Raw genomic sequence first — 51,959 nt, 5'->3', positions numbered from 1 at the left:
CGTCGTTCGCTGCAGCCAGCGCAGCGTCGACGTCGTCTTCGGTGCCGCGCTGGAACGTCGCGAGTTGGTCACCAGTTGCCGGGTTTTCACTCGCAAACGTCTCCGTTCCATCGCCGTCGATCCATTCGCCGTCGATATAGTGCTGGTACGACTCCGTCTCGGTTTCCAGAGACATGGGTAGTACTTCGTGTTCATCCCTATGTAACCCTGACCGATCATGGTCGATAGTCGCCTTTCTTCCCACCTAGTATGCCCGTATAAATTGGTCGGGTACTATATTATAACGCTTGGATCACACCACTATCGATAAATGATTCCCCCTGTCGCCAACAGGTTCGTTGCGGGTGAAACGCCGTCTGAAGCACTCAGTCACGTCCAGACGCTCAACAATCGGGATGTGAGTGCGATCCTCAATCTCCTCGGAGAGCACTACCACGATCCAAAGCCCGCCGCTGAGGATACCGACACGTATCTCGAGCTTGTCGACGACATTGCAGCGTCGGGAGCTGCGGCCTGCATTTCGGTCAAACCCTCACAGATCGGTCTCGATGTCGGTGAGACCGTCTTCGAGAACAACCTCGCCGAAATCGCCGACCGCGGCGATGAGAAAGGCGTCTTCGTCTGGGTCGATATGGAAGATCACACGACGACGGACGCGACGCTCGACGCGTACGAATCGCTCGTTCGCGACCACGGCGGTGGAATGGGCCTCTGTCTCCAGGCAAATCTCAGACGCACGCGAGAAGACCTCGAGCGGCTTGCCGATGCGCCGGGGAAGGTTCGGATCGTGAAGGGCGCATATGACGAACCCAGCGATGTCGCCTACACGAGCAAAGAGAAAGTCGACGAAGTGTACCTCGAGCTTATCGAATACATGTTCGAGGCGTTCGACGATGGCGTCGCGATCGGGAGCCACGACCCGATGGTTATCGACGCCGCCAGAGAATACCACCGGGAGTACGGAACGCCGTACGAAATTCAAATGCTGATGGGCGTCAGAACCGATCGGCAGTACGAACTGGCGTCGGACGATATCGAGGTCTACCAGTACGTTCCGTACGGTTCGAAGTGGCTGTCGTACTTTTACCGACGAGTTCGAGAGCGAAAGGAGAATCTCCTCTTTGCGGCTCGAGCGGTTATCGGGCGGTAGTGGGGGTAGTGGGGGTCGGGTCGTACGACGGTCGCCGTCTACGGAGAACTGCTGCAGTCGCTAGAACTGCTGTCAGTCAGCGGGACTGCTATCAGTCACGAGAACTGCTATCGGTTGCTGCAACCGCAGCCACGGACAGATAACGGTATCGTCGGGAACGGCACAGCAATTCCGTACGAATCCTCGAATCCCGGGAGCAATCGATTCAAGGATCGAGAAGCTTGGATTCGGCGACTCGAAGGTGTTCGAGGAGCGTCGATTTGGCAATATCGAGACCGTCGGCCAACTCTCGCGTCGTCGTCTTTCGCGGCCACTCGTAGTAGCCGGCGTTGCGAGCGTGTTCGAACACCTTCCGCTGGGCCGGCGTGAGCGTGTCGAGTCGCTGGCTTCGCGACGTATGATCGGACGCCTCAGCCGTCGTGATAGACGTGACGGTCACCTCCGCATCGGCCTGCTTACGAACATCGTCGAGCGCGTCTGTAACCATCGACCGATCCCCGAGAAAGCAGAGGTTCCATTCTTCGCTCCCATCTTGAATTCTGATAGGGGTGCGGTGGACGAACCCGTTTTCGAGCAAGACCGGACAGACCATCTCGCCGGGATCGTACTCGAGAAAGAACTCCCGCGAGACGGTTCCCGGTACGTCTCGTTCGTGCCCAAATTGCTCTTGGAGTTCGTGGACCTGCACCGTCTGGCTCGAGTCTCGAACCGCATCGAGGACGTCCGCTACCTGTTGTGATGTGTCGCCGAACGCGGTGAAAAGCCCGTTAGCCGCACTCGAGTGAGTCCCGCGTCCGTCAGGTGATGTGTACACCGTATGAGCGAGGATACCGCCGTCAGCGCGTCTGGTTGCATCGATCGCCCAACAGCCGGGATGCCAGAGGTCGAGAGTCAGCCGTAGACACGAGACTGGCTGCTGCATGCTCATACCCGCCTTTGTCGTGGGGGAGTGTTTTATGTTATGGTGTCACAGCCATCCATTCATCGACGGTCCATCGATCAGTCCTCGGCTAGCGGGGTGTGGCATGGCACACCGGAACATTCTTGGAGTGAACTGCGACAGTGACTCTATGGGTGACTATCCACGTCGTATCTCGACCGAGTACGAGCGAATCGACCCGCTTCTGGAGCACCACGATGCCGATGCCTACGTCCATATCGGGGATTGCTTCGACGAAGTGCTCTCGTATCTGACGCGGTTCAACGGGCCGGATCGAGACTACGCGTTCGTCTACGCGAACGGGACGGCGACGCTGTGTCCCCCCGACCGATTCGGTCAACAGGCCGAGCGGGAGTTTCCGGGAGACGAAGTGGATATGACACGTGCAAGCGAGCGGCCGCCGGCGACGGAGCGCGCCCGAACGGTCCTCAAGCGAGCGGAGGTGGGAGACACACTCGTGCTTCCAGCGACGGCGACGCATCGAACGGTCCGGTCGTTTCGCGAGGATGGGTACGATGTCGTCCTGACCGACTCGATCGGCGGCATTCGTCGCGTCAAAACGACCGAAGAACGGGAGTTGTTGAAAGCAGTCGAACTCGCCACGCAGAGGGGGATGGCCAGGGCAGAAACCGTCCTCGCCTCCGCAACCGTCAACGGCAGCGAGTTACACTGGCACGGGGAGCCGTTGACCACGGAGATTCTCCGACGGGAAGTGAACGCGACCCTCGCACGAAACGGACTCGACGGAGCAGGAAACACCGTTATCGGGGCCGGGGAGTCGTGCGCTGACCTCCACTACAACGGCATCGATCGCATCGAACCCGGCGAAACCGTCCTGCTCGACCTCGGCCCTGAAGGCCCGCACGGCTATTACGGCGACCTGAGTCGGACGTTCGTCGTCGGCGAGGTCGGCGAGTGGGAACGAACGGCCTACGATGCAGTTTCCGACGCGCTCGCTGGCGCGTTCGACGTCTTCGAGGACGGTGCCGGCCAGCCTGCCAGCAACGTTCAGGATCGGGTCGCCGAGGAACTCGCTGCGTACGGCTTCGAAACCGGCGACGTTGACGTTGGAATGTACCACGGTGCCGGACACGGCGTCGGATCGAGTCTCCACGAGCGACCGTTCCTCTCGGCGGACGAGCAACTCGAGGCCGGACACGTCGTCACGATCGAGCCGGGCGTGTACGATCCCGCACGCGGCGGCGTCAGACTCGAGGACATCGTCGAGATCACCGAAGACGGGTACGAGAACTACGTGCAGTATCCGAAAGAGATCGTTCCGGAGGAACGGACGATAGAGGAGACGGATGCGATCGGTTGCTGAACCGATTACCAGGTGATGATGTTGCTTTCCAGATCTCGCGGATAGTACGTGACCATCTCGATCCCGTCCTCGGTAATGACGATGGTATCCGAGTGACGGTAGCCGGCGTCGTCCGGGATATAGATTCCCGGCTCGATACTGTAGATGTGACCGGGCTCCATGATCTCCTCGCTGCCACGGTCGATGAACTCCCGTTCGTGACCCTCCATTCCGATGTTGTGTCCGGTGTGGTGTTGCGTGTACTCGAGAACACCCTGTTCGTCGAAGTAGTCGTGAACGGCCTGGTCGACATCGGCGCACGGAACGCCGGGTCCGCTCTCGTCGATCGCGATGGTCTGTGCTTCGAGCATCAACTCGAAGTAGTGTTCCTGCTCGTCGGTCGGTTCGCCCACGAACATCGTCCGCTCGAGTTCGCTTTTGTATCCGCCCACGTTCGAAGACGCGCCGGTCACGAGCACGTCGCCCTCCTCGAGGCGGCGGTTTTCGGTGAGGCCGTGTGGAAGCGCAGTGTTTGGTCCGGAGAGGAAGCCACACGACGCCGGAAATCCGCCCCGGAGGTGGGACTGGTATTCGTCGCCGAGCGTATCGAGCATCGCCATGGACGCATCGAGACTAGCCTGTTTGGCGACCCAGAGCTCGTGTTTGCCCGGTTCGGCGTACTCGGCCAGATATCGGTGGGCGAGGTTCCCCCACTTGCCCGATTCCATGACGAGGTCGATTTCGGCGTCGGATTTGGTTTTCCGCCATTCGGTAATCCACTCGACGGTTTCGACATCGATCCCGGCGAGCTCCGATAGCGAGGGGCCGGAATAGCCCCAGAACCCTGGCGCGCCGTCCATATCTGCACAGGCCGACTCGACACCGAGATCGTCGAGCATGTCGCTGATAGTGGCTTCCGGCGTCTGGGAACTGTGCACCGGATACTCACCGCTTCCGCCGGGATAATCGTAGTAGTTGTACACCTCGTCGACGTGGTCGACGACCTCCGCTCGCTCGAGTTCGAGTCGTGGGACCGTGACTGCGACCGTCTCGTCGGTCACTGTGAGACAGACCGGCCGCTCGGTCTGGAGGTGCCAGAATCCGGTGAGCCACTCGATGCTGGTCGCGGAAAACAGACACAGAGCATCGACGTCGGTTTCGGCGATTGCGGTACGGGCCCGTGCGAGACGGGTTTCATATTCGTCTACTGGAAGGTACGGCTGTGCCATACGGTACCATCAACTGATCAGATATCACTTGACTGTTTGGGTAGGGTACAAAGACGTGTTGTTCTCAGCGAACAAGCAATCAACGCGGGACAGCCATCGAAATATTTATATAATAGAGCAAGACATACGCTACCATGGAACCCGATGACAATATGCAATTTAACCGGAGAGAGCTGATTAGCGCGCTCAGTGCAGGGGGAGTGCTTGCGCTCGCAGGCTGTGCGGGGCAGTCCGGTGGCGAAGGAAACGACGAAATCTTCGTCGACGCACTCGATTCCGATCCGGGAACGCTCGACCTACACGAAACGAACCGCGTGCCGGAGAGTATGTGTCTGACGCCGGTCCACGAGCGATTGTTTACGATCGATCCGGATCTCGAACCACAGCCGTGGCTGGCAACGGAGTACGAAACGAACGAGGACGAGACCGAATACGTGATCCAACTCGAGGAAGGCGTCGAGTTTCACGACGGGACTGAGTTCAATGCAGACGTCGCTAAGTGGAACCTCGAGCGGGCCGAGGAGAACTCGCCGGACGCCTGGCAGTTCGGGACGCTCGAAGAGATCGATGCGACCGGAGACTACGAGTTGACGTTCCAGTTCGAGGAGCCACATCCGCTGTTCCCACAATACCTGGCAAACGTCCAGATGGGATTCGCCTCACGGGAGGCAGTTGAAGCAGCAGGAGACGACTACGGACAGGAAGAAGTTGTCGGGACAGGACCGCTCGTGTTCGAAGAGTGGGTGCGTGACGACGAAATCGTCTATTCACGCAACGAAGACTACGACCGAGGGCCGGATTTCCTCAGCAACGATGGCCCGATCAACTTCGAGGAGTACCACGTCAGAATCGTCCCGGAACCGACGACGCTGCTCAACGAAGTTACTGTCGGCAACGTCGACGGAAGCATGATGATCGCAGCGAGCGATGCCGAAGATGTAGACGCGCACGATAACACGCAACTCGAGCGTGTCGACGACGCCCACCCGACCTTCCTGGCGATCAACGTCGAATCGGAACCAACCGACGAGGTCGAGGTGAGACAGGCGATGGCATACGCCGTCGATCAAGAGGCAGTAGTCAACGCTGCGTTCCACGGCGAAGGCTATCCAATCTACAGTCTGTGTCCCCCAATGGCTGTCGGTGGACTGGACGAAGCAGCCGCACGAGAGGCAGGGTACGAGCAAGACCTCGACGCTGCCCGCGAACTTCTCGACGACGCAGGGTGGGAAAACGACGACGAAGGAGAGGTCCGGACGAGAAACGGTGACGAGCTCTCGGTTTCGTTCTTCGCCTTCGAGATGGAGCCCTACTCGAGTATCGGAGAAGTCATACAGGATATGCTCAGTCAGGTCGGCTTCGAAGCCAACCTGGAGATCCTCGAGTCGGGGACACTGTACGACAGATTGGAGGGCGGCGAGCACAATCTGGTGACGATGGCACTGAGTGGTGGCTACATCGCCAACAACACGCTTGCATCGACGCTTCACAGCCAAAACTATGCGCCCGACGGCGGGAGCAATTACTCGCTGTACCAGAGCGACGAGTACGACGAGATTATCGACCAGGCGGAGGTTGAACCCGACGACGCCGAGCGAGAGGCGTTACTTCACGAGGCACAGGAGCACGTCCTCGAGGAGGTCCCCGTCGTGCCACTTGTAGGCTTCGTCAAGTTCTACGCGGCCAAAAACGAAATCAACGCGGATGCCTGGACCGATCATCCATGGTGGCCGTCTCCTGACCACTACAACCTCCATGCGGTGGATGTCGATCGGAGCTAACAATGCTAGCTTACACTGTTCGACGAGCACTGCAAATGATCCCCGTGATGCTGGGGGTCACCGTCGTAATTTCATCGATCGTCTACGCCGCGCCGGGTAATCCCGCTCGGCTTGCACTGGGCGACGGTGCCAGTCCGGAAGCAGTTGCGCAACTCGAGCAAGAGATGGGCCTGAATCAGCCGGCACACATCAGATACTTCGACTGGATGGCTGGCGTACTGCAGGGAGATCTGGGGACATCGATTCAGTCCGGACGAGCAGTGTCGACGCTGATCATCGAGCGATTAGGACCGACGCTGGAGCTCGCACTCGTTGCGATGGCACTCACGATAATCATCGCCATTCCGCTCGGCGTGATCAGTGCCGTTCGCCAGTACTCGTGGGTCGACAATACGTCGATGTTCTTCGCGATTTTCTGGCTCTCGATGCCGTCGTTCTGGCTCGGATTGATCCTGATCTACCTGTTCGCAGTGCGTTGGCAGTTCTTCCCAGTGTCCGGGCGCGAAGGGCTGATATTCACCTTTACGTGGTGGTCGTTCATCCTCTTGCCAGCGATTGCAACGGGGACGCGGAGAGCGGGCCTTCTGACGAGGCTGATGCGCTCGTCGATGCTCGAAATCCTGAACGAGGACTACATCCGCACGGCTCGCGGAAAGGGAATTGGCTCGAAAGCGGTCATCTACACGCACGGGATGAAAAACGCCCTCATTCCGGTTGTGACACTCATCGGTCTCCAGGTGCCGCTGATCTTCTCGGGAACCGTCATTATCGAGGTCGTGTTCTCGTGGCCGGGGATGGGCCGATTACTGGTGGATGCAGTCCTCCAGCGCGACTATCCGGTCGTTCAGGGAACGATCCTGGTCTACTCGGTCATCGTGATGGTGGCTAACTTCGGCGTCGACATCGCCTACACGTATCTCGATCCGCGGATCGACTACAGCTAATCCGCGTCTCTTTCGGTGGTTTCGACTCGTTTTCCGTCCCGCGAACAACTAAGTGGACGTGTATCTAGCTCCCCGTATGACGTTTTCAATCGTCGGACGCGATCCGGACAGTCAGACGATCGGTGTCGCAATCGCCTCAGTGTTCCCAGCAGTCGGTGCCGTTTGCCCATACGTCGGTGACGGGGTTGCGTTTTCGTCGCAGTCGTGGGACTCCGGCTACTCCTACGGCGGCCCGATCACGAACATGGTCGAAAACGATATTTCGCTCCCTACTGCCTGCGAGACAGTCCTGTCCGAACGCGACGGTGCAGCTGGGACGCAACTCCACGGAATAGACATGGACGGAAACTCGTTCGTATACACAGGTGAAAAGTCGAAGGAGTGGGCGGGTCACGCGACCGGACCGAACCATACCGCTGCCGGGAATCTGCTCATCGGTGACGCCGTTATCGAGGCGATGGGACGGACGTTCGAACGAACCGACGGCCGTCTCGAGGAACGACTACTGGCCGCCCTCGAAGCCGGTGAGGACGAAGGGGGTGATAAGCGAGGAAACAATCTGAGTGCAGCACTGCTTACCCACGGCCCTGAACCAAAGTTGTCTCGCAACCTCCGTGTAGACGATCCCGGGAATCCAATTGACGGTCTTCGTCGTGCGTACGAAGTTGCACTCGAAACGGATCGTGCTAACGAGGACTCCGATAACGAGGCCTGGGGAGAGAACCCACCAGCGTCGTTGGACACCTACGAGATCAAGTACTAGATATCTTCACTCGTTCAGTGCTCGGACCCAACGACGAGACCGGAGTGGTTCAACCGATAGTCGGACCGGTTTGCGAAAATTATATATAGAGTTGGAATGAGGGATGATACACGATGGCACATTCGGGAGACGTAGATACTTCGATTACTTCCAGTGACTCCGCTGGGTCGGGTCGGTGGGACGATCAGTACATTATATTACGCCGACTCGCTCAGAGCAAGCTCGCGCTGGGAGGGACGATCTACGTCGCACTATTCGTTATCATCGGCATTATCGCACCGCTGATCACACCGCACGATCCGATGGCGCAAAATTACGACGCGCTCAATCAGGCACCATCGCTCGCCCATCCGTTCGGGACCGACAACTATGGCCGGGACGTCTTCTCGAGAGTACTTTACGGAACGCGGTATGCCCTCCTGCTGGGAATCGTCATTATCGGCATCCAGATGATCGTTGGCGTCGGACTCGGCCTCATTGCTGGCTACTACGAGGGGTACGTCGAGACTGTCATCATGCGGATCGTCGACATCAGCCTCTCCATCCCGGGAATCGTTCTCGCACTCGCGATCGCCGGCATGCTCGGTGGTGGACTGCTGCCGCTCATCGTGGCGATCAGTCTCGTCGGCTGGCGCGGCTTCACGCGAATCGTCCGCGGTGACGTCAAGAGCGTCATCGAAGAGGATTACATCGAAGCCGCCCGGTCGTCTGGGGTCCCCGACCGCTGGATCATCCTCAAACACATCCTTCCGAACGTCTCCTCGAGTATTATCGTCTACGCGACGCTGACGATGCCGACGGTCATCCTGTGGTCTGCAGCGCTCTCGTTCCTTGGCATGGGCGTCCACCCACCGACGCCCGAGTGGGGGGCGCTGATCGCAGATGGTCGCGGTGACCTCCAAAGCGCATGGTGGATTTCAACCTTCCCCGGCTTTGCGATCATGGCGACGATCATCGCGTTCAACGCGATCGGTGACGGTCTTCGAGACGCACTCGATCCAAAACAGGCACGATAACAACACTAACAAGAAGACTACCGACAACTATGGCACTACTAGAAATCGACGATCTACACGTCAGATTCGACACCGAACAGGGTATGGTCCACGCGTTAAACGGCGTTTCGTTCAGCGTCGAGCGCGACGAAGTACTCGGTGTGATTGGCGAGTCGGGCTGTGGGAAAAGCGTCACGATGATGTCTGTGATGGGACTACTCCAGTCTCCCCCAGCAGAAATCGTCTCCGGTGAAATCCGCTTCGATGGGACGGATCTCCTCTCGCTTTCCGAATCCGAACTCAACGAGATTCGTGGGAATCGGATCAGCATGATCTATCAGGATCCGATGACGTCGCTCAACCCCGCACTCACTATCGGCAAGCAGGTTATGGAGCCGCTGTTGACCCACACCGACTGTTCGAAAGCCGAGGCTCGAGAGCGTGCCCGAGAGACGCTCGAAGACTGTGGACTGCCGGACGCAGAACGGTTGCTGGACGAGTATCCACACGAGCTTTCGGGTGGTATGCGCCAGCGCGTGATGATTGCGATGGCACTCATCACCGAGCCGGAGTTGTTGATCGCAGACGAGCCGACGACCGCACTTGACGTGACGATTCAGGCGCAGATCCTCCAGTTGTTTAGGGACCTCCGAACGGAGTTCGATACCAGTATCATCTTCATCACGCACGATCTGCCAGTCGTGAGCGAACTGGCCGACCGACTCGCGGTCATGTACGCCGGAACCGTCGCCGAAACCTGTGACATCGACGAGTTCTTCGATAATCCACTTCACCCCTACACACGTCAGCTCTGGGAGAGCGTTCCGAAGATGGACGCCGAAAAGGAACGCCTCGCCGTCATCGAGGGAACGGTCCCCAGTTTCCACGAGCCGCTTTCGGGGTGTCCGTTCGCATCACGATGTGAGCAACATCACGGCGAGCCTTGCGAACAGATCGTCCCGGAGCCACGCGGAGTTACGGACGAAGCCAGTCACAAGGTCAGCTGCCATCTCTACACAGAGCGGAGTGATACAACCCCGCCGTGGGAGACCGACAGCGAAAACTTCCAACAGAAACTCGAGAGCCAACCCACAAACGACGTTGAGCTATAACCATGTCTAATGCACAAAACCTTCAGGAACCCAAATCGGATCGCAGCAATGCACTCGTTGAGATTCAAGCGCTAAAAAAGTACTACCCCGTAACCGGAGGGGTACTCAATCGACGCGTCGGTGATGTCAAAGCGGTCGACGGTGCCAGTCTCGAAATCAAGGAAGGTGAAACGCTGGGGCTCGTCGGCGAGTCCGGCTGCGGAAAATCCACGTTCGGTCGTTCGGTGCTGCGGTTGACCGAACCGACCGATGGCTCGGTCGTTTTCGACGGTGAAGACATTACGGAGGTATCGAAAGATCGTCTTCGTGAACTCCGCCAAGAGATGCAGATCGTCTTTCAGGATGCCGCGTCGAGTATCAATCCGCGCATGCGCGTTCACGAGGTTATCGAAGAGCCGATGAAGTGGCTGACCGACCTGTCGGAAGAAGAGCGCGAAGACAGGACACGGCAACTGATCGAAGACGTCGGTCTGTCCGTCGACCACCTCCAGCGAGCACCCCACGAGTTCAGCGGTGGACAACAACAGCGAGTTGCGATTGCTCGAGCGCTCAGCGTCAACCCTCGCTTCATCGTCTGTGACGAACCGACGAGTGCACTCGACGTCTCGGTCCAGGCGAAGATTCTCAATCTGCTCGACGACCTCCAGGACGAGTACAATCTGACGTATCTGGTGATCAACCACGACATGAGTGTCGTAAAGCACGTTTGCGATCGCGTTGCGGTCATGTATCTCGGGAAGATCGTCGAGGTCGCACCGACAGACGAACTATTCGACGACCCGAAACATCCGTACACACAGGCCTTGCTCTCATCGGTCCCACGCGCTTCGAAGGAGAAACTGGACGACCAGATCGTTCTGGAGGGGAATCCACCAAGTCCAGAGGATCCACCGACTGGCTGCCGGTTCTACCCGCGATGTCCGGAGTACATCGGCCCTGTCTGTGAAGAGGAAGAGCCCGAACTGCGTGAGCGAGAGGATGATCGGACCTGCGCCTGTCACCTCTATGAGTGACTACAAACTAGCCTCTCGTTTCAAGCAACATGGAATTCTGCAATCCGAGACAGACGAACAGGGATAGCGTGCGCAGCGTTCGTTACATCCGGGTAACGTGAGAGGGTGGTAAGAGCGGGATCGATCGCCATTGTCAGTCGTTACGTGACTCGAAAAACTGATCACTGAGAGTAATTCGTAACTGGCGCGAGCACTCGTTGGAAAGGACTCCACTTCGGCGAATACGACGGGAACGTAACGAGTCCTAGGTCAGCACGATCTATCGGACCTTGATAATGGAGACCAAAAGGTGCGATTCAGCATACTAATCAGTAAAATATTATTTTTCATCAGTATGCTACATACTGATGATGGTTCTGTCGAGTTTGTCGTAAACAGAAAGTCGAGTACCGATCTCGGTGGTCGCACATACGAAAAATCCGCCCAGTCGTGTTGACCGGACAGTTCGACGGACAACTAGAAGCTGCGGGAAGCATGCGGCATCTTGTTCAATTGGGACAGATACCGTGGACCGATCGATACAGGCTACTTTGGCAGCCATGTTCTTCCGTTTTGGTGAGGACGCTCAACGGCTCTCTACGCTAGCGTCAGATTCGGTGATTGCGCGTCGATTTCCTCGAAGAACTCGTGGATGAACACCAGCTCCACACCGACGTGTCAAGCCAACGTCTTCAGGTGATTCGTGAACAATACCTCAGGAGAGTAGTTACCATTCCTGAGATCTTCTAGAAATACCCAGTTGAATGATTATTAGCAACGACCTGTTTGAGCGACTCGTTCGTAAGTTGGCAATGAGCGCGTCTAGCCCCCAGAACTGTTTCTTTAACGTCCGTGAAATAGCTGCTCAAGATCAGTGAGATCGAACAGTGACCAGTTCCTGTCGAGTTCATCAGCAAGATCATCGACGAAGCCGCTTTTCGAGAAAAGAGCGAACTGTTCGGTCCGGTCGTCGGGCCCCCAGCGGACGCTTTCAGCCTTCGTACGAAGATCGTCGACAAGGCCGTGACCGACTGGATCGCTGGTCCATTTACACTCTGCGAGGAGAAGCCGGTCAGCTTCGGGTGCGAGCCCGACGATGTCGACCTCGTCTTCACCGTACCACCATCGGCCGACAGCCGAGTACGGATTGAACTCGCCGCGCCTGATCAGCTCCCAGACGGCCTCCGTACAGACGTCTTCGAACGTCGTTGCGACGTGGCTGGGCAGGTCAGGTTCGATCGTGCCATCGAACACGAGCGACGGTGCTTCCTCGATACTGGAGCGATTCGGTTCGACGAAACGGAACCAGAAGCGGAGAAACTCGCCCGCGACGCGATACCGGGATCGCTTGGATTTCTGTTTCGATGCCGTGACCGGAACCGTTCGCTCGAGGAGCCGGAGTTGCCGAAGCGTCTGGAGGTACTTCGAGAGCGGCCCCGAGTCGATGCCAGTGGCTCCCGAAATCTCGTTCGGGGTCGTGTGACCCAGTGCGACCGCCTCGAGGATGCTCAGGTACCGGGCAGGATTCCGCAGCTCGGTCCGGAGCAAGAACTCCGGTTCGTTGTACAGGACTGCGGTCGGAGAGAGAACGTGTGTTTGGATGTTTTCAGCTAGTGACTGCTCGTAGTCGAAGAGCGTGAGATACAGTGGTGTGCCACCAGTGACTGAATACGAACGAATTGCGTCTCCAATGTCGTACAAGATGACCTCGCGGGCCTGTTGGAAGGAAAACGGCTGGAGATCGATCTGGCCGGTTCGACGCCCGTACAGCGGACTCTCGTGTCCGAGCACCTCGGACTCCATCACACTCACACTCGAGCCGCACAACACGAGCATCGAGTCGGTGTGCTGGAGTTGCTCGTCGACGAACGCCTGGATGTAGGACGGAAGCGACCCGTTTTCCTCGATTAGATACGGGAACTCGTCGATAACGACGACTCTCTCTTCCGTTTTGAGTTTCTCACCGAGATACTCGAATGCGTCGTCCCACCCGTCGATTCGTGGTACACGTTCGTCAAATCCGTCGGCGATCTGCTCGACGAACTTCTCACGCTGGCGATCTTCGGCCTCCTGGGCGGCCAGATAGTAGAGATGCGGCCGGTCAGCACAGAACTCCTTGAGCAGCGCTGTCTTACCAACACGCCGGCGTCCGTACACGACGTAGAAGGCATGATCAGGCGATTTGTACGCCGTTTCCAGTGCAGTGAGTTCGTCCTCCCGGTCGTAGAAGGTCATACGCTGCCTAATGATTATCCCGATAATGACTTGGGAGTTTCGGTGCGATTGCTCACCCTACCACACCAGATTGTTAGACTACCTTCAGCGACACAGTATCTAGAGGGATGGAAAAGAGAGTAGGTGTCCAATGGACAAGTTGAATAATCGTGATGATCGTGATAACTGTTCTGTCCCATACTTGCAGTCAGTGTCCAGTGTCACGACAACCCGTAACTGGTTCGTGACCCACCTCAGATCAACCCCGAGGCACTCAGCCTGTGCCACCTATAGACCCCGGGAACGGCGCGGTATTGGATCCGTAGTTGGGGCAGAAGCACTACTAACAGTGCCCCCAAGCTTTTGAGCCACCTTCCAGAACTAGCCGGTATGACTGGTGGGCTCGAACCGACAGAGGAGTACGACGGATCGATTACGGTCCGGCTGCTGGACGATGCGGCAGGAACGAAAGAACACCGGTGTGGATCGTACGAGGACGCGATTACAGTCGTCAAAGCAAACCAGTACGACGTGACGGTTGCAAAGATCGAAGACCGAGACGGGAACATCGTCTTCACGTCCGCCGACATGGACATCGACGACTGGGAGAGCGTCTGGCGACAGGAAAAGCGAAGCCAGTCCGTCCACGTCGAGGCGTACGACTGCCCCTACGACAGCGTCTCCTGTTTTGCTGACGACCTGTGCGTGCAGTGCAAAATCGATAGGGTGCAAGACCAATACTGACGAGCGCTCTGTCGCGATACCCGCCCACTGCTGGACGTCAAAGAAACGACGACGCGCTCACCGAAGCGCGACTCCGGGGCGCGCATCCGTATGCTCGCCGTCCTGCACGACGAACTCACCGTTGACGAGCACGTGCGGAATCCCGTCCGGATAGACGGCTGGATCGACGAACGACCCACCCTGGGCAACCGTATCGGGGTCGAAAATCGCGATATCCGCCCACATGCCCTGTTTCAGAACACCGCGGTCCTCGAGTCCAAGTCTGGCTGCCGGCTGGCCGGTCATCTTGTAGACGGCCGTCTCGAGTGAGATGACTGACTCCTCGCGAACGTAGTGGCCGAGCACCCGCGGGAACGTGCCGTAACTTCGCGGGTGCGGAACGCCTTCGCCGAGCGGCCCCGCCGGGCGCAGCGAGTTGCCGTCGCTGCCGATCATCGTGAGCTCGTGGGCCATGACCTCCTCGACGTCCTGCTCGCTCATGCTGAAATGGATGTGGCGGGGCCGACAGCGGTCCTCGATCAGCAGGTCGACGACGAGCTGAGCCGGCGTCCGGGATTCGTCCGTCCGCTCGGCGAGTTCGCCGACGGTCTTCCCCTGAACGTGTTCGAGTTCGGCCGTCCGGACGTTCGTGATAAGAATATCGTCCCAGGAATCCGTGTTCGACTCGAGTGCCCGTCGAATCTCGGCCTGCGTCTCTGTGTCGGTCAACCGCTCGAGTGTCGCCTCGGTCCCGCCCTCGCGAGCCCAGGTCGGCAGTCGGGCGACCAGACTGGTCGAGGAGGCAGTGTAGGGGTACTGTTCGCACTGAATTTCGACGCCGTCCTCGCGGGCGCGTTCCATCCGACGGAGGGTGTAGCGAACCTTTCCCCAGTTGTCGCGGCCGACGGCCTTGTGGTGGGAGACCTGCACTGGGACGTCGGCACGGTCGCCGATCTCGATGGCTTCCTCGAGTGCTGCGAAAATATCGTCGCCCTCGCTTCGCATGTGGGTGGTGTACAGTTTGTCGTGCTCGGCGACAACGCCGGCCAGTTCGACGAGTTCCTCGGTGTCGGCGAACGCGCCGGGGGTGTAGATGAGGCCCGTCGAGAGGCCAACAGCGCCGTCCGAGAGCGCTTCGTCGAGGAGCGCCTTCATCTCCTCGAGTTCGTCGGCGGTCGGCTCGCGGTCCTCGTAGCCGAGCACGGGAATCCGGACGTTTTCGTGGCCGACCAGCGAGCCGACGTTGAGCGATACGCCGCCAGCTTCGGGGTCGTCGAGGTGGTCGAGGTATTCGCCCATCGTTTCCCACTGACTCGTGTCGACGACGTCGCCGACGCCGCGGTAGGCGAACCCTTCGTCGACATCCTCTGCCGCCAGTCCGTGTCGCGGCGCTGCGCTCGTCCCGCAGTTGCCGACGATTTCGAGGGTGACACCCTGACGGACCTTGCTGTGGGCCGCTCGGTTCGCGGGCAGCGTGTAGTCGGAGTGCGTGTGGATGTCGATGAAGCCCGGGGCGACGACGTGGCCCTCTGCGTCGAGTTCGGTTGCGCCGGTGCCAGAAACAGTGCCAATCGCAGCGATTCGGCCGTCCCGAACGGCAATATCGCCGTCGAACCACGGGGAGCCGGTACCGTCGATGAGTCGACCGTTCCGAATGATTGTGTCAAAATCTGCCATGGGCGACGGATTCCTGGCCAGGAGCTAAAACCCCTACCCTTGGTAGCTAGGCTGGGGCGCTCTACGCGGCAGCCACGACAACCAAACGGTTGGTTGCGATCCCGCTCACTGACATGACTTCGTCTCGGGCGGACTACCACGGGAGAGCGACGTGAATCGCCTCGAGGTCAAGTGGTTCGAGAATCGAAGATTCTCGTCATCACGAGAGAGCTTTGCTCTCTCGATCGACCCCGAGGCTTCCTGCTTCGATGACGTTGTCAGACTACGTCTGACAGCCTGTCGAGGTTCCCTCGACAAACGCGCTTTGCAGACACCTGAGTGGTGTCCGTAGGGAGCGCAGTCTCCACAGGCGTGTCTTCGGGCCATCCCAGCCCTAACTCAGAAAAGCCGCGTTGAAGGACGTTCATCGCCGTCGCAAAATCGCGTGCGATTTTGCTGCCCGTCAGACGTAGTCTGACGACCGCGTTCGCATCACGGTCACACTCAAACCCACACGACGGGCACGAGTGTTCCCTAACCCAGATGGGCTTCGCAGTTTCCACACCGCACGACGCGCATTCTTTCGTCGTCCCCGCCGCTTCGACCTGAACGACGTGCGTGCCGTACAACTCTGCCTTGTATTCGAGGAGGGTGATGAACTGTCGCCACGCCGCATCCTGCTTGTTGCGAGCGTTGTGCGACTGCTCCAGCATCCCCTTCACGTCAAGTCCTCGACAAACACCGCGTCGTACTCACGGACGAGCCACGTCGTAATCTTGTGCTGATAGTCCAGCACCTTCCGACGAATATGACGCTTGACCTTCGCTACTTCCCGACGCTGTTTCTCATAATTGTTCGACCCTTGCTCCTTGCGAGACAACTTGCGTTGCTCGCGTCGGAGCCGCTCGTACTCATCGTCGAGATCAAGCCAATCCACTGTCTTGCCGTCAGACGTATGGATGTAGTTCAGGATACCGAGGTCGATACCCACGCTGTTGCTTGAATCTAACTCGTCCAACGCGGGTTTCTCGGGCGAGTCAGCGTCGTCGGTTTCGAGGCCAAATGAGACGAACCAGTCACCGGTCGTCTCTTTCTTGACGGTGACTTCTTTGATGTCCGCTTCATCGGGGATTTCGCGGTGGTATCGGATTTTGATGGCTCCGATTTTGGAGAGCCAGAGTGTCGCGCGTCGGCCACTCGTGTTTTTGAGTTCGAAGCCGGACTGCGAGTACGTCATACTCTGGAACTCCCGTGGTGACTTCCACTTGAGTTTCCCGACCTTGTTCCCGTTTTGTTTCTGCTCGGAGAGGTTCGAGAGGTTGTCGTAGAACCGTGTGACAGTTCGTTGCAGAGCCTTTGAGTTGACGTCTGAGAAGATGGGGAACTCGTCTTTCCAGCCGGGAAGTCTGTAGTGGTGTTTGTACGCCGAACCGATGTCGTCGTCCACGTCTTCGTACTTGTACAGGGTGTAGTTGTACGCTTGGCGATGAATGTCGATGTGATGTTCCAGTTCAGCCGCTACCTGTTGTGTCGGGTAGGCGGGGTAGCGGTGACTGTACTCCATCGCTGTCTCTTGATTCAAGATATGTTAACTTAGTGGTTTGTATCCCTGCCTATCGGATTCAACCCCGGGGTCAAGCCCCGGGGCATTCTCCTATACCTCTTGTAAATCCGTAGACAGTCGTCAGGATTCGGCATGTCGATATGGATCGCAAAGAGAGACAACTCGTCGAATCGACGACAGAAACGATCGCTACCGAAGCTCAGGATGTCTCGGTGTCCGGTAAAAACGCTGTTTCCCTGGTTCGGTGCCCTTGCGAACGGTTGATCTCGATTCAGTAATCGGGGTCAACGGCTCTGTTGAAGCCCTCAGTAGGAAACCCGCCGACTCTGAGAACCGTGACGGATTTGCCCAAACTCTCGAAAGGTTTTGTTTCCCAAAATGACTTTTGATCCCAACTTGGAGTGGTGTGAATTTATGGTCACTTCTATCTTCGCTTGTACAAAGATAATGTGATTGTGATAGTGCAGTCTAGCACTCCTACAGAGTTTTCAATTTAACAGTATCACTCGAGTCAGTCGTTGTTCTCAGTCTCGGTATCGGTATCGGTGCTGGATTCTTCATCCAAGTAGACGGGATCCTCGTCAATTTCTGTGTCATCATCGAGACGATGGAGATACGCATCACCCATCGTGATAGGTGGCGCTTGTGTTTCGGCTGGTTCCTCAGCCTCATCCTCGTCAGTCTCGTCGTCCATCTCATCTTCTACATCATTGTTGTCATCCTCTACTTCAGCCTCGTTATCATCATCATCATCCGTCTCCTCTTCTTCCCCGACAACTGTAATTTCGCCGTTCATCGTCCCAGCGTGCGGCGTGCAGAGATATGTATCCATCTCCTCGCTGGCCTCAAATTCGAGCCACTGATCATCACCTGGGTCCGTCTCAACATCCGTTGCGAGATCGTCAACGGTCCCGCCATCTTCATCTTGAATGACGAGATTGTGGCCTTGTCCATCTCCAGTGGTCCATCCCATTTCGTAGCTTTCGCCCTCTGCAAGCGATATCTGTGGGTTTGTCTCACCTGCAATCTCGTCTGGTGAGATTCCGACCCAACCGCCAGTCTGGCCATCGAGTTCTATTGCCGTTCCCGGCTCGATTGTTTCAGTCTCGCCAGTCGCCTCATCTGCTTCACCCTCTCTTGTCGGATCATCGGCGTCTGGGTCAGGGCCGAACTCTGTTGGGTATGGACTATCTTCCGCTCCGACACTATCAACAAACGAAAACGTCTCGTCGCCGGTTGTGTCCTGATGAACCCACACCTGATAGAGTTTCTCTGCTTCGAGTGGCTCCTCTGGTTCGAGATGAATATCCTCATGTTCGCCCGCTTCGAGGTAGTCTGTTACTCCCCTGATCTGCGCCGCGATGAGTTCATCAAGTTCGGGCATCATCTCTCCTTCAATCGGCCATAATTCTTCGTGTGCAGCGACAGGGTCGACGATTGAGACGAACCCTCCCTCCGGAAGACGAACGACTTCGATGTTGATTGAAGACCCATCTGTTACTTGATTCGGGAAGATAACCATGGCATCATCCTCGTCCTCGTACTCCTCATCCTCCTCAGCATTACTGGCGTCCTCTTCGTCATCATTGTCCTCATCGTTTTCGTCACCGACTGCAACGTGCCCCGCGGCAGTAGCGAGTCCAGCACCGACAGCGGTCGTTTTGAGGACGGTTCGACGGAGGAGCTTTTGTTCGGATACCGATTCGTTCTCGTCTGGTGTCGATGATGTTGTCTCTTCCATGATTATTCCACCTCTACTGAATAGACGTTGACCTCGCCGGTCCCCTGGACGGAGACGAAGACATAGACCTTGTCTTCGGCGGGATCGTGCCACATAACGGGTGATCCATCGACCTCGCCATCGGTCTCATGGACCCAGAGTTGCTCCCCGGTCTCTGTTGCATAGGCAATGAACTCACCGCCACGAGTACCGGCGAACGAAACTCCGGACGCGGTCGTCAGTGTCCCGCCGCGGGCAGTCTCGTCTTTCCAGTCTTGCCATTTGACTTCGCCAGTGACAGGGTCAATGCCAGCAACAACGCCTCCATAGCCATTGTACGCCTCGAGATACTCGTCGGTTTCACGATCAACGTCTCCGACGAAGCGTGCGCCGGGTTCGTACCGGACATCTGCCCATGCCCAGCGCCAGGCAGTGTTCTCGCCGGTTGTGACTAGGGTTCGACTTTCTGGGTGGTACGATGAAGGCTGTGGATTTGTTCCGCCAACCCACGACGGCATCATGAACGGCATTTTCTCGACATCATCCTTGCCCGGCAGCGCCCACATGTTGTGGTGTTGGACGTACCCCTCACTGCGCTGAACGAGTTTGCCAGTCTCGGCGTTAACCGTAAATATCCATCCAGCTTTCGGTGCCCACGATGCAAGCCGGCATTCCTCTCCGTCGACTTCTGCCGTGTAGGTAATCGCGGGGCTAGGTGAATCATAATCCCAATAATCGTGTGGGGCATCTTGGTGATGCCAGCGATACTCACCAGTCTCCGTATCGACCGCGACTTTCCCAGCGGTATATGGATTCCAACCAGGACGAACAGTCCCATACCATGGCCCTGCATTCGCTGACGGAATGATCACTTGGTCGTTCTCGACGTCAACACAGCCCGAAGCCCACGCGGTTCCACCACCGTGCTTCCACGAGTCACCGACCCATTGGCTTTCAGGACACATATTGACGCGCCATTTCGGCTCGCCATCAAGTGTGATCCCATCGAAAAAGCCACTGACACCGTACTCACCACCGAAGCTTCCCTTCATGATCGTGCCGTCGTAGATCAGTGGTGGCCACGACGAGGTTGTTCCTCGTGAGCGTTCCCAGTCGATCTCCTCGTGGATCAGGTCATCGGCGAGGTCATCGCGGTACACACACGCACCATTGTAGTACCACTCTTCCTCGCCTGTATATCGATCAATGGCGATGACACCAAGATCGAGTGTACTCTTGATAACCAGATCCCCATGCAGCGCAGCCCCACGTTCAGCTGGTGCAGTCTCTTCATCAGCTCCGGATGCGGGTTCGTAGATATGTGACCAAAGAAACTCACCAGTCCTGGCGTTCAGCGCATGGAGTTCATCAGGCCCGAACGTGAGATACATGATCGGGGGATCTCCCTGTACGATTAGCGGTGAATTCTGGTAGGCAGTTTCCGGTGGATCACCATGCTCGAACTGATATTCAAGTTCGAGGTCGCCCACATTCTCGGGCGTGAGTTCGTCGCCTGGATACCGCCGTTGGCTGTCATAGGACCCGCCCATGATGAGCCAGTTGTCGGTCCGATCACCCGTTTCGAGCAGATCGTCGTCGGTAATCTCAACCTCTGGTATTTGATCGATGTCGTTCTGCGAGATATCTGACTCTCCTGGTTTTTCATCGTACGGTGCATCCCGTAGGAGGTCGATATCTTCTAAGTGACTCGTTGGGTCTTGTTGAAGTTGATTCATGAATTTCGATTGATGCCTTCGTAGGTGGCCGCACGTGGTTTGCGCATCTGATCATCGATCCACGCAATATCCTCGGCGAGATACTCTTGACCGATAATCATCATCGCTGTGCTCGCTGTCGTTACAGTTGCTACGTCTTCATCAGCGATTGTCCCCTTCGCGAGACCAAGCGTAGCCTTGCCAAGGAGATATATGCCTGCAAGCATCGACTTGATATCCCAGAGCGCATTGTCAATCATCTCGTCAGTAATCAACACTTCTTGCTGCCAGAGCCACCAATCGAGACCGTCGATCCAGAGTAAGGAACCTGCCATCGCTCGCTCGTGAAGCGGTGGAACAGTATCGTAGACAACTCCCTCTTCGTGTTCCTCTTGTGATTCGACAGGTGGATACTCAATCGTCCGTTCCCACCATGACAGTTGCTCCCGTGCAGTAATGATGTTCGTTATGAGTGCAACTTGTTCGTCATCGGTGAACCCGAGATCGGCGAGTGTCTCAGTTAGGTCATCCTGTGTAAGCAGTTGCCTCGTCGCCGTCGTAATATGTTCTGGCGTGAATGCCGGGAGTGTCTCTTCAGCACTCGCAAAGAAGCCAACCTCTTCGAGATGCTCTGTCAAACGCCACGCTGACGGCGTAAGTTCTTCGTACGGCGTTTCACCTCGCGCTGGGATACCGGATGTCCGTAAATCAGGGAGCCGATTGAAGGCAGCTGTTATCCCAGTGAGTTCAGTAGCAATCAGTTTCTCGTCAAGTGGTTCCGAGAGATTCTCTCTGATTGCCTGTCCCATCGTGGCAAACTGCTCTGTTGCTTTCGGTTGGGCACCGACATTATTCTCAGTCAGGGCCGGAAGTGATGGAGCATCGGTTGTTGGAAGTCCCAACGCTTCTTGGAAGCGTTGGCGGTTCATGTCAGTAACAACACGATAACTATATTTTTCCTGTGGATTGGTACCGTATGCCATTCACAAACACCAGATAGGAATCCCACAAGTGTCTCCTTATAGCTTTCAGTTACTCATATGAGTAATAATCTATCGTCAATTTCACAACTATTTAAGTGGATATAGGTCATCTGAACACAAAATCCAAAAATAAATCACATACAATCGGAAGCCGTGCCGTTGATCGGTCGTCTGATCCTGTGCAACTACTGCCTAATGTGATGACCGCTCAGCACACGTGTCCAGGATGGCATCTGATACATTCGCGCTCTGTATTCAGTAGTGGCTGGAATGTACCACTGATTGAGGGTTTCAACAAAGCCATGTCAACAAGTCTGGCCGTTACCGTCCAAACAGCGACGCAGCTACAATCGCGTGGTAACGCTGCCGGAACCGGTACAGTTGCACCTGCTCGTAGACGGCGTTCGTGAGGAGACAGGCGAACCGTTCTTGCTCGAGATCCAGCCACAGCGAGGTGCCCGTAAAGCCAGTGTGACCGATCGTTCGCTCGGACCACTGCGGTGCCGGAATGTGGTCCGTCCCGACGCGCCAGCCGTAGCCCTGCGATGCGGTCTCCGTTCCACTCCGCCGAACCGGGAGACAGTCGATGGTCGCAGGCGAGAGGAGCCGAGTCGGCGCTGCCGATGCCGAATCAGAATCTGAATCGCCAAGCAGCGTCCGCGCGAACTGCGCGACATCACGAGCGGTCGCAAACAGCCCGGCATTGCCGCTCTCGCCGCCCATCGCGTTCCCGATCGGGTCGTGGATCTCGTTGCGACACTCGCCGCGGCCGTACTCGTGGTCATACGTCGCGACGACGGTCGACTCGAGTTCGGACTCCGAATCGCCTGTCTCGTACGGTCCGAGAGACGAATCACGCATGCCGGCGGGGCCGAACACGTGCTCGTCGGCGAGCGTCGCGAGGTCGGTGCCAGTCACGTGCCGAAGGGCGGCCGCGAGGTAGACGTAGTTCAGACAGCTGTAGATGAAGCCGTCGCCGAGCCGACGGTCGAACAGCTGTCGGTCGGCGAGGCCCGCCAGCACGTCGTCAACGCTGTCCCACTCAGGCGAGAAGGCGTACGGCTGTAGGCCGGACGTGTGCGTCAGGAGCCGCCACAGCGGAATCTCGCCGCGCCGGTGGCGCTCGAGTGCGGGCAGGTGGTCGCCGAGCTCGTCCGTCAGCGTCACCTCCCCCCGTTCGAGGAGTCGAAAGAGGATCGTGGTAGTGACGATCGGCTTCGTGAGCGACGCACAGTCGAACGGCGTCTCGAGGCCAACTGCGCGCTCGTCGGACGGCGACGGCTGGCCGACGGCGACCGTGATCGGGAGTTCGTCGACCCCGCCAGCGACGGCAACTGCCGCCGTGTAGTACTCGCGCTCCAAGCCCTCCTCGAGTAGCGCCTGGACTCGCTCGGTGGCGATAGCGGTGGTGTCGGTGGTGTCGGTGGGCGTGGTCGAGTCGGTGGTGTCGGTGAGGGGAGCGGCGTCAGCAGCGTCACCGGAAGCAGCATCGCCGGAAGCAGCATCACCAGAGTCGGGCGTCATCGCTCGATGGGCGATTCGGGCACAGCATCCGGATCGGGAACTATTCCGTGGCCGGGTCCGGTGAGTTCGTGCGTCGGTCCGGATGGGAGCTCCGCGAGCCCGCGCTCGAACGAGTGGTTACCGTCGAGGTCGACGTACGAGAAGTCACCCAGTCCGGCGACCAGATGGGCGCTGGCGTGGAGGCCGAGCGCGCTCTCTAGCATACAGCCGACCATCACGTCGAGGTTGGCACCGCGTGCGATTTCGGCGATGGCAGCACTGTCGGTCAGCCCCGACTTGCCCGCCTTGATGTTGATCACGTCGGCGGCGCCCTCCGAAACGACCCGGTGTGCATCCGCGGGCGTGAAGACCGTCTCGTCGGCCGCGACCGGTGTACGAACGGCGTCGGTGACGCGCTTGAGCCCGGTGATGTCGTCCCGGTGGACTGGCTGTTCGAGCAGCCCGACATCGAGTCCGCGGTCGACAGCCCGGTCTGCGAACTGGATCGCTTCCTTCGGCGCCCAGCCCTGATTCGCGTCGACCTTGAGACCCGCATCAGGTGCCGCATTTCGGACGGCCGCAACGCGCTCCAGGTCAGACGCCACATCGCTCCCGACCTTGACTTTGAACTCGTCGAATCCCTGCTCTTTGGCCGCTTCAGTCTCTGCCGCCGCGGTTTCCGGATCGACGATCGCGACCGTGATATCGGTCCGCACCGGCTCCGGCTTCCCGCCGAAGCACTCCGCCAGCGCGATGCCCCGCTCGCGACAGTAGGCGTCGTACAGCGCCGTCTCGAGTGCAAAGCGCGAGGAGACCGCCCCGGGAAGCGCCGCGTCGAGTTCCAGTGCGAGTTCGCGCCGGTCGCGAAGATCTCGCCCCTCGAGTACCGCCGCGCCAGCGGTCGCCGAAGCGATGGCGCTGTCGATCGTCTCGCCCGTGATGGGCGCGAGCGGTGCGCCTTCGCCCCAACCGACGACGCCGGAGTCGGTCTCGAGTTCGACGAGCACGTTCGTCGCGCGGTGTTTCGTTCCGAGCGAGATTTCGAACGAGTCGGTCAGCGGAAACTCGACCCGGTAAACGTCGACGCGGTCGACGATCATCGGCTCCCCTCCGTCGAGTCAGCGTCGGCCGGCAGGAGCCGCTTCGTAGCCGTCATCGACTCGTCGAGCGATTCGACGTACTGCTCGTCGTCGGAGTCGAGGCTGTTGATCGTCACTGCGTCGGCGCTCCCGTAGGCGTGGATGTAGTCGTCGCCGCCGAGGCTGATCGCGACGTGGCCGGGGAAAAAGAGCAGATCCCCGGGTTCGAGTTCGTCGCGCTCGACGGCCGTCCCGAGCGTGGACTGCTGGTCTGCGTCGCGCGGAACGAGCACGCCAATGGCCGCGTAGGCGATGCGAACGAGCCCCGAGCAATCGATTCCCTCGCTAGTCATCCCGCCCCACTCGTAGGGCGTCTCGAGAAATTGGCTCGCGATGGAGACGACCTCGTCGCCGGTTCCGAGGCCGGTCGTCTCGCGGACGGCATCGGCAGGGAGCCGCGCTGTGGCACCGGTTCGGAAGGAAACAACGAGTTCGGCCTGAGTGGCCGTCTCGGAGCCGGTCACGCTGGACTCGGCGTCGGTTTCGCCCGATTCGATTCGGCACTCGACACCCGCGGGAACGGTGTCGAGATCGACGGTGCTGTCAGGATCACGACCCTCGTCCTCGAGCACGTTAGCCGGCGCAGTTGCGACGGCAGCAGCTGGTTCCCACTCGTCGGTGACGCCAGGTTCGCAGAGCGCCTCCTCGTCGACCCAGCCGAGGTAGCCGTCGGCGGTCCGAACGCGACGCCAGCCGTCACGGCCGTCGTAGCCCGTCAGGGCTTCCCCGTACAGTGCCTTCGTGACCTGCTCAGCGTCCTCCTCAGGCTCTCCTCTGACGGAGACCACACGGCGATGAGTGGTCCGTGGCACAGCCAGGGACTCGAGTACGGTCAGCTCGTCGCGAACTGTGGTGGCGTCTGTAGTGGCGTTGGCGTCTGCGTTGGCGTTAGCGGCGGCGTCCGAGCCATCGTCAGATTGCGCGGAAACGGCCTCCTGAACAGCATCGCGAACGCCGGTTCGAACGCGCTCGGTGCTTACCGTTCCCTCAAGGACAACCGCGTCACCGTCGACAGTGACATCGACAGCGACGACGGCAACTCGTTCGTCAGGAGCGTATCGCGTCGTCGCTTGCTGGACGGCGAGCGACGCGGCCGTCTCGAGTGCGGCGTCCGTGCTCATCAGTCAGCCTCCGTCGTTACGTCGTCGAGCGCCAGGTCCTCGGGCTGCTGTGCGTTGCCGATGATTTCCTCGACCGACTCCGGCTGACGAATCGTCTCGACATCGCCGTTCGACCGCAGGAGAACAATCGGTGGCTTCGGCTGGGCGTTCGTATGCGATGCACTGCCGAGCGAGTAGGCACCGATACGGTCGATCGCGATGGTATCGCCGCGCTCGAGTGGCGGCAACGAGACGCCCTCGGCGAGCACGTCACCCGAGTAGCAAAGTGGTCCGGCGAGATGATAGGATTCGGTTGGGTCGCCCTCCGAGAGCGCGTAGATCGGGTACGGCCAGTACGATGAGACGGTGTTCGTCCCGGCGTCGAGAACGGCGAACGTCGCGTACGGCGTCTCCTTGATGACGCCGACGCGGGCGAGCAACGTGCCGGCGTTGCCGACCAGTCGCCGGCCCGGTTCGAGAAAGAGCGTCGGCAGCGGAATGTCGGCCTCTGAAAGCGAGTCTTTGACGTTCGTCGCAATCGTCTCGATAATCGTCTCAGGGGCTGGCACGTCGTCATCGTACGGTACCGGGAGCCCGCCGCCGAGGTCGAGCACGTCGATCTCGACGCCGAGTTCGTCGCGAATATCGACGGCGAACGCACACATATCTCGCGCTGCGACGCCGTATGGCTCGGCACTCTGTATCTGGCTCCCGATGTGGAGTTGAATGCCCGCAACGTCGATCTCGTCGGCGTTCACCGCTTTTTCCGTGACGGCCATCGCGCGACCCGAATCGATGTCCAGCCCGAACTTCGTCTCGAGTGTCGCCGTCGCGACCTCGGGGTGGGTGGGGACCTCCATCGAGGGGTTACAGCGAATCAGTACACGCGGGCGAACGTCGGTTTTCCGCGCGGCTGCGACGAGTCGTTCGAGTTCGGTCGCGTTGTCGACGAGGAAGTGACCGACGCCGCGCTCCAGAGCGCGTTCGATATCTTCGGGGCGGCGGTTCATCCCGGTCAACAGGAGGTCATCAGCGTCGTAGCCAGCCGTCTGTGCCGCGGCGAGTTCGCCGCGGGCGTACACCTCGGCGTGGCAGCCCTCATCACGGAGAATCGAGAGGATCGCAGGGTTGTAGTTGGCCTTGACGGCAAAGTGGATGGTCGAGTCGGGGTAGTGCTCGTCGAGCGCGCTGCGAAGCGTTCGGTAGTTGTCCCGGATGTCGTCTTCGTAGAAGACGTAGACTGGACTGTCGTGTGGTGCAGACAGCGCTGCCTCGTGCTCGAGCAGGCGGTCTCGCCGGTGGGTGAGATCCATTGGTACCATATGGCGCACAGTCCCGTGAAAGCACCCTCCCTCGCATGCTAGGGATCCCGACTGGTCGGCGACGCCGATCGTCTGCCGAATGCACAGTTCTATATAGGATGAATGAGAATGCCAACCAATATCAGGATGCGAGAGTATCCGATCGTCCATGAAAAAGCGACTCGACCTCCAACTGTGGCACGAGGGGTGTTGGATGCTGGGGCTGACACGAACCCATCCAGACGCGACGCTCGTCGTTACCGACATCTGCTCGGACGGAACAGACATTCTGGCAACAGTCGTCGTTAGCGGCGACGACCTCGACCTCGGCGCAGTCGCGGATGACGCAGCAGCCGCCCCTGCAGTCCGCTCAACCGACCGCCTCGACGGCGGTCTCCAGTCGCTTCGGATCCACACCAGATACAAGATGGAGTCGTCCATCTACGACGCGATCATCAGCTCGTCGTTGACCCCGATCGGCGATATTCGTATCCAGGACAACGCAGAATACTGGACCCTGCTCGTCGACGGCGGTGCGATCAGTTCCGCAATTTCGACACTCGAGACGGACGCGGACGTCGACATCCTCCGCGTGACTGACTACGAACCGAACCCCTCGACTAACCACACTGTCATCGACGAGATCAGAGACGACCTCTCCGCCCGCCAGACGGAGTATCTGCTCTCGGCACTCGAGGAGGGCTACTACGGCTGGCCGCGAGACATTGCTGCGAAGGATCTCGCCGAAAAGCACGGTGTCTCCGGTCCCACAGCACTCGAGCACCTTCGCAAGGGCGAGTCCGTCGTTCTCAAACGTATTCTCGGCAAAATCGAGGAGCGTGAGCGGAGCGAGGCGGTACAAATGCAGTCGCCGTGAGGAGGGGACAGGGCCACCCGATGTGGAAGCGGAAATCCGGTTAGTACAGCCAACAGACGAGAGCGTCCGACTGTCGTGAGGGTATATAAAGAGTCTCGACAGTCACGCAGTTCGTTTATTCACGTAAGGAAGACAGTTCTGGTAGTGAGTGAAGAAGAGAAACTGATGGTTGTCTGTGTGTCGTGTGAGAGGTCGTATGCGGGAAAAACCACGACAGATAATCGTGTTCTCCCAATTGGTCGACCACAAGGATGTGAATGTGGCTCCAGCAACTTCGAGCCACTAGTATCCGCCGCAGAGGGAGGTGAGGAACCCCACGACTGAGCAGTGTAGGGTAAACACTTTTCACATCAGACCACTAACATTAGTGGCAACGATGGTCTCCAAGTATCAAGACCAGTCATCCGTGATCACCGCGTTCGGCATACTCATAGCCATCGTCGCTATTGTGGGAGCGCAGTTCTTCGGTTGGGAATGGGGAGATGGACAACTCGTTCCAACGCTCATCGGCGTCGTCGTTGCCGGAATTGCTATCGTCGTTCTTGCCAGAAAGGTAGTGGACTGAACACGAGTGATCCGCTCGACTCGTTACTGACACACTTCTAACAACTGTTCAGTTCGCAGTTCTACAGGCGGAGCAGGCCGAGGCGGTTCACAGACTGGTGGCTTCTCGAAGAACTGTGCAATCACACCGTCAGAAACGCTCGAGACAGCCGTGGAGCTACTCGAGTGCAGCCGTCTCGATAATGGATTCGACGAGGTCGTCGATCCGGTCCGTTGCAACCGCCTCGTGGTCACCCGTGAGATTCGAGAGGAGGCACGAGAAGACGATCGCGGGTTCGTTCTCTCGGTCTTCGACGTAGCCCGAGAGCGTTCGGACGCCCGTCAGCGTGCCGGTCTTCGCTCTGACCGGCAGCGGTGCATCCTCGAGTCGGTTGCTGACCGTCCCCTCGACGCCGGCCAGCGGCAGCGAACTACGGTAGCGATCGCCCCAGAGCTGGTCGAGGCTCCACTCGAGTACGGCGGCGATACTCGCGGCCGACAGGAGGTTGTACCGCGAGAGGCCGGAACCGTCGCGGAGCCGGACGGCGTCGGCACCGAGTGACTCCAGAATGAGGTGACGCGTGCTGGACGTGACCGAAATTTATAGTCGCGGGCATCAACGTGTGGAACAGCAGTGCGTCGAAACATCGCCCTCCCGATTTTGGCCGGCCTCCTTTCGATCGCGGCGCTCGGCACCGCAGCGGCCGTCCTTGACTCGACACCGGCAGTCTCCGCGTACGACCCCCCGACCGAGAGCACAGGTGACGCCGGGCTCACCCTGCTGGATGTCCTGCTCCTGCTCGTGGCGTCAGTCCTCGAACTGGTCGGTATCGAGATCGACCCCAGTGCGTTCTCAGCCGGCGGTGGACCCGGAATCGGCGTCCTCTTCGTCCTCGGTTCGGTGTTCCGCTCGCTCGCGCTCCCCCTGCTCGGCATCGCTATCGGAGGCACAGTTCTCCTCCTCGTTGGTCGTCGACTCCCGGCATCGACGCTCGATACCGTTTCGGCCGTCATCGCAAACTGGACGCGAACGACGGAGCGAACAGCACGGACGAACACGAACGCGAACGCAGCCGACAGCTGGCCGCCTGCCGAGCCGAAAACCGACGTGTCCGACGCGTGGGTAACGATGACCAGTAAGCTCGAAGCAGCGCGGCCACACGCCCGAACACCAACGGAGTGGGCCGAGGATGCGATCACGGCGGGGTACGATGCGGCCGCAGTGACTGCACTCACAGAACGGTTCAGTCGGACGAGATACGGCGGTGTCACCGAAACCGACGAGGACCGACGAGCGGCCAGGCGTGAACTCGATCGGATCGAGGAACGAGATTGCACCGAGGACCGCGGACAAGACGAGGCCGAAGCTGAATGACAGAGGGGAACTCGGATACGGACTCGTACTCGCACTCGAGCGGCCGATGGCTGCTAGTGACGGGCGGCGTCCTTTCGTTCTGTGCTGCGTTACTCGTCGTGGTCGCGCCGGGCGGGCGCGGACTGGACTGGCCCTGGCACGACGAGTTGGTACTCGTTTCGTCCTTCACGGTGATGTTCGTGCTCGCGTGTTTGCTCGTCCCGTTTATTCTGTTCGACGAGCCAGATCGGACGGGGCGGATGAAACAGCGGGGACGGATGAGCCGGACGGGACAGACGAAGGGCAGACCAGAATCCGTCCCGCCGACGCCGACACCAGGGCGCGATTTCGAGCGAGTTCTGGACCGGCGATGGCCGACGGTACTGCTGCCGGCACGGTCCGACCGAATGCGCGCACAGTTCCGACAGGCAGTGGTACGAACCCTCGTTCGAACGACGGGCTGCGCCGCGGAAGCCGCTCGCGGACAACTCGAGCGGGGGACGTGGACCGACGACCCGGTTGCCGCGGCGTTCGTGCGGCCGAAATCCGAGACGGCGTCCTCGCCGCTTCGATCGGTCGCGAGACGCGTCCGCTTTTCGCGAGACGCCCGGCGAACGGCGCAGGCGATTCGAGCGCTCGCCGCGGAGAGAGGCGAAGACCGAGCTGGGGGACGAAGCTGGAGTCGGGATCAGGTTCGGGGCCGGAGTCAAGTTCGAAGTCGAGACCGGAATCGGGGACGGGTCCAGAATCGAGACCGGAGCCGAGGGCAGGTTCGGGAGCAGGAGCGACGATGAACCCCAACGCGACGGGCCAGAAGACGAGAGGCCAAGACACGGTACATCAGGACACGACGGACCAAGACGCCGTAGACCAAGACGCCGTAGACCAAGACACGACAGACCAAGACACGACAGACCGGAACACCAACAGCATCCGACGGACGACGCGCTGGAACAGCGCGCTCGTCGCCGCGCTGCTCGCGAGCGGAACGGGTGTGTTGCTGGAGGAACCAATCCTCCTTCTCCTCTCGATCCCCGCCATCGTCTTCGCCGTCTACTCGCATGCGACCGCAGTTCCCATACCGACACTCGAGATCGAACGGACGATCAGCGCGGATTCCCCCTCGCACGGAGAGGCAGTCGAGGTCACGGTCACGCTCCGGAATACGGGGCGACAGACGCTCACCAACGTCAGTCTCGCCGACGGCGTCCCGCGACTGCTTGCAGTCCGCGGCGGCTCCGCTCGACACGCGACAGTACTCGAGCCGGGCGGCGAGACGACGATGTCCTACACGGTCGTTGCGAAGCACGGAATCCACCGATTCGAGCCGGCAGCCGTGGTTTGCAGGGACACGAGTGGGAGCACCGCGGTCGGGACAACCGTCGAGCCGGAGACGGAAACGGTACTCGCCTGTCGCTCGCCGATCCAGTCCGTTACCTTCGGTCGGCTCGTACACACCCGGCCGGGAACGACCGTCACAGCCGTCGACGGAAGCGGGACCGAATTCTCGAATGTCCGCGCGTACCGTCCCGGGGACCGACCGAGCAGAATCGACTGGAACCGCTACGCCCGTGAACGGGAGCTGACGACCGTTCGCTTTCGAGAGGAGCGAGCGCAGCCGACGGTGCTCTGTCTCGACGCCCGACAGTGCTGTTACCGGGCAGCCACGGACGGCGATCCGCACGCCGTCGCCTACGAGCGGTTCGCGGCGCGCGAACTGCTCGATGCGGCCGCCGACTCGAACGAGCCCGTCGGGCTCTCGGTCTTGGGCACGGGACAGCAGTGGATGGCGCCGAAGACCGGATCTCGCCACATTGCGACCGTGCGGCGGACGCTCGCGGACCCGGAAACGCTGCCGCTCGAACCGCCGACCGTGCACATTGGACGCACCGACCGCACAACCGGTGACGAACAGGGACGCGAGCTCCGAACGCGAATCGGCCGGCAAACCGGCGTGTTGCTTCTCTCCCCGCTCCTCGACGAGGTGCCCGTCGAACTGGCCCGAACGCTTCAGGCGGAGGGCAATCCGGTGACCGTGCTGTCGCCCGACGTGACGGCGGAACGGTCGCTCGGAACGGCGGTCGCGCGAGTTCGACGGCGCAATCGAATCGCAACCCTTCGGCGAGCTGCCGTGCCAGTCGTCGACTGGGACCCCGAAACTCCACTCGAGAGCGCGATGCGCGCGGGGGTGAACCGATGAGTGGTCTCCCTGGCGATCCGGAGGCTTCGTTCCCGACGACGGTGAGCGCGACCATCGCGCTCGCCGCACTGCTTGGTGCATGTTTCGTCGGCGCTGCGAGTCCGATACAGACCGCGCCGTTGCTCCTGACGGGGATCGGACTCGCGGCCTTCGTCGCCGGCGTGGTGCTCCGTCGACGACGCTTTCGGCTCGGCGGACGGCTACTTACCGGGTTGGGATTCCTCCTCGCCGTGACGGCACTGGTTGGGGCAATTGTGCTTTCGCCACCGATTGTGACACTGTTCGCACTCCTCTCGTGTGGGATCGGAGCGCTGGTGGCGACCCTCGGTCTGTTTCCCGTCTCCACCAGAATCGTCCGACCGCTCGTGCGTACCGGCAGCGTGCTCGTGTTCGTTGGCGTCGCAACGATCGCCGTCGTCGACGCACCGCCGGTCTGGCGGTCGGCGATGGCCGTTTCGCTAGTGTTCCTATCGTGGGACACCGCCGAGCGAGCGATCACGCTCGGCGAACAGGTCGGTGGAACCGCCGAAACCGTCTCCGTCGAACTCGTCGGGGCCGGCTCGGGGGTGGCCGTCGCGACCGTGGCAGTCGTGCTTACGGTTGCCGTTGCCCGGCTCCCGATACCGATACCGATACCAGTACCGACCACCGGCTCGCCACTCCTCGGACTGGCGCTCCTGCTGGTCGCGGTCGTGGCGTTCATCCTCGCGCTGACGCACACGCCGCAACGTCCCACATCTACGGAGAACGAGGGAAACCCGGAGTAGTATTGCAGTTCACGAGAGCGCGAACGAAACTCGCAGAGCTCGATCGACGGCCCGACCGGCTACTCGAGTGCAGCCGTCTCGATAATGGATTCGACGAGGTCGTCGATGCGGTCCGTCGCGCTGGCCTCCTGGTCGCCCGTGAGATTCGAGAGCAGACACGAGAAGACGATCGCGGGCTCGTTCTCGCGATCCTCGACGTAGCCCGAGAACGTGCGGACGCCGGTTAGCGTGCCGGTCTTCGCTCTCACCGGCAGCGGTGCAGCCTCGAGTCGGTTGCTGACCGTCCCCTCGACGCCGGCCAGCGGCAGCGAACTGCGGTAGCGGTCGCCCCAGGGCTGGTCGAGACTCCACTCGAGTACGGCGGCGATACTCGCAGCCGACAGCAGGTTGTACCGCGAGAGCCCGGAGCCGTCTCGGAGTCGGACGGCGTCGGCACCGCGGGCCTCCAGAAAGTCGGTGACGTGCGTTTCCCAGGCGTCCCAGGAGCCCTCACCCTCGAGTTCGAGCGCGACCGTTCGGGCGAGTTGCTCGGCGACGAAGTTGTCCGAGGTGACGAGCATCGTGCGGACCTGCGCCGAGAGCGGCGAGGATTCGACGACCGCACAGGGCGGGCCGTCAGTGTCGACGGGCTCGTGTTCGATCCGGGTCCAGCCGTCGATGGTGACGCCGGTGGACTCGAGTGCCTGCCGGAGGAGCGAGCCGGCGTGCATCATCGGGTCGTCGACGGGGCTCGCCTCGACGGTCGTCTCGCCGGGTGGGATCTGTCCCTCGACGCGGATGACCTCGGAGGCCCGTTTCTTGTACACCTCGAGCTCTTCGGTCGGCCCGGTCGTCACGTCCGATTCGATGCGGACGATTTCCGAGGTCGGCGAGGCGTCGACGGTGACCGAGCCGTTGCGGTGACTGACGGTGATGTCGACCGTGTTTCGCTCGAGTGCGAGCGGCGTGCTCTTGGCACCGTACTCGAACTGGCCGTCGTCCCACGTCCAGCCGGGACCGAGCGACTGGTGGTCGAACGCCGAGGCGTCGATGACGAGTTCGCCGGCGACGGTGTCGATGCCGGCCTCGGCGACGGCTTCGGCGAGCGCCAGCAGGTCGCCCTGTGAGAGGTCGGCCGCGCCGGATCCGGTGAGGACGAGGTCACCGAGGAGGTGGCCCTCCTGCACCGCGCCGTCGGCGTGAAGCGTCGTCTCGAACCGGTAGGACGGGCCAAGCTCATCGAACGCGCGTGCTGCCGTCACGAGTTTCGCGTTCGACGCCGGCAACAGTGGGACGTGCGGGTTCGCCGTGACGATCGGGTCACCCGTCCGCAAGTCGGCGGCGTAGACGCTCGCGCTCATCCGGTCGAGGTGTGGAAACGCCGACTCGACCAGCGACGCGGCCTGCGATTCGGACTGTGCCTGTTCGGTCGGTCGCTGTTCGTTACGGCTCACGGGTGCCTCCTTCGTCAGTTACTTCGAGATGACACGCCGTCAACCGTTCGGTTTTGCCAACAACGTCACTGGTAGTTCCGCCGGCAGGGTCGAGCGCCGGCGTCGCGGACTGACAGACCGATTCGTGCGTCTCGAGACGCTCTCTGGCAGCAGTCCAGTCACCCTCGAGTGCGCGTTCGACGGCCTGGCGCGCGTCCGACCTCGCGCCAGGTGGGATCGTACCGCCGTCGCCCGCGGCGTCGGTAGCGGTGTCGGCAGACGCACTCGCGTCGATATCCCCGAGGTAGGTCTCGACAACCGCGTCCAAATCGCTCCCCTCGAGTTCCTGCTCGCGGACAGCCCCGAGGAGTTCGTCGTACGCCTCGTACCCTGCGGCGCTGAAGCCGTCCGGCAGGATGAACGACGGACAGCGCGTGTGGAACCGACAGCCCCGCGGCGGATCGGAGGCGCTCGGCACGTTCCCCTGAATCACCGATTCGATCCCCGGCTGGTCGGGGTCGGGGTTCGGCACGGCGCTCAACAGCGCCCTGGCGTAGGGATGGTACTGCTCGGTGAACAGCTCCTCGGTCGGGGCCATTTCGACGAACTCTCCCAGGTACATCACGGCCACGCGGTCGGCAACGTACCGAACCACGCTCAGGTCGTGTGAAATCAGGAGATACGTCAGCCCGTACTCCTCCTGCAGGTCGTCCATCAGATTGAGAATCTGGGCCTGCACGCTCACGTCGAGTCCGCTAACCGGCTCGTCCGCCACGACGAGATCCGGATTGATCGACAGCGCCCGCGCGAGGTTGATCCGCTGGCGCTGTCCCCCAGAGAACTCGTGGGGATGGCGGTCGTAGTACTCGCGTTTGAGGCCGACCTGCTCGAGTAACTCGAGTGCGCGCTCGCGCCGAAGGTCGGCTTTGGAGGCGGAGACGGAGACGTCGATGTCAATCGTTCGCTCCGTTTCGTCGACGGTGACGGTGGCGTCGAATCCCCAAGGGAGGTCGACGGCGATGTCGTCGGCCGTTTCGACGCGTTTTTCGGTTGGGTCACCGACGGGGCGAACCGTCAGCAGGACCGTCGCGACGCCGTCGACCGGATCGACGACGAGGTCCGCGTTGTCGTCCACGGTGGCGTTGACTGCGTACTCGGAGAGGTCTTCGGTTCGTACTTCGGTATCCGCACCGACCGACGAATCGGATCGCGGCCAATCGGTTCCCTCGAGTGGGTCCTCGATAATGTGGCCGACCTTTCGGCGCGGGTTCAGGCTCGACTGGGGGTCCTGAAACACCATCTGCGTGCGCTTTCGGAACTCGCCTTCGGGGATTTCGTCCGTCGATCGGCCGTCGAAGGTGATGTCGCCGGCCGTCGGCTCTTCGAGGCCGAGGATGGTTCGTGCAAGCGTCGACTTTCCGCAACCGGACTCGCCGACGATGCCGAGCGTTTCACCGGGGCGTAGCTCGAAGTCGACGCCGTCGACGGCTTTCACGCTCGACTGGTCGTAGCGGAACGGGAACGGCCCCGACTCCGGATCGAAGCGGATCGACGAGAGCAGCCCCGAGTTCACCGGGAAGTGTTTCTGGAGCCCGGCGACCTCGAGTAGCGGCTCCCGATCGGAGCCACCGGTCCGGTCGTCAGTACGGTTCGTTCCACTGGGTCCCCCATCGTCGGTTCGATCGATCGTACTCATAGCGCACCTCGTTCGCGGTCAGTTCGTGGTTGCGTCTCGGTCGTAGCGTCAGCCTCGGTCGTAGCGCCAGCGTTAGTCTCAGTCCTAGTCTCGGTCTCGGTCTCAGTCATCTGTCTGTTCCTCCACGACGGCCGGCTCACTGGTCGTCGACTCGTGTAACGCCGGTTCTTCGCGTTCGACGCCGTCGTCGTAGCGCAGACAGGCGGTCGTATGCGTCTCCTCGTCGCCGACATCGTACAGCGGCGGCGTCAGCTGCGAGCACTCGCCGAATTCGACCGAACAACGGGTTCGGAACCGGCAGCCCGAGGGCGGCGAGACCGCACTCGGCATGGTCCCGCCAATCGGATCGAGTTCGTCGAGCGTCTCGTCCGGTGTGACAACCGAGTTGATGAGCGACTGCGTGTAGGGGTGTTTCGGGTTTCGGTACAGTTCTTCGTACGGTGCGGACTCGACTACCCTGCCGAGATACATGACTGCCACGCGGTCACAGACCTCTCTGACGACGCCGAGGTCGTGCGTGACGTACACCATACTCGTCTCGTATTTCTCCTGAATCTCGTCGAACAGTTCGAGAATGCCGGCCTGGATGGTCACGTCGAGCGCCGTCGTCGGCTCGTCGGCGATGATCAGTCGTGGATCACAGGCGAGCGCCATCGCGATCATCGCTCGCTGTTGCATGCCGCCGGAGTACTGGTGTGGATACTCGTCGATCCGTTGTGCCGGATCCGGAATGCCGACGTCGTCGAGGAGTTCGATCGCTCGCTCGCGTGCCTCAGTGGGCGAGCGGTCCGTGTTCTCGACGATAACTTCCTCGATCTGCTCGCCGACGGTGAAGACGGGGTTGAGCGCGGACATCGCGTCCTGGAAGATGATCGAGATTTCGTTACCGCGAATGTCTCGTCTGAGTTCCTGCTCGCTGAGATCAGTCAACTCCTGGCCGTCGTACTTGATGCTCCCGTTGACGATCCGGCCGGGTTCACGGATCAATCCCATGAGACTCTTGACGGCGACGCTCTTTCCAGCGCCACTCTCGCCGACGAGTCCCAGCGATTCACCGGTTTCGACCTCGAAGCTCACACCGTCGACCGCGCGCACGATGCCGTCGGACGTGAAGAAGTACGTCTGCAGGTCTTCGACCTCGAGAAGGCTCATCGACGATCACCTCGCGCCGTCGTCGACGAATCTGCGTCGTGTTGCTCGAGTCCACCGTCGGTTGCCGCCTGCTGGCGGTCGCCCTCGTCAGGCGAGCGCTCGCCGTGGCCGTCGTCTTCGAGGATTGCGTCCACGTCGAAATCATCGTAGCCGACGTCTTCGACGGTCGTTTTCGGGTCCATTACGTCTCGCAGTCCGTCGCCAAGCATGTTGAATCCCATAACTGTGAGGAAGATCATGATGCCGGGGAACAGCGCGACCCACCACGCGACGAGCAGCGCCGTCCGGCCGTCCGCGAGCATTCGGCCCCAGTCCGGCGTCGGCGGTTGGACACCGAAGCCGAGGAACGAGAGCGCCGCTGCGCCGATGATGACGGTCCCCATCGATAGGGTCGCCTGCACGACGACCGGCGCGAGCCCGTTGGGGACGATCTCGCGGAAGAGAATCGTTCGTCGGGGCAGCCCCGCGAGTTTCGCCGCCTCGACGTACTGGCGGTCTCGCAGGGAGAGCACTTCAGAGCGCATCACCCGGGCGTACGCCGGAATACCGACGATCCCGTAGGCGATGAAGAGGTTGTAGATACTCGGACCGAAGATCGCCATGAAGATCATCGCGAGGACGAGGCCCGGAATCGCGTACAGGACCTCGACGGTTCGCATGAGGCCGTCGTCGACGTAGCCGCCGAAGTACGCCGAGATCGCGCCGATGATGACACCGCCGACGAAGCTGATGCCGACCGCGAGGATGCCGATCGTTAGCGCCGTTCGGCTCCCGTAGATGATCCGCGCGAACACGTCACGGCCGTAGCGGTCGGTTCCGAACGGATGCGCTCGCGACGGTTCGGAGTAGCGCATACTCTGATCCATCGCGTGTGGATCGGCGTGGAGCCACGTGATGATCGCCCGGTTAAACAGGAAGCTATCGATCGCGCTGAAGATCGCCATCGCAACGAGGACGGCGACGATGAGGAGTCCAGCGACCGACGTTGGGCTGTGCCTGAGCTTCGCGAGCGTTCCAAGTACGCGGCCGTTGGTGGAGAGTTCTGCGTCGCCGACACGACTCTCTTCGCCGCTCATTGGTCATCCCTCCACGGTGTTAGTGTCGGTATCGGTGTCAGTGCCGGTGTCGGTATCAATGCCGGTGTCGGTGCTACTGCTGTGTCTGGTGTCGCAACCGACGATACCGTCGGTGGGTTCTGTGCTACGTCAGTCATACTTGATCCGTGGGTCGATGTACGCGTACGCGATGTCGGTGAGCACGACGCCGATCAGGAACAACGTCGAGAAGAACAACGTCACTCCGACGGCGACGGAGTAGTCCTGATCGATGAGCGAGTCGAAGAACAGCCGTCCCAATCCAGGGATGGCGAAAATCTCTTCGACGATGACACTCCCGCCGAGCAGCGTCGAAACCTGAAGCCCGACGATCGTCACCAGGGGCAACAACGCGTTGCGGAACGAGTGTCGTATCAGTACCTTTCGCTCGGGAATGCCGTAGGCGCGCGCCGTCTCGATGTAGTCCGCGCGAAGCTCCTCGATCATGCTCGAGCGCGTCATCCGCATGAGCAGCGCCGTCTGGGCTGTCGCAAGGGTGATGACGGGCATGATGAGCAGCGTCAGCGACTCTACCGGATCGATAAACGGCGAGGTGTACCCTGACGCCGGGAGCAACTCGAGATGGTACGTCACCACGTAGATCAGCATCAGTGCCAGCCAGAAGTTCGGCGTGGAGATGCCGGCGAGTCCGGCAAAGCGGGAGGCGTGGTCACCGGCTTCGTTGTGGCGTGCTGCGCCGTAGATGCCGAGACCGATCGCCATCGGAAGCGCGACGAGGTAGGAAAGTCCCATCACGACGAGCGTCGGCTCCATTCGCTCCCAGATGAGATCCGACACTGGGCGGTTGTAAACGAACGACTGGCCGAGGTCTCCCTGCCCGAGGCGGACGAGGTAATCGAAGTACTGTTCGTGAAGCGGCCTGTCGAAGCCGTAGCTTGCGATCAGATCGTCCGCCAGCTCCTGGCCCGGTTCGGTACCGAGGTAGAGGCGAACGGGATCACCCGGCAGCGCGTGCATCATGACGAACATCAGCGTCACGATACCGAACAGGACCGGGATGATCTGAACGAAGCGTCGAAACGCGTATCTAAGCAGTCCCATCTGTATACGAAATGATTCCCATCAGTGAATGTGGCTGGCCAGTTAGTCGTCGATCCGCGCCTCTTGCCACTGGTTGAACGCTTCCTGCTCGCCGAACGGACTCGGCTCGTAATCCTGTACGTCCGTGTGGACGCCAGTCGCGCTCTCGGCGGAGTACACACCGAGAACGGGATAGAGCGGCATGAGGAGGTCGGCGGCTTCGACGTAGTACTCGTAGCGTTCCTCGCGGTCCGTCGTCTGTCGTGCTGCACGAACGATCTCGTCGAGTCGTTCGAGATCCTCGAGCGTCTCCTCGTCGCCACGCTCACGAGCGCCCTCGTAGAGGTAGCCGATCGACGAGTGACCGACGACGCTGTCACTCATGCCGCCGTCGTCGTTCGCGAGGTCACGGAACATGTGGTAGTAGTAGCCGTCCGGGTCGTCGTTCCCGCCCCATCCGTACGTGGTGATATCGAAGTCACCGTTGTCGAGTCCATCCAGCCACTCGCCGTCTGAAATCTCGCTTACCGTGGCGTTGATTCCAACTTCCTCGAACTCGTTCTGAAGTACGGTCGCCCGTCCGGTCGTCGCTTCGCCCGATTGAGACGTGATTTCGACGTCGAAGTCCGTGCCAAGGCCGGCCTCCTCGAACAGTTCGACCGCGCGGTCGTGATCCTGCTCGGGATAGTACTGCTCCTCCCACTCGTCCGCCGGGAAGTCCCAGGCGTCGATGACACCCTGTGGCATGTGTCCCCAGTTCCGGCTGCCGAGTTCGCCGACGGCACCGATCAACAGCTCGTCGTAATCGACGAGATACTGCAGTGCCTCACGCGCTCGCACGTCCTCGAACGGCCCGTCCAGGCAGTTCACGAGGAACCCCTGGAAGTCGAAGTTGTCGAGCTGGTAGACGTCGATATTGTCGTCGTTCTGTGCTTCGTCGAGCAACGCCTCCGTCACACCGGACTGGTGAATGTCACCGGTCGAAAGTTCGACGTAGCCGACCTCCGTCTCCGGAATGATTCGGTACTCGAGTCCGTCCAGTGCTGGCTCGCCGAGGAAGTAGTCGTCGTTGGCCGTGAGTTCGACGCTGGCCGACGGATCGTGGTTCGCGAGTTCGAACGGACCGCTGCCGATCGGGTTCTGGCCGAACTCCTCCTGTCCCATCTCCTCTGCGGCATCCATCGGCACGATTGCGGCGTTCATGCCGGCGAGCGTTCGCTCCATCAGCGCGGACTGGTACTCGAGATGGAGGGTAACTTCGAACTCGCCGGTCGCCTCGGCCTCGTCGAGGAATTCGACGTTCGAGAGGTTTGGCGAGTCGTTATCCGGGTCACGGACCCAGTTAAGCGAGTACGCCACGTCCTCCGCGGTCAGTTGGTCGCCGTTGTGAAAGGTGACGTCATCGCGGATGTCGGCGACGAACGTCGTTTCGTCGATCTCCTCGAGTTCGCCGTCGGCGAGGTGTGGAACGGTGCCGCTGCCGTCCGGCTCCATCATGAGGAGTGAGTCGAATAGGTAGTGTGCAGCCGTGCTGTACCACGCCATCTGATTCATTCGCGGATCGAACGTCTCGACCTCGTCAGAGGTCGCGATCCGGAACGTCCCGCTCCCGTCCCCTGGCTCGTCTGGGTCGCTGCCAACGCACCCCGCGAAGAGCCCCGCTGCGCCGATAGCAGCCGTCGATTTGATAAATCGGCGTCGATCGATGTCGGATGTTGTGTCTTCCTTGGACATTGAGAACACTACCCTAGTGTACCCCAGACAAGTCACATCAGGGGAAAATAATCGGTCCCTAGCATCATAGGTGGCTGTCGTCACCGACTGCTGGGTCCCAAGAGTTACGACCGCGTTCGCCAGCACAGGACCGTCATGGCGCTCAAACGAACGTAACTCGATCGACTCGTCGCCGCTCACGGCGGTCCCGGTCCGGTACCGAGAGAGGCGAACCGCCATCCCATCTGTATACGAAGTAACTCCCACCAGCGAATGAGTTTGCCAGCTAGTCGTCGATCCGCGCCTCTTGCCAGTGGTTGAATACTTCCTGTTCGCCGAACTCCGTGGGCTGGTACCCTTGAACGTCGGTATGGACGCCAGTCACCCCCTCGGCAGAGTACACGCCGATGACCGGGTACAGCGGCATGAGAATCTCAACTGCTTCGACATAGTACTCGTAGCGTTCGTCCCGGTCCGTCGTCTCCCGCGCCGCACGAACGAGTTCGTCAAACCTCTCAAGATCCTCCAGGAGGTCGTCATCGCCGCGCGCTCGAGCCCCTTCGTAGAGATAGCCGATCGACGAATGGCCGACGACATCGTCGTTCATACCACCGTCGTCGTTCGTGAGATCACGGAACATCCGGTAGTAGTAGCCGTCCGGATCGTCACCTCCGCCCCATCCGTACGTATTGATATCAAACGTTCCGTTATCGAGCGAATCCAGCCATTCTCCATCCGATACCTCTCTAACGTTTGCGTCGATTCCAACCTCCTCGAATTCGTGTTGCAAGACAGTAGCTCGACCCCGCATCGCCTCACCGGACAACGTAACGATGTCCACCTCGAAGTCGGTATCGAGTCCAGCCGCTTCGAACAGTTCACGTGCGCGGTCGTGATCTTGCTCCGGATAGTACCGTTCTCGCCACTCATCCGCAGGGAAGTCCCAGGCATCAACAACGCCCTGGGGCATATGGGCCACGCTCCGACCGCCGAGGTCGCCGACGGCACCCGTCAACAACTCATCGTAGTCGACGAGGTATTGAACCGCTTCGCGCGCTCTGACGTCTTCGAACGGACCCTCCAGACAGTTGATAATGAGTCCCTGAAAGTTGAAGGTATCGAGCTGATGCGTTTCGACGGCATCGTTCGACTCCGCTTCATCCACGAGAGCGTCCGTCACGCTTGATTGATGAATAGTACCATCTGCCAATTCGACGAAACCAACCTCTGCTTCCGGAATGATTCGGTACTCGAGCCCGTCCAGTGCTGGCTCGCCGAGGAAATAGTCGTCGTACGCCTCGAGTTCGACAGTGGCCGACGGGTCGTGGTTCGCGAGTTCGAACGGGCCGCTGCCGATCGGGCTCTGGGCGAACTCCTCCTGTCCCATCTCCTCGGCGACATCCATCGGAACGATCGCAGCGTTCATCGTGGCGAGTTCCTGTTCCATCAGCGCGAACTGGTACTCGAGGTGTAACGTGACTTCGAACTCACCTGTCGCCTCGGCTTCGTCAATGAACTCGACGTTCGAGAGGTTTGGTGAGTCGTTATCCGGATTTCGGACCCAGTTGAGCGAGTACGCCACGTCCTCCGCGGTCAGTTGGTCGCCGTTGTGGAAGTAAACGTCGTCGCGGATGTCGACGACGAACGTCGTTTCGTCGACCTCCTCGAGTTCGCCGTCGGCGAGGTGCGGGACCACGCCGCTGCCGTCCGGCTCCAACATGAAAAGCGAGTCGAACAGGTAGTGTGCAGCCGTACTGTACCACACCATCTGATTCATTCGCGGATCGAACGTCTCGACCTCGTCCGGTGTCGCGATCCGGAACGTCCCACCTCCATCACCGGTTTCATCTGGGTCGGTTCCAACGCACCCGGCGAAGAGCCCTGCTGCACCGATAGCAGCCGTCGATTTGATGACTCGGCGTCGATCGATGTCGGATGTTGTGTCTTCCATGGACATTGAGAACACTACCCTAGTGTGTCCCTAGCAAGTCACAAGAGGGTGAAAATAATCAGGCCCTAGCATCATAGGCAATCGTCGTCACTGACTGCCGGGGCCCCAAGAGCTATGTCCGTTTCGCCGACACAGGAGCGCTATGACACTCAAACGGACAGAGATCGACCAACTCGTCGCTGCTCGCGGTGGACCAGGGAGGGAGTACCAGGTCGCTCGTGTTTTCGAGAAACTGATCGACCCGTACGTCGACGAGGTGTCGTGGGATGCGATGGGAAACGTCGTCGCGACGAGTTACGGTGAGGACGGTGGTGCTGGTGATGGCGATAGCACTGATGATACTGCCGGCGACGCTGGTGCTGACGGTACCGATAGCACCGGTTCAGGCAGTACTGACGATACCAACGAAACCGACGGCGACACCAAAGACGTCCTCCTCGCCGCCCACACCGACGAACTCGCGTTCCTCATCGACGACATCACCGACGACGGTTTCTGCTCGTTCTCGATGCTCGGCGGCCACTACCGGGGCTATCTCCCCGGACAACACGTGCTCGTCGGCCCCGACAAGGTTCCGGGTGTCGTCGGGACGAAGCCGCGACACTTCATGGATAGCGACGAGAAAGAGAGCCTGCCAGAGAACCTGTACATCGACCTCGGTGCCCAGAATCCGGCAGAGGTAGCCGAACTAAACGTCGAACCCGGCGACCACGCAACCTGGGATCGCGAACTGACCGACCTCGCAAACGGCCGGCTGGCTGGTCGCGCGCTCGACGACCGCATCGCACTCGCGATTCTCGTCGCCGTCGCCCGCGAGACCGACTCGGATCGAACCGTCCACTACACCGCCACCGTCCAGGAAGAGGTCGGCCTCCGCGGCGCCCGTGCTGCAGTTCACGAGGTGGATCCAGACATCGCCATCGCACTCGAGATCTTCCCGAGCGACGACTACCCGATCGACGGCGAGCGCTCGAGTACCGTCGAACTCGGCGGCGGCCCAGTCGTCGAGTTCGGCGACGGCACCTCCGAGTATCTCTTCGGTGGCGTCCTCGTCGATCGGCAGACACTCGAGTGGCTCACGGATGCCGGTTCGTCAGCCGACGTCACCCTCCAGCACGACGTGATGATTGGCGGTACGACCGACGCGACGGAGTTCCAGAGTGCCGGTCGGGCGCGCCACGCTGGCGCGATTGCCGTCCCCTGTCGGTACACGCACTCACCCGTCGAGACGATCGATCTCGACGACGCCGAAGAGACGGTCGATGTGCTCGTCGCTGCGCTGGAATCGTCGTTCCCGGGCCGGACTGATGTGCGCGGGCGTGGGTCATAACGTGACGTGAACCGTGAGTGACCGTTGCGACGTGAGTGACCGGTCACCCGTACGGAAATCGGCATGGCGACCGTGATGAGAACGATAGCAAGAACCCCGGAAGTGCAACCAGTGCGGAACCCGTTGCAGTTGTTCCTACAGGTGCTCGTCGAACGCCGCTTCAATCTTCTCGAACGTTCGCTGCCACGTCGATCGCTTCGAGAACACGTGCCCTTCGTCAGGATAGTACTCGGCCTCGAACTCGACATCGAGGTCGAGTAGCGTGTTCACCACGATGTCCTGTTGCTCGACGTTCACGTACCGGTCAGCCGTACCGTGGAAGCTGTACAGCGGCGTCTCGTATCGATCCATGTGAGTGACCGGGCTGGCGTCGTCCCATCGGTCGGGGTTCTCGAGTGGATGTCCCATCACAGTCGTCGCTGCGGAGGCGATGTCGGGGAATTTCGTCTCGGTCGCCCACTCGTGGTAGTTCGCTGTGTCGGCAAGTCCGGCGATATTGACCGTGACGTCAAATGTTCCAGGGTGGGTTCCGGGGAGCTGAAGCGCGGCGTAGCCGCCGTAGGAGAGTCCCCACTGCCCTACTGAATCAGCGGTGTACTCGAGAGCACGCAGATAGTCAGCGGCGCGAGCGATGTCGTCCATCTCGATCCGCCCACGGTCACCGCCGATCGCGCCTCTGAACGCTCGGCCGTGGCCGATGCCACCGCGGTAGTTCACGAACAGGCCGACGTACCCGTTCGTGGCGAGGTACTGCTGATACGCGTAGGCAAGCCCGTATGATCGGGAGGGATGAAAGCCATCTCGTATCTGTCGCATCGGCCCGCCGTGAACGTAGACGACACCGGGGAGGTCGGTTGCGTCATCGGGAACGGACTCACTTTGGCGTGGATCGAGGAGATAGCCCTCGATCGTCAGCTCACCACTCTCGAACGTGACTCGTTCCGGTTCGATCGGTGGTTCCGGCCACTCGTGAAGGTCAGAGTGGGTCAGTTTGGAGTCAGTGTGCGTCGCTGGGTCGGCCGGCTCAGCATCGGACGACTCGAACTCGAGTTCGTGGACGCGAATTTCCGGAGAGCGGTCGCGGCTTGCATGGAGATAGGCAACGCGATCGCCGTCCGGTGACGGTCGCGGTTCGACGTTTGTTCCCGCCGTTTCGACTAGCGGTTCTGTCGTGCCATCGAGCGTGACCGTGTAGAGCTGTCGCTGACCTGTATCTCTGCGGTTGGACGCGAAGACGACCCGGTTGTCATCGATCCATCGCGGCGCAGAATCAGCGAGTCCTTTGTCCTCGAAGGTCCCCTCAGTGAGTTGCGTTCGCTCGCCTGAGGTGACATCGATCACGTGGATGTGTTCGTAGCCATCTACTGGGAGCGCCGCGGCCAGCAACGTACCGTCGGGGGAGAGACGCGGTGACCCACGCGAGAGTGCGCCGGTCTCGTCGTCGACTTCTTGGAAGAGTATACTCTCGGTCTGCGGAGCATCGACGTCGACAGCGATGAACTCGCGGACGGTACCGTACTCCCGTCGGCGCTCGTAGCACAGCCGTCCGTCGTCGAGCCAGAACGGCGAATGCGACGAAGCGTCAGAACGGGTTCGCCAGACGAGGTCTCCGCTCTCGGTGTCGATCACGCCGATGCACTTCGTCTCACAGTCTGTGAACCGATAAGCGAGCAGTCCATCCTCGCGCCAGGCGAACGCACGCTCCCCACCAAGAAATGGCCCCCGCTCCGGAACATCGAACCTGCGCTCGACACCGTCGGTCAGTGATCTGGTACGGGGTTTGCCATCCCGATAGAACGCGAGGCGGGACCCATCGTGCGACCAGGTGAGCGATGCATCACCGTCGGGTGTGCGCGAGATCTCTGAGACGGATTGCTCACGTGGATCAATGAGGGCTGTCAATCCGTCCTCAGTCGTACAGACGAGCTGTGGCTCCGTCGGCGACCACGTGAACTCGGCGACGTGTTCGTCAGCTGGTCGAACGCGCCACGGCTCCGTTCCCGGGCGACCAATGAGCAGTACCTTTCCATCGTCTTCGTGTATCGTTGCGGCGAGAAACGAACCACACGAGGACCACGCGGGGGCGGTAGGCCACTCTATATCGAGGACGTTGTCGAGGGTGAGCATAACCCACAGTTACGTCGAATCCACATGAATTGTTGGGAGGCGGAATACGCACCAGTGTTCGTGGAACGAGGCTATAGTAATACCAACGTGAACACCGACGGCTGACCAGCGGACGAGTGTGAGCGAGCAGACGCTTCCCTCGCCTCACTGGCGGCACAGCATGTGAGATAATATAGCAGTAGACGCAAGGTATCGTATGTCACTCGATCACGTCGAAACCCTCGAATGTACGCTTTGTGGAGCGACGTACGAACCCGACCAGATCATATACACCTGTCCGGAACACGACGGTGTCGCCGGCATCCTCGAGGTTGTGTACGACTACGACGTTATCCACGACCGGTTCGACGCGGCGCTTGATGGGACCATCCAGACCCAGTGGAAATACCGTGCGTTCCTCCCAGTGGACACGGAAGCGACGCCGATCACACTCGATGAGGGTGGGACGGACTTGCTCGACGCACCGCAACTGAGTACTGAACTCGGGGTCGACGTTCGCGTGAAAAACGACGGTCTGAACCCAACAGGCTGCTTCAAGGACCGGGCGACCAGCGTCGCCGTCACCAAGGCACGCCACGCCGAGCGGGACATCGTTACCTGCGCGTCGACAGGGAATGCCGCCGCATCGCTCGCAGGCTACGCGGCACGAGCAGACCTCGACTGTCGCATATTCGTGCCCGAGAGTGCGCCCGAAGGGAAACTCGTCCAGCCCCGTGTCTACGGTGCAGACGTCCTCGCGGTCGCTGGGAGCTACGACGAAGCATATGATCTGAGTATGGAGGTCACCGAATCCTATGGCTGGTACAACCGAAATGCGGCGATCAACCCCTTCCAGATCGAGGGGAAGCGAACTGTTGGCCACGAACTCGCCGAGCAGACGCAGGATTCGATCCCCGACTGGATCGTCTTCTCGATGGGCGATGGATGTACGATCGGCGGCTGCTGGAAGGGATTCCGAGAGTTCGCCGAGCTGGACTACGTGGAGGACACGCCCAAAATGCTCGGTGTCCAGCCCGAAGGGGCGAGCGCGATCCACGATGCGTTCCACGGCCACGACGAAATCGACGAGGTTGCGGATACACTCGCCGACTCGGTCGCCGTCGGTCGCCCCCGAAACACGCTCAAGGCCTGTCGTGCACTCGAGGAGAGCGGCGGGACCGCACTGACCGTGACCGACGACGACATCCTCGACGCTGAGACCGTGCTCGGACGGGCAGAAGGAATCTACGCCGAACCGGCAGGCGCGGCCCCCATTGCCGGTATCCGCCGAGCCCGCGAGCAGGGGATCATCAGTTCCGACGAGTCTGTCGTCGCGGTCGTCACCGGGATGGGGCTCAAAGACACTGCCGGCGCAAAGCGAGCGGTTGGTGACGTGACTCGTATCGAACCGACGCTTGACAACGTGGCAAACCAGTACGGAGCGGCGACTGAAAAACCAGGGCACCCGTCATGAATCCCGAACCAAGCGAGACAAAACGGTATCCGACTGATCTTCCGTCGCTCGCCGCCGCGCTGGTTCGCCTCGAGTCTGAGAACCCACCGGGGAACGAGAGTGCGTGCGCCGAGTACGTCCACGACTGGTTCACCCACCATGGGATTGAGTCGACGCTCGTTGATGAACCCGACCCTGACCGCAAACAGGTGGGTGCACGAATCGGATCCGGCCGTCCCACAGTAGTGTTGAACGGACATCTGGACGTCGTCCCCGCGGGCGACCCCGACGAGTGGACGTATCCTCCCTACGGCGGCGTCATCGAGGACGGTCGGCTCTATGGTCGCGGGAGTGTCGACATGAAGACAGCCATCGCCATTGCCATGCTCACGGCGCTCAATCTCCGATCGGCTATCGAGAACGGGAGTCTGGATGGTTCGATTGTCGTCCATGCCGCGATGGGCGAGGAGACAGCCGATCCCGGAACCAAATCGCTTCTCGATGCGGGTTTCGACGGCGATATCGGCGTCGTGCTCGAACCGACGCAGTGTCGGGTCGCAACCAGCGAGAAGGGGATGGCATGGTACGAGATTTCTTGGCCCGGAGAGCCCGCACACGCGAGCGACCCTGATCGAGGGACGAATCCAATCGACCACGTTCGACCAGTTCTTGCCAGATTGAACGACTACGACGCCAGCCTCCGCGAGCGACGTGATTCTCTCTGTGGTCAAGCGTATGCCACTGTCACCCAGATCAGTGCGGGTGAGGGCTCGAACAAGGCTGTGCTCGCAGATCGGACGGCTGTCACCCTCGATCGGCGTATTCTCCCCGACGAGACGATCGATGCGGTAGACGACGAGATCGAACAAGTGGTCTCGGAACTCAACCGCGACCATGGTATCGAAGCCACGTGGGACCGCGCCGAAACGTATTCCTCAGCCGAAATCCCGATCGATCATCCGTTGGCAGAGATCTTCCGTGAACACTCGACAGCGGTGACGGATGCGGCACCGGACCCATGGGGGATTCGGGCATCAACTGACGTACGTGAGTTCATCAACCACGCCGACATTCCAGCAATCACGTGGGGACCCGGGAGTTTGGCCCAGGCACACACTGTCGATGAGTATGTCGACCTCGACGAAGCGAGAGACGGGCTTGAGATTCTGGAGCGAGCAGCACGAACGATCCTGTCGATGGATACTTCCGAGTTCGACTGACCCACAGCCCGCAACCGACAGGTGCTCCTGGACCGATGACCGGACAGCCGAGGCATCCTCCGTGATAGTCGTTCTATCCGTGATTGTCGTCTCTCCCGATCCTTTTTGATTCGTCGCTCCATTCAGCAAGTATGGATGTCTTTGTTTCCGCCGACATGGAAGGCGTCACTGGTGTTGCTGCACCGACCGATGTCGTTCAAGACGGAACAGCGTACTCCGACGCCCAGTCGTTGTTCGTCGACGACGTGAACGCAGCGATCGAAGGGGCACTCGAGGGCGGGGCCGATTCGGTGCTGGTCAACGACGCCCACGCAACGATGACGAACTTGCCTCGAGCGAGCCTCCACGACGAAGCCACGCTCATCAGGGGGAACACCAAGCCGCGGTCGATGATGCAAGGCTGTTCGTCGGAGCACGACCTCGCGCTGTTCGTCGGCTACCACGCCAAGGCAGGGACTGCCGGCGCTGTCCTCAACCACACCTTCATGGGTCACGAACTAGTGCGACTCCGAGTCAACGGTCGTGAAGTGGGTGAGTTAGGGTGGAACGCCCGTTTTGCCGGCTCGCTCGACGTTCCTGTCGGGCTCGTCACCGGGGACGATGCGACCGCCTCCGAGGCTCGAGTAGAGCTAGGGGACGCAGTCGAAACCGTGGTCGTCAAAGAGGGTATCGATCGATTCAGTGCGACCTGCCGCTCGCCCGACGAAACGCGTCCGGACATTCACACTGCGGCTTGTCGAGCCGTGGAGAACGCGGACGCAATGCCTGTCTCACACCCGGACTCTCCGGTCACCATTTCGGCGGACTGGTCCGCGACGAATCACGCAGCTGGTGCCGGCCGCACGCCCGGTGTCGAACGTATTGATGATCGCACAACTACGGTCGAAGCCGAACGATATGTCGATGCGTACGAAGCAACCGTGGCGATGCTTCGTGCTGGGGCCAACGCTCGCGACCAACACTACGGATAGGGTTGTCGGAGCAGAGTCACGGTTCTGTGTGCAGTCAATCACCAGTTGCAAATTGAACAGTACAGTTATTTTTTATATTTGAAGAAGATTGTTGACGATATCCCACGGTGAGTGGGTGCAGGTACCATGACTGATGACGACACAAATACGACTCGACGCAGAGTATTACAAACGAGCGGGATAACATTCATCGCGGGTGGTGCACTCACGTCCACCGCGACTGCAGAGACACAACTTGTCAGCGTCGCGCCGGACGCACTTGAGTTACCCGACTGTGAGGATGCGACAGATTCGTTCACCGTTCAAATCGATGGACCACCGTTTGGGAGAACAGATGTCGAAATTTCTGCAGACGGTGTGGACGCAAGCCCTGAGTCGTTCCAACTGAGCGGTCGGAACGACGCTGAAACCGTTACTGTTGGACCTGGCGAAGGAACTGTCACCGTAACAGCGACCACTCCGCGAGGCGATAGTCAAACAGAAACGATAGATGTGACGTGTCTAGGCGAACCGGATTTTAACTGGGGCATTCAGACTGAAGATCCGATTGAGCTCTGGGCCATCACCGGACGACCTGACGACCAAACCATCGAAGTGATGATCGAAAATGAAGGGACTGGTCCCGGCGAGACAACACTAACGATCGATAACGAACCCGACGAAAGATGGATGGAATCGTGGGGATACAGCGGCGAAACAGAGAAGACTATCGACGTTGCTGCTGGAGAGAGCGTCACCACCGAATTCACTCTGACGTGGAGTTCTGTAACAGATCCGGACGACCGATACGGGTGGGACGTGATTGTCGAAACCGATGACGACCGAGAAGATCAGATTCGAATAGAAATGATTGACCTCTAATCAGGAAGTATCCCAAGGCCAAACGCGAACCTCGTCACCCCACGGCCAGTCGTCAGTCGCTTTCATCCCGACATCGAATCGTTGCTCTTCCGTCGCATCGCGTATTTCACCGTCGTCGACTCGCTCGATTTCTCGACTGGTCTCCGAGAGTTTGAGGACACCGGCTGTCAGGAGCGTCGATATTTCGCGGAGGTCACGGATATCCAGTTTGTCGAGGGTATCGCCATGGGTGTGTCCCCATCCACGTCCGCTCCCTTCGGCGGTCGTCCGTCCCTGTGCTCCAGGGATGCCGCGTTGGACGAACGGCCAGTGATCGCTATGTGGGCGGACCCCAGATTCCACCGCAATCGGCACAGCGAACTCCTCGCTTACTTCTTCGAACGCCTCACCGATTGCGTCGAAGCCATGGGTATGGATCGAGAGATTTCGCGAGTAGCCCGCACCATCCATATTGAGAACGCATTTGACTTGGTCGAGGTCGTGAGTATGCGACCAGTAGTAGGAGCCGTATAGCCCGGTTTCTTCGGCACCGAATACCACCAATCGAACGCGGGTTTCGAGATCGTCTTCGATCTGTTTGAGGAGTCGGCCGACCGCTGTCACGAGCGCACATCCGACGCCGTTGTCGTTCGCGCCATCACCGATATCGTGGGCGTCGACGTGGGCGGTAAAGAGGACCTCTTCGTCAGTGTCCGGTCCGACCGTTGCCTCGATGTTTCGAGAGGTTGCCTCGGTGTTTTGACAATCGACTGCAATCGTCGCCTCGGTCGTCTCGTCCCTGCAGTATCGCTTGATCCGCTCCCCGACTTCCTTCGAGACACCGACCGCTGGGATCGCTCCAGGCCCGTTCCGATCCCCGATACTGCCCGTTGGGGGGAGACAGCCATCGATATGGTTTGCGAAAATGAACCCGGCTGCGCCGGCTTCGATGGCATAGGAGTATTTCTCACCGCGGTGAACCCACCGTCCGTAATCGTCTGGTGTGAGACTCGAGGCCATCACGATCTTCCCCTCCAGATCAACAGCTTCGAAATCTTCGGGAAGGGCGTCTCCCATATCGATCAGTTCGGCGGACGTCGTTTCTGCTGGTGTACCAGGAAGTGCGACCACTTCGTGAGATCGCTCGAACAGGTTGTGGTCGCCGACAGCAACAGAGGCAGCGTTTCGCTCCCAGCCTGGAATCGGAAATGCTGTGGTTGATACGTTATCGAGCCCGATCTCCTCGAATTGTTCCGCCACTAGATCGGCACCAGCTCGTTCACCCCTCGCTGCCGGGCATCCGGTCGCGGAGATCAGCCAGTGCTTCGACGAGTTGCCAGCCACGTCTACTCGTGTACGCATCGCCAACGATTTGGTTGGGTAAAGTGACCATGTCTCTTGACCGACTCATC

General features: G+C 60.1%; 41 protein-coding genes and 2 pseudogenes. 20 read left to right on the top strand and 23 right to left on the bottom strand.

Features of this window, described 5'->3' with window-relative positions; genetic code table 11:
• The coding region (locus BBD46_RS22150) for an aldehyde dehydrogenase family protein (protein WP_139173539.1) at positions 1 to 175 on the bottom strand (175 nt) is incomplete at its 3' end.
• Between the two features lie 135 nt (positions 176 to 310).
• Here BBD46_RS22150 and BBD46_RS07190 point away from each other — a divergent pair.
• A complete protein-coding gene (locus BBD46_RS07190) occupies positions 311 to 1,150 on the top strand; it encodes a proline dehydrogenase family protein (RefSeq protein WP_071401048.1) in 840 nt (279 codons plus the stop codon).
• Between the two features lie 205 nt (positions 1,151 to 1,355).
• On the opposite strand, the gene BBD46_RS07185 is transcribed toward BBD46_RS07190, so the two are convergent.
• Complete coding sequence (locus BBD46_RS07185; RefSeq protein WP_071401047.1) at positions 1,356 to 2,078, bottom strand: helix-turn-helix domain-containing protein; 723 nt, start codon at positions 2,076 to 2,078, stop codon at positions 1,356 to 1,358.
• Between the two features lie 142 nt (positions 2,079 to 2,220).
• Here BBD46_RS07185 and BBD46_RS07180 point away from each other — a divergent pair, with 142 nt between their 5' ends.
• Positions 2,221 to 3,414 (top strand): M24 family metallopeptidase, encoded by a 1,194-nt coding sequence (locus tag BBD46_RS07180; RefSeq protein ID WP_071401046.1) that lies wholly within the window; start codon positions 2,221 to 2,223, stop codon positions 3,412 to 3,414.
• A gap of 5 nt (positions 3,415 to 3,419) precedes the next feature.
• Here the strand turns inward: BBD46_RS07180 and BBD46_RS07175 are convergent, their stop codons facing one another.
• Positions 3,420 to 4,622 (bottom strand): M24 family metallopeptidase, encoded by a 1,203-nt coding sequence (locus BBD46_RS07175; protein ID WP_071401045.1) that lies wholly within the window; start codon positions 4,620 to 4,622, stop codon positions 3,420 to 3,422.
• 134 nt (positions 4,623 to 4,756) lie between these two features.
• On the opposite strand from BBD46_RS07175, the gene BBD46_RS07170 reads away from it, so the two are divergent.
• The 6 genes from BBD46_RS07170 (at position 4,757) to BBD46_RS07145 (ending at position 11,230) form a co-directional block, all read left to right on the top strand.
• Positions 4,757 to 6,403: an ABC transporter substrate-binding protein gene (locus BBD46_RS07170; RefSeq protein ID WP_071401044.1), complete on the top strand. Its 1,647-nt coding sequence runs from the start codon at positions 4,757 to 4,759 to the stop codon at positions 6,401 to 6,403.
• Positions 6,404 to 6,405: 2 nt separating this feature from the next.
• Positions 6,406 to 7,347 carry an ABC transporter permease gene (locus tag BBD46_RS07165; protein ID WP_071401043.1) on the top strand — a complete coding sequence of 314 codons (942 nt, stop codon included), beginning with the start codon at positions 6,406 to 6,408 and terminating at the stop codon, positions 7,345 to 7,347.
• A gap of 76 nt (positions 7,348 to 7,423) precedes the next feature.
• Positions 7,424 to 8,110: a DUF1028 domain-containing protein gene (locus BBD46_RS07160; protein ID WP_071401042.1), complete on the top strand. Its 687-nt coding sequence runs from the start codon at positions 7,424 to 7,426 to the stop codon at positions 8,108 to 8,110.
• A gap of 113 nt (positions 8,111 to 8,223) precedes the next feature.
• Positions 8,224 to 9,126, top strand: a complete 903-nt coding sequence (locus tag BBD46_RS07155; RefSeq protein ID WP_071401041.1) for an ABC transporter permease — start codon at positions 8,224 to 8,226, stop codon at positions 9,124 to 9,126.
• 29 nt (positions 9,127 to 9,155) lie between these two features.
• Entirely contained in the window at positions 9,156 to 10,217 is a 1,062-nt protein-coding gene (locus BBD46_RS07150; protein ID WP_071401040.1) for an ABC transporter ATP-binding protein, read from the top strand.
• 2 nt (positions 10,218 to 10,219) lie between these two features.
• Complete coding sequence (locus BBD46_RS07145) at positions 10,220 to 11,230, top strand: ABC transporter ATP-binding protein (protein WP_071401039.1); 1,011 nt, start codon at positions 10,220 to 10,222, stop codon at positions 11,228 to 11,230.
• A gap of 822 nt (positions 11,231 to 12,052) precedes the next feature.
• On the opposite strand, the gene BBD46_RS07140 is transcribed toward BBD46_RS07145, so the two are convergent.
• Positions 12,053 to 13,444 carry an ATP-binding protein gene (locus tag BBD46_RS07140; protein ID WP_071401038.1) on the bottom strand — a complete coding sequence of 464 codons (1,392 nt, stop codon included), beginning with the start codon at positions 13,442 to 13,444 and terminating at the stop codon, positions 12,053 to 12,055.
• Positions 13,445 to 13,813: 369 nt separating this feature from the next.
• Here BBD46_RS07140 and BBD46_RS07135 point away from each other — a divergent pair, with 369 nt between their 5' ends.
• Positions 13,814 to 14,167 (top strand): hypothetical protein, encoded by a 354-nt coding sequence (locus BBD46_RS07135; protein ID WP_071401037.1) that lies wholly within the window; start codon positions 13,814 to 13,816, stop codon positions 14,165 to 14,167.
• Positions 14,168 to 14,224: 57 nt separating this feature from the next.
• Here the strand turns inward: BBD46_RS07135 and BBD46_RS07130 are convergent, their stop codons facing one another.
• The 9 genes and pseudogenes from BBD46_RS07130 to lysA form a co-directional block, all read right to left on the bottom strand.
• Complete coding sequence (locus tag BBD46_RS07130) at positions 14,225 to 15,823, bottom strand: N-acyl-D-amino-acid deacylase family protein (protein ID WP_071401036.1); 1,599 nt, start codon at positions 15,821 to 15,823, stop codon at positions 14,225 to 14,227.
• A 199-nt stretch (positions 15,824 to 16,022) separates the two neighbouring features.
• Positions 16,023 to 17,366: pseudogene (locus BBD46_RS07125) on the bottom strand (RNA-guided endonuclease InsQ/TnpB family protein).
• Between the two features lie 511 nt (positions 17,367 to 17,877).
• Entirely contained in the window at positions 17,878 to 19,107 is a 1,230-nt protein-coding gene (locus tag BBD46_RS07120) for a DUF7282 domain-containing protein (protein WP_071401035.1), read from the bottom strand.
• A 2-nt stretch (positions 19,108 to 19,109) separates the two neighbouring features.
• Complete coding sequence (locus tag BBD46_RS07115; RefSeq protein WP_071401034.1) at positions 19,110 to 20,822, bottom strand: PQQ-binding-like beta-propeller repeat protein; 1,713 nt, start codon at positions 20,820 to 20,822, stop codon at positions 19,110 to 19,112.
• Positions 20,819 to 21,784 (bottom strand): hypothetical protein, encoded by a 966-nt coding sequence (locus BBD46_RS07110; RefSeq protein WP_071401033.1) that lies wholly within the window; start codon positions 21,782 to 21,784, stop codon positions 20,819 to 20,821. The genes BBD46_RS07115 and BBD46_RS07110 overlap by 4 nt, the downstream gene beginning before the upstream one ends.
• A gap of 321 nt (positions 21,785 to 22,105) precedes the next feature.
• A complete protein-coding gene (locus BBD46_RS07105) occupies positions 22,106 to 23,308 on the bottom strand; it encodes a serine hydrolase domain-containing protein (RefSeq protein ID WP_253184519.1) in 1,203 nt (400 codons plus the stop codon).
• Positions 23,305 to 24,387, bottom strand: a complete 1,083-nt coding sequence (locus BBD46_RS07100) for a dipeptide epimerase (protein ID WP_071401032.1) — start codon at positions 24,385 to 24,387, stop codon at positions 23,305 to 23,307. The genes BBD46_RS07105 and BBD46_RS07100 overlap by 4 nt, the downstream gene beginning before the upstream one ends.
• Positions 24,384 to 25,547, bottom strand: coding sequence for an NlpC/P60 family protein (locus BBD46_RS07095; protein WP_071401031.1), 1,164 nt, complete (start codon positions 25,545 to 25,547; stop codon positions 24,384 to 24,386). Before BBD46_RS07095 ends, BBD46_RS07100 begins: the two co-directional genes overlap by 4 nt.
• A complete protein-coding gene (gene lysA, locus BBD46_RS07090) occupies positions 25,547 to 26,839 on the bottom strand; it encodes a diaminopimelate decarboxylase (protein WP_071401030.1) in 1,293 nt (430 codons plus the stop codon). The genes BBD46_RS07095 and lysA overlap by 1 nt, the downstream gene beginning before the upstream one ends.
• Before the next feature lie 157 nt (positions 26,840 to 26,996).
• Here lysA and BBD46_RS07085 point away from each other — a divergent pair, with 157 nt between their 5' ends.
• Both BBD46_RS07085 and BBD46_RS07080 read left to right on the top strand, forming a co-directional pair.
• Positions 26,997 to 27,704 carry a helix-turn-helix domain-containing protein gene (locus BBD46_RS07085; RefSeq protein ID WP_071401029.1) on the top strand — a complete coding sequence of 236 codons (708 nt, stop codon included), beginning with the start codon at positions 26,997 to 26,999 and terminating at the stop codon, positions 27,702 to 27,704.
• A gap of 376 nt (positions 27,705 to 28,080) precedes the next feature.
• A complete protein-coding gene (locus tag BBD46_RS07080; RefSeq protein ID WP_071401028.1) occupies positions 28,081 to 28,269 on the top strand; it encodes a multidrug transporter in 189 nt (62 codons plus the stop codon).
• Between the two features lie 156 nt (positions 28,270 to 28,425).
• Here the strand turns inward: BBD46_RS07080 and BBD46_RS21550 are convergent, their stop codons facing one another.
• Entirely contained in the window at positions 28,426 to 28,749 is a 324-nt protein-coding gene (locus tag BBD46_RS21550; protein ID WP_253184521.1) for a D-alanyl-D-alanine carboxypeptidase, read from the bottom strand.
• 132 nt (positions 28,750 to 28,881) lie between these two features.
• Here BBD46_RS21550 and BBD46_RS07070 point away from each other — a divergent pair, with 132 nt between their 5' ends.
• Genes BBD46_RS07070 through BBD46_RS07055 form a run of 4 tightly spaced genes read left to right on the top strand, consistent with a single transcriptional unit; the run spans position 28,882 to position 32,568 of the window.
• Positions 28,882 to 29,622 carry a DUF4129 domain-containing protein gene (locus BBD46_RS07070; RefSeq protein ID WP_071401026.1) on the top strand — a complete coding sequence of 247 codons (741 nt, stop codon included), beginning with the start codon at positions 28,882 to 28,884 and terminating at the stop codon, positions 29,620 to 29,622.
• Positions 29,619 to 30,395 carry a DUF7269 family protein gene (locus BBD46_RS07065; RefSeq protein ID WP_071401025.1) on the top strand — a complete coding sequence of 259 codons (777 nt, stop codon included), beginning with the start codon at positions 29,619 to 29,621 and terminating at the stop codon, positions 30,393 to 30,395. Before BBD46_RS07070 ends, BBD46_RS07065 begins: the two co-directional genes overlap by 4 nt.
• Positions 30,392 to 31,801, top strand: a complete 1,410-nt coding sequence (locus BBD46_RS07060; protein ID WP_084777703.1) for a DUF58 domain-containing protein — start codon at positions 30,392 to 30,394, stop codon at positions 31,799 to 31,801. The genes BBD46_RS07065 and BBD46_RS07060 overlap by 4 nt, the downstream gene beginning before the upstream one ends.
• A complete protein-coding gene (locus tag BBD46_RS07055) occupies positions 31,798 to 32,568 on the top strand; it encodes a DUF7519 family protein (RefSeq protein ID WP_071401024.1) in 771 nt (256 codons plus the stop codon). The genes BBD46_RS07060 and BBD46_RS07055 overlap by 4 nt, the downstream gene beginning before the upstream one ends.
• A 59-nt stretch (positions 32,569 to 32,627) precedes the next feature.
• Here BBD46_RS07055 and dacB read toward each other — a convergent pair whose 3' ends face one another.
• From dacB to BBD46_RS07020, 7 genes are all read right to left on the bottom strand, one after another.
• Positions 32,628 to 34,001 carry a D-alanyl-D-alanine carboxypeptidase/D-alanyl-D-alanine endopeptidase gene (gene dacB / locus BBD46_RS07050; RefSeq protein WP_071401023.1) on the bottom strand — a complete coding sequence of 458 codons (1,374 nt, stop codon included), beginning with the start codon at positions 33,999 to 34,001 and terminating at the stop codon, positions 32,628 to 32,630.
• Positions 33,991 to 35,676 carry an ABC transporter ATP-binding protein gene (locus BBD46_RS07045; protein WP_071401022.1) on the bottom strand — a complete coding sequence of 562 codons (1,686 nt, stop codon included), beginning with the start codon at positions 35,674 to 35,676 and terminating at the stop codon, positions 33,991 to 33,993. Before BBD46_RS07045 ends, dacB begins: the two co-directional genes overlap by 11 nt.
• Before the next feature lie 102 nt (positions 35,677 to 35,778).
• Positions 35,779 to 36,828, bottom strand: coding sequence for an ABC transporter ATP-binding protein (locus tag BBD46_RS07040; RefSeq protein ID WP_071401021.1), 1,050 nt, complete (start codon positions 36,826 to 36,828; stop codon positions 35,779 to 35,781).
• Entirely contained in the window at positions 36,825 to 37,904 is a 1,080-nt protein-coding gene (locus BBD46_RS07035) for an ABC transporter permease (protein WP_071401020.1), read from the bottom strand. Before BBD46_RS07035 ends, BBD46_RS07040 begins: the two co-directional genes overlap by 4 nt.
• Positions 37,905 to 38,033: 129 nt before the next feature.
• Entirely contained in the window at positions 38,034 to 38,984 is a 951-nt protein-coding gene (locus BBD46_RS07030; RefSeq protein ID WP_071401019.1) for an ABC transporter permease, read from the bottom strand.
• Positions 38,985 to 39,026: 42 nt separating this feature from the next.
• Positions 39,027 to 40,697, bottom strand: coding sequence for an ABC transporter substrate-binding protein (locus BBD46_RS07025; protein ID WP_071401018.1), 1,671 nt, complete (start codon positions 40,695 to 40,697; stop codon positions 39,027 to 39,029).
• 265 nt (positions 40,698 to 40,962) lie between these two features.
• On the bottom strand, positions 40,963 to 42,633 hold the full coding sequence (locus tag BBD46_RS07020) for an ABC transporter substrate-binding protein (protein ID WP_084777702.1): 1,671 nt from the start codon (positions 42,631 to 42,633) through the stop codon (positions 40,963 to 40,965).
• Between the two features lie 136 nt (positions 42,634 to 42,769).
• Between BBD46_RS07020 and BBD46_RS07015 the strand changes: the two genes are divergently transcribed.
• The gene (locus BBD46_RS07015) at positions 42,770 to 43,957 is read left to right on the top strand and encodes a M42 family metallopeptidase (protein WP_071401016.1); all 1,188 of its coding nucleotides are present in this window, start codon (positions 42,770 to 42,772) and stop codon (positions 43,955 to 43,957) included.
• Positions 43,958 to 44,092: 135 nt separating this feature from the next.
• Here the strand turns inward: BBD46_RS07015 and BBD46_RS07010 are convergent, their stop codons facing one another.
• Positions 44,093 to 46,084, bottom strand: coding sequence for a prolyl oligopeptidase family serine peptidase (locus BBD46_RS07010; protein ID WP_071401015.1), 1,992 nt, complete (start codon positions 46,082 to 46,084; stop codon positions 44,093 to 44,095).
• 196 nt (positions 46,085 to 46,280) lie between these two features.
• Here BBD46_RS07010 and thrC point away from each other — a divergent pair, with 196 nt between their 5' ends.
• From thrC to BBD46_RS06990, 4 genes are all read left to right on the top strand, one after another.
• Positions 46,281 to 47,537: a threonine synthase gene (gene thrC / locus BBD46_RS07005; RefSeq protein ID WP_071401014.1), complete on the top strand. Its 1,257-nt coding sequence runs from the start codon at positions 46,281 to 46,283 to the stop codon at positions 47,535 to 47,537.
• Positions 47,534 to 48,736, top strand: a complete 1,203-nt coding sequence (locus BBD46_RS07000) for a M20 family metallopeptidase (RefSeq protein WP_071401013.1) — start codon at positions 47,534 to 47,536, stop codon at positions 48,734 to 48,736. Before thrC ends, BBD46_RS07000 begins: the two co-directional genes overlap by 4 nt.
• Before the next feature lie 131 nt (positions 48,737 to 48,867).
• Positions 48,868 to 49,707, top strand: a complete 840-nt coding sequence (locus BBD46_RS06995) for a M55 family metallopeptidase (protein WP_071401012.1) — start codon at positions 48,868 to 48,870, stop codon at positions 49,705 to 49,707.
• Between the two features lie 126 nt (positions 49,708 to 49,833).
• Positions 49,834 to 50,568, top strand: a complete 735-nt coding sequence (locus BBD46_RS06990) for a hypothetical protein (RefSeq protein ID WP_071401011.1) — start codon at positions 49,834 to 49,836, stop codon at positions 50,566 to 50,568.
• Here BBD46_RS06990 and BBD46_RS06985 read toward each other — a convergent pair.
• Positions 50,569 to 51,940, bottom strand: a pseudogene (locus BBD46_RS06985) (M28 family peptidase).
• Positions 51,941 to 51,959: the final 19 nt, after the last annotated feature.

The organism is Natrialba sp. SSL1 (assembly GCF_001861355.1).
Lineage (GTDB): Archaea > Halobacteriota > Halobacteria > Halobacteriales > Natrialbaceae > Natrialba.
This window is presented reverse-complemented; position numbering and strand designations above follow the sequence as displayed.

Bases quoted from the DNA above. Each gene is read 5' to 3' on its own strand.
- BBD46_RS07060 (WP_084777703.1), top strand. From the start codon at position 30,392: ATGAACCCCAACGCGACGGGCCAGAAGACGAGAGGCCAAGACACGGTA.
- BBD46_RS06995 (WP_071401012.1), top strand. From the start codon at position 48,868: ATGGATGTCTTTGTTTCCGCCGACATGGAAGGCGTCACTGGTGTTGCT.
- BBD46_RS07175 (WP_071401045.1), bottom strand. From the start codon at position 4,622: ATGGCACAGCCGTACCTTCCAGTAGACGAATATGAAACCCGTCTCGCA.
- BBD46_RS07145 (WP_071401039.1), top strand. From the start codon at position 10,220: ATGTCTAATGCACAAAACCTTCAGGAACCCAAATCGGATCGCAGCAAT.
- BBD46_RS07165 (WP_071401043.1), top strand. From the start codon at position 6,406: ATGCTAGCTTACACTGTTCGACGAGCACTGCAAATGATCCCCGTGATG.
- BBD46_RS07010 (WP_071401015.1), bottom strand. From the start codon at position 46,084: ATGCTCACCCTCGACAACGTCCTCGATATAGAGTGGCCTACCGCCCCC.
- BBD46_RS07000 (WP_071401013.1), top strand. From the start codon at position 47,534: ATGAATCCCGAACCAAGCGAGACAAAACGGTATCCGACTGATCTTCCG.
- BBD46_RS07105 (WP_253184519.1), bottom strand. From the start codon at position 23,308: ATGACGCCCGACTCTGGTGATGCTGCTTCCGGCGATGCTGCTTCCGGT.
- BBD46_RS06990 (WP_071401011.1), top strand. From the start codon at position 49,834: ATGACTGATGACGACACAAATACGACTCGACGCAGAGTATTACAAACG.
- BBD46_RS07025 (WP_071401018.1), bottom strand. From the start codon at position 40,697: ATGTCCAAGGAAGACACAACATCCGACATCGATCGACGCCGATTTATC.
- BBD46_RS07160 (WP_071401042.1), top strand. From the start codon at position 7,424: ATGACGTTTTCAATCGTCGGACGCGATCCGGACAGTCAGACGATCGGT.
- BBD46_RS07030 (WP_071401019.1), bottom strand. From the start codon at position 38,984: ATGGGACTGCTTAGATACGCGTTTCGACGCTTCGTTCAGATCATCCCG.
- BBD46_RS07040 (WP_071401021.1), bottom strand. From the start codon at position 36,828: ATGAGCCTTCTCGAGGTCGAAGACCTGCAGACGTACTTCTTCACGTCC.
- BBD46_RS07095 (WP_071401031.1), bottom strand. From the start codon at position 25,547: ATGAGCACGGACGCCGCACTCGAGACGGCCGCGTCGCTCGCCGTCCAG.
- BBD46_RS07150 (WP_071401040.1), top strand. From the start codon at position 9,156: ATGGCACTACTAGAAATCGACGATCTACACGTCAGATTCGACACCGAA.
- BBD46_RS07185 (WP_071401047.1), bottom strand. From the start codon at position 2,078: ATGAGCATGCAGCAGCCAGTCTCGTGTCTACGGCTGACTCTCGACCTC.
- thrC (WP_071401014.1), top strand. From the start codon at position 46,281: ATGTCACTCGATCACGTCGAAACCCTCGAATGTACGCTTTGTGGAGCG.
- BBD46_RS07020 (WP_084777702.1), bottom strand. From the start codon at position 42,633: ATGTCCATGGAAGACACAACATCCGACATCGATCGACGCCGAGTCATC.
- lysA (WP_071401030.1), bottom strand. From the start codon at position 26,839: ATGGATCTCACCCACCGGCGAGACCGCCTGCTCGAGCACGAGGCAGCG.
- BBD46_RS07110 (WP_071401033.1), bottom strand. From the start codon at position 21,784: ATGGCATACGGTACCAATCCACAGGAAAAATATAGTTATCGTGTTGTT.
- BBD46_RS07045 (WP_071401022.1), bottom strand. From the start codon at position 35,676: ATGAGTACGATCGATCGAACCGACGATGGGGGACCCAGTGGAACGAAC.
- BBD46_RS07080 (WP_071401028.1), top strand. From the start codon at position 28,081: ATGGTCTCCAAGTATCAAGACCAGTCATCCGTGATCACCGCGTTCGGC.
- BBD46_RS07155 (WP_071401041.1), top strand. From the start codon at position 8,224: ATGGCACATTCGGGAGACGTAGATACTTCGATTACTTCCAGTGACTCC.
- BBD46_RS07170 (WP_071401044.1), top strand. From the start codon at position 4,757: ATGGAACCCGATGACAATATGCAATTTAACCGGAGAGAGCTGATTAGC.
- BBD46_RS07135 (WP_071401037.1), top strand. From the start codon at position 13,814: ATGACTGGTGGGCTCGAACCGACAGAGGAGTACGACGGATCGATTACG.
- BBD46_RS07055 (WP_071401024.1), top strand. From the start codon at position 31,798: ATGAGTGGTCTCCCTGGCGATCCGGAGGCTTCGTTCCCGACGACGGTG.
- BBD46_RS07140 (WP_071401038.1), bottom strand. From the start codon at position 13,444: ATGACCTTCTACGACCGGGAGGACGAACTCACTGCACTGGAAACGGCG.
- BBD46_RS07180 (WP_071401046.1), top strand. From the start codon at position 2,221: ATGGGTGACTATCCACGTCGTATCTCGACCGAGTACGAGCGAATCGAC.
- BBD46_RS07015 (WP_071401016.1), top strand. From the start codon at position 42,770: ATGACACTCAAACGGACAGAGATCGACCAACTCGTCGCTGCTCGCGGT.
- BBD46_RS07035 (WP_071401020.1), bottom strand. From the start codon at position 37,904: ATGAGCGGCGAAGAGAGTCGTGTCGGCGACGCAGAACTCTCCACCAAC.
- BBD46_RS07100 (WP_071401032.1), bottom strand. From the start codon at position 24,387: ATGATCGTCGACCGCGTCGACGTTTACCGGGTCGAGTTTCCGCTGACC.
- BBD46_RS07085 (WP_071401029.1), top strand. From the start codon at position 26,997: ATGAAAAAGCGACTCGACCTCCAACTGTGGCACGAGGGGTGTTGGATG.
- BBD46_RS07190 (WP_071401048.1), top strand. From the start codon at position 311: ATGATTCCCCCTGTCGCCAACAGGTTCGTTGCGGGTGAAACGCCGTCT.
- BBD46_RS07120 (WP_071401035.1), bottom strand. From the start codon at position 19,107: ATGGAAGAGACAACATCATCGACACCAGACGAGAACGAATCGGTATCC.
- BBD46_RS07130 (WP_071401036.1), bottom strand. From the start codon at position 15,823: ATGGCAGATTTTGACACAATCATTCGGAACGGTCGACTCATCGACGGT.
- BBD46_RS07065 (WP_071401025.1), top strand. From the start codon at position 29,619: ATGACAGAGGGGAACTCGGATACGGACTCGTACTCGCACTCGAGCGGC.
- BBD46_RS07115 (WP_071401034.1), bottom strand. From the start codon at position 20,822: ATGAATCAACTTCAACAAGACCCAACGAGTCACTTAGAAGATATCGAC.